The organism is Flavobacterium arsenatis (genome assembly GCF_031456785.1).
In the GTDB taxonomy this organism is placed as follows: Bacteria; Bacteroidota; Bacteroidia; order Flavobacteriales; family Flavobacteriaceae; genus Flavobacterium; species Flavobacterium arsenatis.
In genome coordinates this window covers 56,727-106,183 of sequence record NZ_JAVDVI010000015.1, presented here as the reverse complement: position 1 = coordinate 106,183, position 49,457 = coordinate 56,727, and the positions used below count along the sequence as shown (strand labels likewise).

Annotated in this window: 43 protein-coding genes and 1 pseudogene (1 of these 44 only partly in view); 29 read left to right on the top strand and 15 right to left on the bottom strand. The window is 37.2% G+C overall.

Annotated features, from left to right (window positions below):
* The 8 genes and pseudogenes from J2X31_RS15340 to J2X31_RS18285 form a co-directional block, all read left to right on the top strand.
* On the top strand, nt 1–549 hold a 549-nt coding region (locus J2X31_RS15340), incomplete at its 5' end, for a T9SS type A sorting domain-containing protein (RefSeq protein WP_310027854.1).
* A 120-nt stretch (nt 550–669) separates the two neighbouring features.
* Complete coding sequence (locus J2X31_RS15335) at nt 670–4,242, top strand: RHS repeat protein (protein ID WP_310027852.1); 3,573 nt, start codon at nt 670–672, stop codon at nt 4,240–4,242.
* A 6-nt stretch (nt 4,243–4,248) separates the two neighbouring features.
* Entirely contained in the window at nt 4,249–7,896 is a 3,648-nt protein-coding gene (locus J2X31_RS15330; RefSeq protein WP_310027850.1) for a DUF6443 domain-containing protein, read from the top strand.
* A complete protein-coding gene (locus tag J2X31_RS15325; protein WP_310027849.1) occupies nt 7,883–8,485 on the top strand; it encodes a hypothetical protein in 603 nt (200 codons plus the stop codon). The genes J2X31_RS15330 and J2X31_RS15325 overlap by 14 nt, the downstream gene beginning before the upstream one ends.
* Nucleotides 8,486–9,131: 646 nt before the next feature.
* Nucleotides 9,132–9,290, top strand: coding sequence for a hypothetical protein (locus tag J2X31_RS15320; RefSeq protein WP_310027846.1), 159 nt, complete (start codon nt 9,132–9,134; stop codon nt 9,288–9,290).
* The gene (locus tag J2X31_RS15315; protein WP_310027844.1) at nt 9,291–9,587 is read left to right on the top strand and encodes a hypothetical protein; all 297 of its coding nucleotides are present in this window, start codon (nt 9,291–9,293) and stop codon (nt 9,585–9,587) included.
* Nucleotides 9,588–9,894: 307 nt separating this feature from the next.
* Nucleotides 9,895–10,389, top strand: a complete 495-nt coding sequence (locus J2X31_RS15310; protein WP_310027841.1) for a hypothetical protein — start codon at nt 9,895–9,897, stop codon at nt 10,387–10,389.
* A 98-nt stretch (nt 10,390–10,487) separates the two neighbouring features.
* Nucleotides 10,488–10,619, top strand: a pseudogene (locus J2X31_RS18285) (IS1 family transposase); the annotation flags it as partial.
* Between the two features lie 35 nt (nt 10,620–10,654).
* On the opposite strand, the gene J2X31_RS15305 reads toward J2X31_RS18285, so the two are convergent.
* Entirely contained in the window at nt 10,655–11,053 is a 399-nt protein-coding gene (locus J2X31_RS15305) for an acyl-CoA thioesterase (protein WP_310027840.1), read from the bottom strand.
* A 270-nt stretch (nt 11,054–11,323) separates the two neighbouring features.
* On the opposite strand from J2X31_RS15305, the gene J2X31_RS15300 reads away from it, so the two are divergent.
* Nucleotides 11,324–12,592, top strand: coding sequence for an OmpA family protein (locus J2X31_RS15300; RefSeq protein WP_310027839.1), 1,269 nt, complete (start codon nt 11,324–11,326; stop codon nt 12,590–12,592).
* Between the two features lie 71 nt (nt 12,593–12,663).
* Here the strand turns inward: J2X31_RS15300 and J2X31_RS15295 are convergent, their stop codons facing one another.
* Together J2X31_RS15295 and J2X31_RS15290 are read right to left on the bottom strand one after the other, a co-directional pair.
* Complete coding sequence (locus J2X31_RS15295; protein WP_310027837.1) at nt 12,664–13,707, bottom strand: AMP-binding protein; 1,044 nt, start codon at nt 13,705–13,707, stop codon at nt 12,664–12,666.
* Nucleotides 13,700–14,626 (bottom strand): CPBP family intramembrane glutamic endopeptidase, encoded by a 927-nt coding sequence (locus J2X31_RS15290; protein WP_310027835.1) that lies wholly within the window; start codon nt 14,624–14,626, stop codon nt 13,700–13,702. Before J2X31_RS15290 ends, J2X31_RS15295 begins: the two co-directional genes overlap by 8 nt.
* 99 nt (nt 14,627–14,725) lie before the next feature.
* Here J2X31_RS15290 and arsC point away from each other — a divergent pair, with 99 nt between their 5' ends.
* From arsC to J2X31_RS15270, 4 genes are all read left to right on the top strand, one after another.
* On the top strand, nt 14,726–15,067 hold the full coding sequence (gene arsC, locus J2X31_RS15285) for an arsenate reductase (glutaredoxin) (protein ID WP_310027833.1): 342 nt from the start codon (nt 14,726–14,728) through the stop codon (nt 15,065–15,067).
* Nucleotides 15,068–15,162: 95 nt separating this feature from the next.
* The gene (locus J2X31_RS15280) at nt 15,163–17,619 is read left to right on the top strand and encodes a TonB-dependent receptor (protein WP_310027832.1); all 2,457 of its coding nucleotides are present in this window, start codon (nt 15,163–15,165) and stop codon (nt 17,617–17,619) included.
* A 268-nt stretch (nt 17,620–17,887) separates the two neighbouring features.
* Complete coding sequence (locus J2X31_RS15275) at nt 17,888–20,275, top strand: T9SS type A sorting domain-containing protein (protein ID WP_310027830.1); 2,388 nt, start codon at nt 17,888–17,890, stop codon at nt 20,273–20,275.
* A gap of 125 nt (nt 20,276–20,400) precedes the next feature.
* A complete protein-coding gene (locus J2X31_RS15270) occupies nt 20,401–22,092 on the top strand; it encodes an ABC transporter ATP-binding protein (RefSeq protein ID WP_310027827.1) in 1,692 nt (563 codons plus the stop codon).
* Nucleotides 22,093–22,522: 430 nt separating this feature from the next.
* Here the strand turns inward: J2X31_RS15270 and J2X31_RS15265 are convergent, their stop codons facing one another.
* The 3 genes from J2X31_RS15265 to J2X31_RS15255 form a co-directional block, all read right to left on the bottom strand.
* Nucleotides 22,523–24,397 (bottom strand): M1 family metallopeptidase, encoded by a 1,875-nt coding sequence (locus tag J2X31_RS15265; RefSeq protein ID WP_310027826.1) that lies wholly within the window; start codon nt 24,395–24,397, stop codon nt 22,523–22,525.
* Between the two features lie 59 nt (nt 24,398–24,456).
* Nucleotides 24,457–26,061 carry a S8 family peptidase gene (locus J2X31_RS15260; protein ID WP_310027825.1) on the bottom strand — a complete coding sequence of 535 codons (1,605 nt, stop codon included), beginning with the start codon at nt 26,059–26,061 and terminating at the stop codon, nt 24,457–24,459.
* A gap of 116 nt (nt 26,062–26,177) precedes the next feature.
* On the bottom strand, nt 26,178–27,035 hold the full coding sequence (locus J2X31_RS15255; RefSeq protein WP_310027824.1) for an MBL fold metallo-hydrolase: 858 nt from the start codon (nt 27,033–27,035) through the stop codon (nt 26,178–26,180).
* 182 nt (nt 27,036–27,217) lie between these two features.
* Between J2X31_RS15255 and J2X31_RS15250 the strand changes: the two genes are divergently transcribed.
* The 10 genes from J2X31_RS15250 to J2X31_RS15205 all read left to right on the top strand — a co-directional run bounded on the left by J2X31_RS15250 (nt 27,218) and on the right by J2X31_RS15205 (nt 34,846).
* The gene (locus tag J2X31_RS15250; protein ID WP_310027823.1) at nt 27,218–27,547 is read left to right on the top strand and encodes a HesB/IscA family protein; all 330 of its coding nucleotides are present in this window, start codon (nt 27,218–27,220) and stop codon (nt 27,545–27,547) included.
* 106 nt (nt 27,548–27,653) lie between these two features.
* The gene (locus J2X31_RS15245; RefSeq protein ID WP_310027822.1) at nt 27,654–28,031 is read left to right on the top strand and encodes a four helix bundle protein; all 378 of its coding nucleotides are present in this window, start codon (nt 27,654–27,656) and stop codon (nt 28,029–28,031) included.
* 50 nt (nt 28,032–28,081) lie between these two features.
* The gene (sufB, locus tag J2X31_RS15240; protein WP_310027820.1) at nt 28,082–29,530 is read left to right on the top strand and encodes a Fe-S cluster assembly protein SufB; all 1,449 of its coding nucleotides are present in this window, start codon (nt 28,082–28,084) and stop codon (nt 29,528–29,530) included.
* Nucleotides 29,531–29,553: 23 nt separating this feature from the next.
* A complete protein-coding gene (locus J2X31_RS15235; RefSeq protein ID WP_310027818.1) occupies nt 29,554–29,748 on the top strand; it encodes a DUF2683 family protein in 195 nt (64 codons plus the stop codon).
* A 21-nt stretch (nt 29,749–29,769) separates the two neighbouring features.
* Nucleotides 29,770–30,213: a hypothetical protein gene (locus J2X31_RS15230; RefSeq protein ID WP_310027816.1), complete on the top strand. Its 444-nt coding sequence runs from the start codon at nt 29,770–29,772 to the stop codon at nt 30,211–30,213.
* Nucleotides 30,195–30,479: a hypothetical protein gene (locus tag J2X31_RS15225; RefSeq protein WP_310027814.1), complete on the top strand. Its 285-nt coding sequence runs from the start codon at nt 30,195–30,197 to the stop codon at nt 30,477–30,479. The genes J2X31_RS15230 and J2X31_RS15225 overlap by 19 nt, the downstream gene beginning before the upstream one ends.
* Before the next feature lie 13 nt (nt 30,480–30,492).
* Entirely contained in the window at nt 30,493–31,239 is a 747-nt protein-coding gene (gene sufC, locus J2X31_RS15220; RefSeq protein ID WP_310027812.1) for a Fe-S cluster assembly ATPase SufC, read from the top strand.
* A 67-nt stretch (nt 31,240–31,306) separates the two neighbouring features.
* Entirely contained in the window at nt 31,307–32,623 is a 1,317-nt protein-coding gene (gene sufD / locus J2X31_RS15215; protein ID WP_310027810.1) for a Fe-S cluster assembly protein SufD, read from the top strand.
* A gap of 95 nt (nt 32,624–32,718) precedes the next feature.
* Complete coding sequence (locus J2X31_RS15210) at nt 32,719–33,711, top strand: DUF2157 domain-containing protein (protein ID WP_310027808.1); 993 nt, start codon at nt 32,719–32,721, stop codon at nt 33,709–33,711.
* The gene (locus J2X31_RS15205; protein ID WP_310027806.1) at nt 33,695–34,846 is read left to right on the top strand and encodes a hypothetical protein; all 1,152 of its coding nucleotides are present in this window, start codon (nt 33,695–33,697) and stop codon (nt 34,844–34,846) included. Before J2X31_RS15210 ends, J2X31_RS15205 begins: the two co-directional genes overlap by 17 nt.
* Before the next feature lie 110 nt (nt 34,847–34,956).
* Here J2X31_RS15205 and J2X31_RS15200 read toward each other — a convergent pair whose 3' ends face one another.
* Complete coding sequence (locus J2X31_RS15200; protein WP_310027805.1) at nt 34,957–36,321, bottom strand: serine hydrolase domain-containing protein; 1,365 nt, start codon at nt 36,319–36,321, stop codon at nt 34,957–34,959.
* Nucleotides 36,322–36,441: 120 nt separating this feature from the next.
* Between J2X31_RS15200 and J2X31_RS15195 the strand changes: the two genes are divergently transcribed.
* From J2X31_RS15195 to J2X31_RS15170, 6 genes are all read left to right on the top strand, one after another.
* Nucleotides 36,442–37,656: an aminotransferase class V-fold PLP-dependent enzyme gene (locus J2X31_RS15195; RefSeq protein ID WP_310027804.1), complete on the top strand. Its 1,215-nt coding sequence runs from the start codon at nt 36,442–36,444 to the stop codon at nt 37,654–37,656.
* A 12-nt stretch (nt 37,657–37,668) separates the two neighbouring features.
* Nucleotides 37,669–38,094, top strand: a complete 426-nt coding sequence (locus J2X31_RS15190; RefSeq protein WP_310027803.1) for a hypothetical protein — start codon at nt 37,669–37,671, stop codon at nt 38,092–38,094.
* A gap of 1 nt (nt 38,095) precedes the next feature.
* Nucleotides 38,096–38,518, top strand: a complete 423-nt coding sequence (locus tag J2X31_RS15185; protein WP_310027801.1) for a SufE family protein — start codon at nt 38,096–38,098, stop codon at nt 38,516–38,518.
* 3 nt (nt 38,519–38,521) lie between these two features.
* Nucleotides 38,522–38,845 (top strand): SUF system Fe-S cluster assembly protein, encoded by a 324-nt coding sequence (locus tag J2X31_RS15180; protein ID WP_310027800.1) that lies wholly within the window; start codon nt 38,522–38,524, stop codon nt 38,843–38,845.
* 75 nt (nt 38,846–38,920) lie between these two features.
* Complete coding sequence (locus J2X31_RS15175) at nt 38,921–39,430, top strand: DUF2480 family protein (protein WP_310027798.1); 510 nt, start codon at nt 38,921–38,923, stop codon at nt 39,428–39,430.
* 78 nt (nt 39,431–39,508) lie between these two features.
* The gene (locus J2X31_RS15170; protein WP_310027796.1) at nt 39,509–40,390 is read left to right on the top strand and encodes a DUF3078 domain-containing protein; all 882 of its coding nucleotides are present in this window, start codon (nt 39,509–39,511) and stop codon (nt 40,388–40,390) included.
* A 227-nt stretch (nt 40,391–40,617) separates the two neighbouring features.
* On the opposite strand, the gene J2X31_RS15165 is transcribed toward J2X31_RS15170, so the two are convergent.
* From J2X31_RS15165 to J2X31_RS15130, 8 genes are all read right to left on the bottom strand, one after another.
* Nucleotides 40,618–43,248, bottom strand: a complete 2,631-nt coding sequence (locus J2X31_RS15165) for a carboxypeptidase-like regulatory domain-containing protein (RefSeq protein ID WP_310027794.1) — start codon at nt 43,246–43,248, stop codon at nt 40,618–40,620.
* Complete coding sequence (locus J2X31_RS15160; RefSeq protein WP_310027791.1) at nt 43,249–44,085, bottom strand: GLPGLI family protein; 837 nt, start codon at nt 44,083–44,085, stop codon at nt 43,249–43,251.
* A 69-nt stretch (nt 44,086–44,154) separates the two neighbouring features.
* Nucleotides 44,155–44,472, bottom strand: a complete 318-nt coding sequence (locus tag J2X31_RS15155) for a hypothetical protein (protein WP_310027789.1) — start codon at nt 44,470–44,472, stop codon at nt 44,155–44,157.
* 146 nt (nt 44,473–44,618) lie between these two features.
* Nucleotides 44,619–45,272, bottom strand: coding sequence for a response regulator (locus J2X31_RS15150; RefSeq protein ID WP_310027787.1), 654 nt, complete (start codon nt 45,270–45,272; stop codon nt 44,619–44,621).
* A gap of 261 nt (nt 45,273–45,533) precedes the next feature.
* Nucleotides 45,534–46,190: a CoA transferase subunit B gene (locus J2X31_RS15145; protein ID WP_310027785.1), complete on the bottom strand. Its 657-nt coding sequence runs from the start codon at nt 46,188–46,190 to the stop codon at nt 45,534–45,536.
* Between the two features lie 74 nt (nt 46,191–46,264).
* Nucleotides 46,265–46,963 carry a CoA transferase subunit A gene (locus J2X31_RS15140; RefSeq protein ID WP_310027784.1) on the bottom strand — a complete coding sequence of 233 codons (699 nt, stop codon included), beginning with the start codon at nt 46,961–46,963 and terminating at the stop codon, nt 46,265–46,267.
* A 139-nt stretch (nt 46,964–47,102) separates the two neighbouring features.
* Nucleotides 47,103–49,409, bottom strand: a complete 2,307-nt coding sequence (locus tag J2X31_RS15135) for a penicillin-binding protein 1A (RefSeq protein ID WP_310027782.1) — start codon at nt 49,407–49,409, stop codon at nt 47,103–47,105.
* A gap of 5 nt (nt 49,410–49,414) precedes the next feature.
* Nucleotides 49,415–49,457: the end of a gliding motility lipoprotein GldH gene (locus tag J2X31_RS15130; protein WP_310027781.1), read on the bottom strand. The gene runs 443 nt beyond the window's last position; the window shows 43 of its 486 coding nt (coding positions 444–486); its start codon lies beyond the right edge, outside the window — the gene reads right to left on this strand; the stop codon is at nt 49,415–49,417.

The following is a 49,457-nucleotide window of genomic DNA, read 5'->3' as shown; positions in this document are numbered from 1 at the left end:
GATACCGCCGCACGGGTAAATGATGCAGTAGGCGAACAGATAAGTTCTGCAACAGAAGGGATAAACGATGCCATCGGCAGGAACAACGACTCGGCATTCAAACTCGGGGTGGATTCGCCTACTGGCAAACTGCTGAATCCTTCCAAATCTGGCGGAGGCAAGGCAGGAGGCGGGCACGGAGGTGCGACAGCCACGGAAAACCTTGGTCCGAAACCGGGAGCGAAGATCTCACGGGACAAGAAGATGCACTACGGAGGGAAGGACTTCTGGGTGGTGAAGCTCAAGGACAGGGAGAAGCCGTTGAAGGAGAAGGTGAAGATAGAGGCGATACCGAACCCTGTTGTGAACTATACGAATGTGATTGTAGGGTTTGATTTTGATACCGGCACGGCACGGGTATATGACATAGGAGGCCGGGAACTGCAAAAATTTACAATTGACAGCAGGACTGTTCCTGTTAACCTGTCGGGCTATCCGATGGGGGTGTATATTGTGAACATCGTGACCAATATGGGTGAGGGGAGCGTCAAGGTGATCAAGAATGATTAGGCTCAAAAATCAAAATGAGGTGGCGGGAATAGGTGAATTGGATTGCCTGCCAGAATAGCCGTAACAAAACCATCACTGTAACCTAGGTGTTGGAAAACAATAACAACAACTGAATCATATATGAAAACAACACTATATTTTTTTTTAATGCTGGTGATCCTTTCAAACGTAGCAGCACAGCAACAACAGCAGCTAAACCTTCCCACAATCATCCCTGCATCCCCAACCTCCCAGACCTTCATGCGCTATGGCGAGATACCAGTGGACTACAGCACAGGGGTGCCAAACATCGACATCCCAATATATACCCTCGAAGGCACCAAGCTGAAGGTGCCGATCTCGATCTCCTATCACGCCTCGGGCATTAAGGTGCAGGATATTGCATCAGAGGTGGGGCTTGGGTGGTCGCTGAATGCCGGGGGGATGATCTCGCGTACCGTAAACGGGATACGTGACGAGAAGAGCATAGCAAAGACCTACAGCAATGCGGCGGCCATGCTGGCCGCGGTCAATACCAATGCCCACATATACGACTGTGCGAGCAATGTACTTTCTGGTATAAGGAATTTCGAGTTCTTTTTCGATGATACCTTCGACAACACCCAGGACTCGATGAGCGACCGCTACTTCTACAGGTTGCCCAACGGCCCTTCAGGCGTATTCACGTATGATTATCCGGCCAACAACACTGCGATTACGCTACCATATCGGCCTTATAAGATCGAAAGGTTTATTGACCCAAGCGGTCAGAAGAAAATATATAGGTTCAAGATAACAGACGACAATGGTACCCTTTATACTTTTGAATCGTATATGTCAAGCACACAACCTCCATCGGAATGGTTCCTCAAGGAGATGGTTTCAGCTGATGGTACCGACACGATTACTTTTACCTATCAGTTGCGTGAAGCGGCCTATTCAAGGAATGCTGTTTCTAAAATTTATTTTTCTAGCCCACAAGTCTATTCCTTACAATGTAGCCCTAGCGATCTTTTTTCAGGTGCCTATCAAACATTGACACCACTTCCCGGTTATAATACTCCCGTACTTCAGTCTATAACCAGCTCAAAGGCGGTGGTAACTTTTGAATATCAAGATGACAGGGAGGATTTTCCTTTGCTGAAAAGGCTTTCAGGTATAAAGGTAACACCTGTAGGGGTACCTTCACAAATCATAAAGAGTGTCATCTTCAATGACCGCTATTTTGGGACGACCGCAGAAAACAAGAGGCTCGGCCTGGAGAATGTTACATTTGCAATTCCCGGTGTACCGGAACAGCAGAAATACAATTTTACGTATGAAGCACAGGTACTGCCTGCCTATCCCTACAAGATGAGCCTTCCCAAATACCAGGAGGATTTCTGGGGCTATTACAATGGGACTCCCCTTGGATCTGCAAACAACAAAGCTCCCAGGGACTTTATTACAAATGCCAACGACAAGCAGAACTATGGTGCGGACAGGAAAGCAGATTCTTCCCCGACAGGATATTATTCCAAGGCCTGCATGTTGAAGGAAATCAGCTATCCTACTGGTGGACGGACAGTATTCGAATTTGAAAGGGCTTTTATTAACAACCTCTATCCGTATAACGCCCCATATAGTAATGGCTATGCAGGAGGTTTCAGAGTTGCGAGCATCAAAAGCTTTACAGAAGCGGATGTGATTGCGGGAATAAAGACGTATCAGTATAATATAGCTTCTACAAGGCAATTGAGGCAGGAATATTATACTTATAATCAGTTCATGACAGAAAAGAGATATACGGGTGGCAGTGAGTTTCCCAATAATCATTGTTGGGCTGAGTTTTCAAAATATTATGTGTTTCCTGATCCAATATTGCCACTTGAAGTTGCTCCTGGTTTACAGGTAGTGTATAAGCAGGTCACAGAATACCATGGAACACTAGCAGGTCATGAAAGCAAAACAGTATACGAGTACGATTACCCATATTCACCTAACGAATACGATGACAGTCCACTAGAATATCAATATGAAAGATTCCATCACCCCTTTCACTATGATAAAGGTAATTATCTACCACAGCTCCTGTCAAAGGAAACATCCTTAAAAAACCTCTCCGGATATAACAAGGTCCAACGGGAAGAATACCAATACAAGGAATTATTCAAATCCACATTCAATACGGGAATAAAGCTTACCCGTCAGAAAAGCTATCAGCACGAATCATATTGGACAATGGCCAATGCAGCTCCTTATGGTTGTTGCGGCTACAATGAAAATTGTGTACCAGGTTGTAATCCAGATGCATTTTGCAGTTCATCAATAGATGAATATATAAATTCGATTGTAGCAATAGACACCAAGGCCTATCAAGAGGCTTCCGTTATGACCCAAAGTATGACCTTTGTCTACGATCCACAAGATGAAACAAAATTTGTGCTGACGACCAGGAACCTTACCTACAACCAGGCCAACCTTGCCGTGAAGGAAGAAACTTCCACTTCAAGTGAGGGTGATCTGCTGAAGACCGAATATAAGTACCCCCATGATTTTCCTACCGTACAGCCCTATCAGGCAATGCTGGCCCGGAACCAGATAGCGCAGGTGATCGAGGCAAACCATTATAGGGGAGCAGTACTGCAGGACAAGGTGTTGACCCGCTACAGGAACTGGGGCAGCGGCATCATAGAGCCCGAGTACGTCAGCACCCAGAAGGCAGGCATCGGAGGGGTTGAGAACAGGGTGGACTACCTTGCCTATACCCAGAAGGCCAACCTTGCAGGTGTGCGGAAGACCGATGGCACTCCTACAGCCTACCTCTGGGGCTACAGTGGCACATTGCCTATCGCGATGGTGGACAATTCAAGGTATGTAAATACGTCCGTTCCAAAGACATTGTCCCAGCATTTCAGCACCAACAACAGCAGTATATCAATGACCAGCTCGGTGCCCTATACCTTGGCCAGCAACTGCGTATCCAACTGTACCGCAGGGACTGCAATAAATGCGATGGTAACGAGAAGGTATCAAAAAGGTAACGATCATCCGGCCACATTCACTGTCAAGATCTATGGTCCCGGAAATACCTTGGCGGCAACCATAACCGACAATATGCTCCAGTCCCAGACCACACTGGAAGTATCCAGCCAGGTATCCCTTCCCCCGGGTGCCTACACGGCGACTGCCGCCGCAACCTATCCCGTAGGTTTCGGATATGGCACCACCTATAGCCAAGAGGTGGAAGTAGAGCTCTATGCCACATTCAACGTTGATGCCACCGTACCATTCCATACCAGCTTCGAGGAGGATGCCCAGCAGGTAAGCACCTCTCAGAGCAAGACCGGAACCAAGAGCCACACGGGAAGCTATACGCTGACAATTCCCTCCTCCTCCTCTGGATATAGCCAGATGGTGGTCTCCTTCTGGGGCAAGATCTCTGCCTTCTCCGCCTGGACCTATGTGGAGCAGACTGTCACGACAACCACTTCAGGTTCCACCGTGACAATCGGAGGTGGATATGCCTTTATCGACGAGGTAAGGTTGCATCCGCCCGGAGCCCAGATGTCCACCTACACCTACAAGCCATTGGTTGGGATTACCAGTATGACCGATCCCAAGGGTCTGACAACTACGTATGAGTACGATGCATTTGGCAGGCTCAAGTGTGTTAGGGACCATCAGGGCAACATACTAACCGAAAGCAAGTACCATTACAAACCTCAAAACTAGGCCAGCATGAAAAGCATCAACATACTTCTCTGCCTCCTGCCAATGATCGCCCTGGCACAGAGCACCGACCAGAACCACATAAAGAACATCACCTACAAGCAGGCGGTCTCCATTCCGCTGAGCAATCCAACTCCTGCCCAGGCCTCCGTAGGCGTGACCTATTTCGATGGACTGGGAAGGCCGATGCAGCAGGTACTGCACAAGCAGTCCTCATCGGGGATGGACGTTGTGACACCCATCCTATACGATGACTATGGAAGACAGACAAGAGAGTACCTTCCCATACCAGCATCATCCAGCAACATGCTTTTCACTTCCAACTCCTCGCTTACCAGCAGTCCGTCAAGCCATTACACTACCAACTATGGTACGGATGCCTCCTTTGCCTATTCCGAAAAGCGCCTAGAGGCATCACCTTTGGGCAGGATCCTTGAACAGGGGGCACCGGGAATGGCTTGGAAAGTATTGGAAACCAGTGACCAGGACCACACCATCAAGTTTGAATACAAGACCAATGGGGAAGGGGAGGTCCGGCTGCTGAGGGCCGACGCCTCCTGGATCCCTTTGCAGGAACTCTACAATCCCTCTCCCGTAACCCGTGGCTATTATGATCCCAACACCTTGTACAAGACCATCACCAAGGATGAAAACTGGACATCGGGACTGCTGAATACAACCGTGGAGTTCAAGAACAGGCAGGGACAGGTGGTCTTAAAGCGTACCTATAACGACCCAGACAATACCAATACGGCAATTGCCCATGACACCTACTACCTCTACGACCAGTTTGGCAACCTCTCCTTTGTCCTGCCCCCCATGGCAGAAGGGAATATGAACGAGGAGATACTGGAAAAGCTCTGCTACCAATACAAGTACGATTCCCGCAACAGGCTGGTGGAAAAGAAACTGCCGGGCAAGCAGTGGGAGTTCATTTTATACGACCGGCAGGATCGAGTTGTGGCCACAGGGCCTGCCCATTCACCTTTCAACAACATTTCAGGCATGGGATGGCTCATCAATAAATATGATGCCTTGGGAAGGCCTATGCTGACCGGCTGGCTGGCCTCAAGCACCATACACGCAAACGGAAGGGCAACCCTTCAAAAAAACACCCTCAACCTCCAGACGGTATTCAACGAATCGAAGACCTCCACAAATACCACGATCAATGCAATACCATTCCGGTACACCAACCTAGCATGGCCCACTGCAGGCTATCATGTCCTCACAGTCAACTATTATGACGACTATGCCTTCCCGAATGCCCCCACCGTGTTCTCCATTGTCATGGACGGCATCCAGCAGGTACAGTACAACAATACAACATTGAAGCCTGTCGGATTGCCGACTGGCTCATGGACCAGGGTGCTCACTGGCTCATCCTCCACTTCGGGCGAGACCTCGTATGTGCTGTATGACAAGAAAGGAAGGGCGGTGAGGAACCATACGGCCAATTATCTGGGAGGATATACCTATACCGACACCAAGCTGGATTTTTCGGGCAAGGCCACCTACAGCACCACCTACCATAAGAGGAGCAGCGGTGACGAGCTGATCACAAGGGAGGAATTTACCTATTCCGACCAAGACCTCCTTATGAGCCACAACCATAAAATCACCTTTCCGGGCTATGCCGGGGTAGCTGAACGACTCTCTTCAAACGAATATGACGCATTGGGACAATTAAAAAGCAAACATGTTGGAGGGCCTGCAACCAACCCCACAGGCCTACAGAAGGTAGATTTCTCCTATAACATCCGGGGTTGGCTCAAGGGCATCAATAATACCTTAAGCTTTGCAGAGAGTGGTTTTCCTAATGACCTCTTTGCCTTCAGGATAGGCTATAATGAAGTGGAGGGCATGAGCACACCGCTGTTCAATGGGAACATATCAGAGACCTATTGGAAGACCCACCCTGAGAATACATTAAGGAAGTACAGCTATGAGTACGACGATCTGAATCGATTGACCGATGCCTACTACCAGAAACCCGGACTTACCCAACCCTATACCGCTGCATACAACGAGGAGATCGGCTATGACAAGAATGGCAACATCCGCCATCTTTACAGGAATGGATATCGGGATGGGGATACCAGCTATAGCTATAACATTGATGACCTGAACTACCTTTATGATCACAATTCCAATGTGCTTCGGAGGGTTGACGATAAAAGCTACAGCCTCGATGGCTTCTTGGATGGCAATATCAACAAGGATTTCAACCCCACGCACTTTGATCATGATTACGAATACGATGACAATGGCAACATGACTGCGGATTGGAACAAGGGCATAGAAAGGATAGACTACAACCACCTGAACCTGCCCACAAAGATCACCTTTAGGGTGAGTGCCGGACAAAAGAATATTACGTATATTTACAATGCCCTAGGGCAAAAGATGCTCAAGCACGTCCTGAACCAATCACCAGACGGCGAACATCAGAACGTGGTCACGGAGTATCTTGGAGGCTATCAATACATAGCCGGTGTATTGGAATTTTTTCCAACGTCCGAAGGGTATGTGAGGGTCACCAACGGAAACATATTCAATTATGTCTATAACTATACCGACCACCTTGGTAACATAAGGCTCAGCTATACCAATGATGACAACACGGCACAGGTTTTGGAGGAAAACCACTACTATCCTTTCGGGATGAGGCACAGCTATAACCGCCGTATCCTCGACTGGGGAGGAAGTATTGGGACAGGAGGGATCTATGCCATTGTGCAACCGGTAAGGAGGAGCAACTATCAGTATAAGTACAATGGCAAGGAGTATCAGGATGAACTTTCACTGAACTGGTACGACTATGGAGCGAGGAATTACGACCCAGCACTGGGAAGATTTTTTAATATTGATCGTATGGCGGAAATGTTTGAGAGAATGACCCCTTATCAATATGCAGGAAATACGCCAACATATTTTATAGATAGAAATGGAGAGTATATTGATATTAATGACCCCAATGGTACAGATAAGTATAGATATCAAAACGGTCAAACACAAAAAAGACAAGCAGACGGCAGTTACAAAACAATTGATGCTTCTGAAAATTTATCAGACTTTGTCCTGCAAACCATTGCAGGTTTAAATGGTTTAGAGAATAGCGGTAAGACAGGAAAAGGAATGATTGATGCTTTTTCGGGCGATAAAAAGAATGTTACCTTTGAATATACTCAAGGACAAGCTCCCGAGGCAAATCGTAACACAGGTATAATTTCTTTAGACCCAACGTCGGCTAATAAATCATGGACAACTGAAGGATATATAGCCACTCCGCTTTTTGTAACTCTAGGACATGAGATGGAACACATAGCAAGTAAAAACTCATCTAATTATGATACTTGGTATAAACCAGGTGTCTTTAAAGCAGAAATTGGAGCCACGCATGTTGAAAATAAAATCCGTGCAGAATCAGGACTTCCATTAAGAACACATTACGGTGGTAATTCCAAAGGTGCATTTGCTGAATCTCGCTTGATAGATAATCAAGGTAATAGTATTTATTATAACATAGATGGAGGTCGTTATTTATATCCAAATACACCTCAAACACAACAAACACAAGCTACTATTAATGATGTGAATAAGGCGAATAAAGGAGTGATTTTAAATTCTAGATATAATTACAATGAAAATAGGTAAAATAATTTTAGTATTGATAATGATTACATCTCAACTGGGATGTTCACAAAAATTAACTTTGGACTTAATTAATACTCCTAGTAAAAAATATTTTTCTAAGGAACTAAAACAGCAAATAGAAACTTATAAGGATTTTCCCGATATGGTAAAGGATATTAATGATAGAGAAAATATGTATTTTAATATCCGTATTGAGAATAGAAATAAGGCATTGAAAGACATTGACTTTGAAAGCAAAAAAATAATCATCATCATTGATAAATTGCGTAGTAGCTATTCGGGTTTAGTAGAAGATAGCTTTGTTTTTACAGATAATGACGATGTCTACACTAATATAATTCAGTCTGCTGACGATGAAATAGTAAGAATTATTAAAAAGAAAAATCTAAAATTAGATAATGTTGATGAAGATGTTTTAAAAGTTTATCAGAACTTCAATTCAAAAGATGTAGAGTCATTAAACAAAGATCTTAAAAAGCAATTAGACGTGATTTCAACTCCTGTTTTCTATGTTACAGTTATAAAAAAGGGAAAAGTTAAATATTATACCATTGATTTAGAAACAGGATATAAAGTTATAGAGAGATAAATTAACTTCGATTCTACTTACTTTAAAACGAAAGAACCACTTCATTACGGAGTAGTTTTTTCCTATTATAAAGTTTTGTTTTATTATTGAATAAAATCGGGTGCTGTTTTATGGTGTCTTTTGCAATATAAAGACTATCCCTTTTAGGAAAGGTATAGCAACCACAGGGAGAAATATTGTACCAACGGAATTCAAAATTTAATAGTTGAGTTGTATCCTTTTTGGTTTTAGTTTCTACGGTTTTTTGAGCCTGTGTCAGACTAAAGAATAAAAGCAATACTATTTGGAAAACGATTTTCATTGTATAAAAATAGCACATTATGAGATAGTTTCCAGAACAACACCAGCTCTGCGAAGTCTCCCGACTTCGCATTCAAACAAATCATCTTTCCGGTTCTGCATATTTTCCTTAAAATTCACACAACCTTAAAACATGATTATGCTCTGCGAAGTCGGGAGACTTCGCATCCAAACAAATCATTTAGTATATTTGATAAAAAGAAAATGGAAGGATATAGGATAAAAAATCAAGAATTGCCACATTTTATTACTGCTACGGTTGTAGATTGGATCGATGTTTTTTTCTAGAAAAAACTATCGTGATGTGGTTATTGAGTGTCTTGACTATTGCATCAAAAATAAGGGGATGGTTCTCTATGGCTATGTGATTATGAGTAATGATATTCATCTGGTGGTTCAATCGAGTGAGGGATTATTGTCTGACTTGATTAGGGATTTCAAGAAGTTTACGTCAAAAACAATTTTAGATAAGATTCAGGCCGAGCCTGAGAGTAGAAGGGAATGAATGATGGAGCGTTTTCGGTTGGCTACCGAGAGCCATTCCAGAAACAAGAATTATCAGTTTTGGCAATATGGGAATCACCCGGAGGAGGTTTACAGCAATAGTTTTATGTGGTCGAAGCTGGATTATATTCATCTCAATCCTGTTCGGGCGGGTTTGGTGGAAAAGGCCTCTCACTATGTTTATTCGAGTGCTTCGGTTTATGTTGACGGCAAGGGAATGGTGCTGATCGAGAAGGCTGACATGTCTATTGTAGATGTTTTGAATGTAAGTAATGTGCAACGATATGATTCTTATTGAGATTGATTTAGTTTGTGTGCGAAGTCGGGAGACTTCGCAGAGCGGGTAGGTATGACGATTACAGACAAAACAATGCTACTCTTAATAAAATCACAGTTCCATTTGAGGGTTTTGAAAATAACTTTATGGGTAGCAAGGGTACTTCTCTGCATAAAGTCCAGTATCAGCAATGGTTTGAACATGCAAAAAGTCGTGCGAAAGCCCACAATAATCCAAAGACAATTATAGGCAAAATGGCTGTAGATCGTGTAGGTGGTTTTATGATTATACCTAATGGTGCACGTAGAGCACAAAAAAATTAGAACAAATGAAGAAACTTATTATTTTCCTATTGGTATTGATCTCGTGTAAAAACGATTCAAAGTATGTGCAAGATGAAATGCCAACAAAAAAATTTTCTGGCTATGGGATAATATCGTTTTCTAAATCATATAATGGTTCAATCCGATATATGGAATTTTATCCAATACTAAAATCTGATAATCACGACTCAACAGTAGAAAAAAACATTAAAATTTTCCTTACAAAGGGCGTTATAATCCGGGGTAACAATGATACTAAACTCTGGCAAGATTTAATAAAATCTCATAATTTAGAGGCAGACGAATCTGGTTTTTGTAAAAGTTTAATTTTTTTAAAATACGATAACAGCTTTAGTTTCAATTATGAAAAACCAATACCTAATAGTCTTGATTTAAAAGAAAGACATTTCAAAACAAAAACTTTCGATTGTTTGCAAATACAAAACTGTAAATTTAACATTGTTGATACAAAATTATCAAGTCATTTTAAAACACGGTAATGTACGATTTGCTTTTCAAGGAGCTTTAGGGTTTTATTCAATGTTTTGAAGATTTATTTTTGGGCTTAGAGATTTTAAATTGTAAGTTTATCTTTTAAAAACGTTTTGGTATCAATCATTGAAAGGAAGAATTTAACATTGAGAACCCATCTAAAAGATAGAACCGCCGAACGATCTGTTTCGCTAAAAGCTTGACACTTTTGATTTCACTGCTGAAGATTTTTTTTTGGTTTAATATTAATGATAGACCAATCCCATTGGAAGTCTATGATGAAAAATTATTTCTTCTATCCCTTATAAATTCTATTGTAGTTTTTCCGTGGGATTTTGGTTTTCCTTCATCGTCCAAGCTAACCATAGTGATAGTGTCGATTGTAATGATGGTATCCCAAGTCATGATGTTTCGAACCTCACATTTTAGCACTATGGATGTGTTTCCGAATTTCACCACATCAATCCCAATTTCGATGATGTCGCCTTGCTTTGCCGAACTTCTGAAATTAATTTCCGACATATGTTTGGTTACAATCCTTGAATTTTCTAGTTGGATAATGGAATATAAAGCAAGTTCTTCATCTATCCATGCCAATAACTTCCCTCCAAATAGTGTTCCGTTTGGGTTCAGATCCTCTGGTTTTACCCATTTTCTAGTGTGAAATCTCATAATATTTTCATTAAATAGTAAAAGTACTATTTTATTGAATAGCTATAAATTTGTCCAATAACAATATGGCAATTTTTTGAAGAGAAGACACACAATATTTTTTATTATGCTTGCATACATTGTGAAATTCGTAAAAAACAGTGGTGTTATCTTGAGAAATCTATAAAAACACAAATGATTTTGTTAAATTTTTTGTTAAAAGAGGTTTTTTAGTAAAAAAAATTGACTTATTTTGTACTCAAAATTAAAACTAAAAAAATTAAAACTATTATGAAAAAGATTTTACTTACCCTTAGCGTATTTGCACTTACTACAAGTGTATTTGCACAAACAGATGAACCGACGAGTGTGTCAACTGAAAATTCTTCAGACTATAACAAATGGTCTATTGAATTAAACGGAGGAGTTAATAAATTCCAAAGACCTGCGACTTCAGGTTATTTTCAATCAACTCCAAGTCCGTGGAATGCTGATTTTGGTGTTCGTTATATGTTTAATAACAAATTTGGTTTGAAACTTGATGCTGGATACTACAGCTTTACAGGAAAAGATGAGTCAATGGATTTTGATACTCATTTTTACAGGGCAAACTTACAAGCTGTTGCTAATGTTGGTAGAGTTTTAAACTTTGAAACTTGGACAAACAGATTAGGATTGTTAGCTCATGGAGGATTTGGTTATGCACAATTAAAAAGTGATAACCACGCTTTTACTGATAGAATGGGTAACTTCATGGTTGGTTTAACTCCTCAATTGAGACTTTCTAACAGAGTTGCATTAACTGGAGATTTCTCTACACTTTTAACAGTTAGCCAAAACAAGTCTTTTGACGGTGCAAGTGATTATACTGGAAGAGGTTTTCAAGGAATTCTTTTTCAAGGATCGATTGGTTTGACTGTATATTTAGGAGGAAACGAGAAACATGCTGACTGGGTTACTATGGATTCTGAATTGAAAAAAGAAATTGATGCATTAGAAAACAGATTGGCTACAATCGAAACAGGATTAACTGATTCTGATCAAGATGGTGTTCCAGATATGTTTGATGCTGAACCAAATTCAATGGCTGGTGTTCAAGTTGATACTAAAGGTAGAACAATCGATAGAAACAACAATGGTGTTGCTGACGAATTGGAAAGCTATTTTGAAACTAAATATGGTGATAAAGGAAACACTTCAACTTCTGGAATGGACGTGAAAAGTTTGATCAATGATGGATATGTAAATGTTTATTTTGATTTCAATAAAACACAACCAACAACTGAATCTGCTTCAGGAATTAACTTCCTAGTGAAATATTTGAAAGCAAATCCATCTGCTTCTGCTGATGTAGTAGGTTATGCTGACGAAATTGGAAATGCTGATTACAACAAAAACTTGTCTCAACAAAGAGCTGCGAATGTAAAACAAATCTTGGTTGATGCTGGAATCAGTGGTTCAAGATTGAATGTTGTTGCAAATGGTGAAGATACTTCTGTAAACAAAGATTCTAAACAAGCACGTCAGATTGTAAGAAGAGTTACTTTCAAAATCAAATAATTCTTAGATTGATATAACTTAAAAAGCCCTGAGAAATCAGGGCTTTTTTTATGAATTAATTTTTTTTAAAATTACAATAAAGAATCTTTTCTAATTATTTTTCCGTTACCCGTTTCTTTAAATTGAGGGATGAAAACTACTTCTTTTGGTTTTTCATATTTCTCTAATTTATCAAAAAGGTTTTCTGGTAGTTCGTACTTTTCTCCTTCAACAACCAGTATTAATTTTTCTCCCAAATCGGCATCTGGTATTCCAGCAATAAAAAATCTTCTATCAGTTATTTTCTTGGTAAGCTTTTCTTCTATGAGTTCTGGACTGAATTTTATACCCCCGCTGTTGATTACATTGTCCAGCCTTCCTAGAAAAACAAATTCAGTATCTGATATTAAATCTACCAAATCGTTCGTCACAATAGGAGTCTCTGAAATATTTGGGGCATGGATAACCAAACAATTTCTTTCATCTTTTTCGACAGTTACATTGGGCAACACCTTGAAGCTTTTCTCGCCAACATTCTTTGCTGCAATATGAGAAACGGTTTCGGTCATGCCGTATGTTTCAAAGGATTTCGTTGGTAATTTTAATAATTGTTGCTCCAGAGAAGTATTGATTTTTGCACCTCCAACAATTAGTTTTTTTATCAAGTGCAATTCGTTCAGCGAATTTTGAGCCTGAAGCGGCACCATGGCCGAAAAATCATAAACAACGTCATTGTTCTTGAGCGGTCTTGAGCTAGGAGCCACAAACTCCATATCCAATCCGAGGATAAAACTTCGAACAAACATCAGTTTCCCGGCAACATATTTGACAGGAAGACAATTCAAGACCTTATCTCCAGGATGAATATCAAAAAAATCTCCCGTTGCAAGGGAAGAATCTACCATCGCTTGCTTTTTTACGCGAATTAATTTTGGAATTCCCGTACTTCCAGAAGTTTGCATTTCGATGTAATCTCTATCATCAAACCAATCCAGGAGAAAATCCCCCACAGGTTTTTCAAAGGGCTCGCCTTCTTTTATAAAACTATAGGCCACACGGCAAAGGTCATCCCGATCAAGATGAAAACCGTTGAGCTTGAATTTATTGTGAACATCACGGTAGGTTGGACTATACATTTTCTTCTATTTTATTAAATTGATTTTCGTTGTTTTCTGGAATTTGTCCGGTGAGCTTTTCTTTCCATCCGGACCATTTGTACTTTTTACTAAAGATAAATAAAAGAATCGGAAAAATTATGACCACAGGCAAAATTACATCGAAGCCAGCACTTGGCTCGGAAAGGTCTTTCAGGATAGAATGGGTCTGGAATGCCGACCAATCCGATGTTATCAGCAAAGCTCCAATTAAATTATTGGCGGCATGAAAACCTAAGGCAAGTTCCAATCCTTCGTCCATTAGTGTTAGAATTCCTAGGAAAAAACCAGTTCCGATGTAGTATACCATAATAATGTAGCCCATTTTACCCACTTCTGGATTGGCAATGTGCATCACTCCAAATAAAACAGAGGTAATCAAGAAAGGCCATAACCTGCTTTTGGTTACTACGCCAATTCCCTGCATCAAATAGCCCCTGAAAAAATACTCTTCAAAACTCGTTTGCAACGGAATAAGCAAAACGGCCAAAATTAAAAAGGTGAAAAACGGAACAGGTTGAAAGTTGACATGGAAATTTTCAGGATTAGCAAAATAAGCCAATGAAACCATTACAATTGTAATGAAAGCCCATAAGAAAAAAGAAAACAGAATCCTTCCCCAATCCACTCTTGGTCGGGAAGTTGTGAGGCTTCGGATGCTTTGCTGATGGAGCACTTTTACCCAAAAAAGAAGGAACAAACAAGCAAAAGATAAAGGACCAACAAGAAGAACAAAGGCAAGATTTACTCCAATTTGATTGATTAGATCATGAATCACTTTTTCAGTATCCATTCCTTGACTGGAGATGTAATTGACAATCATCAGAAACATAAAACCTAATGGAATTGGAAGATAAAGTATAAAGTTAAACTTCTTGGTATTCATTTGTTCTATAAACATACTTTCGATTTTTTTAAAATGGGAATTAAATTTCTTACCCCGAATTTAATCCTAATTTCTCAAATGATTTCAATTACTTTGTAAAAAAATAACTTTTATATGATACAAATACTGCACAATCCACGATGTGGAAAATCCAGGGAAGGTTTGGCCATTTTGGAGGCTTCTGGAAAAGAATTTGAAGTGATTAAATACTTGGAAAACAATCCATCAAAAAAACAATTGAAGGAAATCATCAGGAAATTGAATGTTGAGCCTTTGAAATTAGTTCGCCAAAATGAAACCATCTGGAAAGAAAATTTCAAGAACAAGGATTTATCCGATGACCAAATTATTGATGCAATGGTTGCAAATCCGATATTAATCGAACGACCAATCGTTATAAACGGCAACAAGGCAATTATCGGCAGACCTCCTTTGGAAATCAGCACTATAATTTAGAACAGTTCAACTGATGTTTTAACAAACCTTTGTGAAATCGGGCTTAAACCAAAAAGTACTTTTGCAGTCTTATCCCGATAATCAAAATTTCAATAATGAAAAATTTTCAGCACAGCATAACTTTATTCTTCCTAATGTTTTCTCTTTTAGGCTTTTCTCAAGAAAGACCGGCAACCAAAAAAGTAAAAGTTACGGGAAGAGTTATTGATAAAACTACCAATCAGCCTCTAGAATACACCACTGTTACGTTTCAAAATCCAAAAAATCCTAGTGATATTACGGGTGGGATTACCGATGCAAAAGGTGAATTTGAATTCAACATCAATGCAGGTGTCTATGATGTAAAGGTTGAATTCATTTCGTTCAAGGTAATTGAAATGAAGGGCCGAAATCTGCAACAGGACACCAATCTCGGAAGTTTTGCTTTGGTAGAAGATGCTACAATGCTGAACGCCGTTGAAGTCCGACAAGAAGTTTCGACCGTTAGCATGAAACTGGACAAAAAGGTATACAATGTGGGTCAGGACATGATTGTAAGAGGCGGAACGGTAAGTGATGTTCTCGACAATGTTCCTTCCGTTTCGGTAGATTCTGATGGAACTGTTAGCCTTCGAGGAAACGAAAGTGTGCGAATCTTGATTGACGGCCGACCATCAAATGCCATCAATATGGCAGAAGCGTTGCGACAGATTCCTGCAGATGCAATAGATAAGGTGGAGATTATCACAAATCCATCTGCCAGATATGATGCTGAAGGCGGTGCTGGTATCATCAATATCCTACTTAAAAAAGGAAAGAATCAGGGAATTAATGGTGTGGTTACGGCAACCGTTGGAGATCCAGAAACGTATGGCATTACAGGAACAGTTAATTTCAAAAATGAAAAAATCAACCTTTTTACAACTCAAGGTTACAATTACAGGACTAGTCCAGGAAATTCCATGACCGACACTGAATATTTGAGTCCATTAGCAGAGTATAAATTTATTGATGAAAGAAGAAATAACGAGCGAGTGAGAGAAGGCTATAATGGAAGTTTTGGTTTTGATTGGTTTTTGGATGAAACCACAACCTGGACTCATATATTCTCCTACCGAAACGATAATGGAGACAACCCTGAAAACACTTTTTTCTACAATTATGACAGCAACAGGAATTTGATTTCAACTAGAAACCGATCCAATACTCAAATTTCCAAAGGGGAGAATGTTGAATATTCTACCAATTTCATCAAAAAATTCAAGAAAGATGGACATCAATTGACTTTTGATGGCAATGTTTCCCTAAATAAGGATGACGACAAAGCTTCAATCTTAGATAATATAAATACCGATGAGAGGACCTTCAACAATCAAAAGCAAACCACAACACAGCTTCAGGCCGATTATGTATTGCCCATCAAGGAAAACAGCCGCTTCGAAGCAGGTTATAGAGGAAGCTTCACCGAGAATATCGTAGCGTTCCAGTCGGATTCGCTTAATGTAAATACGAATCAGTATGACACCAACTTTAATCTTTCAAACGACTTTGAATACAAGGAAAATGTAAATGCTTTGTATACTCAATTTGGTTCGAAAATCAGCAAGTTCTCCTACTTATTCGGTCTTCGTTGGGAAGATTCAAAGATCAATGTAAATCAGTTGTCAACAGCAGATTATAATGCAAAAAAATACAACAATTTCTTTCCAAGTGCTTTCTTAACCTATGAGATTTCCGATGAAACAAACATATCTTTGAGCTACAGCAGGAGAATCCAAAGACCTAGAGGAAGGTTCCTGAACCCGTTCCAAAACCGTTCAAGTGACATCAATATCTTTCAAGGAAATCCAGATTTAGATCCAGCCATGACCGATGCATTTGATTTGGGTTATTTGAAAAAATGGAAAAAAATAACCTTGAGTACATCGGCCTATTTCAATAGAACAAAAGATGTTTTTCAATTTGTGAGAAGAGAAAATGGTGAATTTTCAAACGGGACTCCAGTAGTTTTAAGCGGCCCTATCAACTTGGCAGAAGAAAGAAGATTTGGTTTTGAGTTTACACTTAATTACAACCCATTCAAATGGTGGAGATTAAACAGTAATTTCAACTTCTTTAGCAATGAAACCATTGGCCAATACAATTATGTAAACTCCCTTGGTCAAGATGTTTCCATCGATTTGGACAACAGTGCAACGGGATGGTTCACGAGAGTAAATTCGAAAGTAACATTGCCTTATAAAATAGAATGGCAATTGAATGCGACTTATAATGCCCCCCAGACGAATTTCCAAGGAAAAAGTTTAGGCGTTTTGTCGGCCAATATGGCTTTAAGTAAAGATATCTTGAAGGAAAGTGCCACTATTTCATTAAACGTTAGTGACATCTTCAACTCAAGAAAAAGAATCAACGAAACCAATATTGCAAATGTTTTGAATTCCTATAGCGAAATGCAATGGAGGGAAAGACAAATCAATCTTTCGTTTACCTACCGATTCAACAAAAAGAAAAACGAGAAGGAAAGACAGCCAAGACGTGAAGGCGGAGATGAAGGAGAATTTATGGGAGGTTAGAGATTAAACGATTCAAATTAATAAAGACGGCTGTTCAAAAGCTGTCTTTTTTTGTTTGGGATTGTTCTTTGATTTAGAATTTTATTATTATCGTATTGATAAAGGATGAACGATAATTCATTTCAAAAATCTGCTACAGCTTCTAGCTTTGCAATTTTATAGTATATTTGCCAGCTATTGAGTTATAAATGAGACTGTTTGTGTTTATCAATAATTGGTTAAACTCCAATGAAGCAGTTATGTGATTCGATTAATTTAAAAATGAAAAATGAAAAAATTATTACTTCTTTTGTGGTCTGTAGTTGCTTGGTCTCAATCTGAAATTGTTACGAATGTTAATTTTGGGGCATCAATAGATTTTACAAATCAGCCAATTTCACCCCAAGCTGATTATTCGAGATCACAGGTGATTTATTACAAAGAAAATTTAAGATTCAAAGGAGATATCAATCAAATTAGGTATAAAACTTCCTTTTCCGGAATTTCTCTTGAAAATTCATACCATTGGGTGGTGAAGTTGGGAACAACATCATTAGAAGAATATGGTAACGGAGTTGGATTTATTGGCCAATCTCAACTTACAGAAGTTTTTAATGGAGTTGTTTCTTCGGGTCCAGGCGAGATAATTATTAATTTCACGACACCATTTTATTATTCAGGATTGGAGAATCTGGTAATTGAAGTTGAAGAAGTTACTCCCGGATCTACTTCCAGTGGTTTATCTGGGTTTTTGGGTAGAGAGGATTTTAACAATCCGCCAAAAAGGAGCATCATGACACTAACAGATGGCGGAGGAACCTATTTGTACATTGAAAATTCATATCCGGCAACACGCTTTTTCGGAAACTTAGAGCGTTGCATCTCGCCTGTTGTTCAAACTAGTCCTCAAAATGTTACTCAAACAACAGCTACCATAATTTTGCAGAATAATCCTTTAATTTCGACCTATCACTATGCAGTATATACAAATGGAACTCCATTTCCTGATGATTTAGAAACAACAACATCAACAACAATAGACTTTATAGATTTATTACCTGCCGAAAAATACCGCTTTAGTGCCATATCTGATTGTTTTGATCCTTTGCCAATGTTTGGTAATACTACATTTGACACGAAACCTATAGAGATTTCAATCCCTCAAACAATTACATTTGATGGAGAAAACACGAGAAATTATTTTTTACCTACCGGTTATTTAGGCAGTTCGAGTGTAGATGCCGTAGCGGCTGAAAATTCAAATAATGGTTTGCTATTTCGTTCAACAGATTTTCAAATGAATGTGCCAAGCTTTTCAACCTCCGGCGACATCTGGACAAATAACACAAGCTATATCGCAAAAGCTGAATTTATTATTGATTTAACTAATAATCCGACTAATCCGATTTTTACTTTTAGGTTAAAACAAAAAGTGGGGGCTACTTTGAGAGTGAAAATTGGGAATAATCAAGTGGGTTGGAATTATAAATCAGTTGCTGGAGGCGATGTTAATTTTGAAACTATTGTAGTGGATTTAAAAAACAATATTGGTCAAAAGATTGATTTGACTATTGAACACGTAAGTGACTTTTATATCGTTAACCAAAGAAGCTCATGGGTAGATACAATTGAGTTAAAAGAAGAAACCTGTTTAATCCAATCCCAAGATTTTGTTGTTTCAAAAACTACCAACTCAATTTCTTTAAGCAATTTAGATACTGCTATACAATATGATGTTGCAATTGTGCCTCAATCAAGCACTTTGACTGATAATTCATGGACAACAACAACTTTACCCTATACTTTTGATGCTTTAAATGTAGCTTCTGCCTATAAAGTATATATTCGAAAAAAATGCGATTCAGAAAACAGTAAATGGCTCGAATTATTTGAAACAACTCTGCCAGAAAATATTTTGCCACCCTACACAGCGTCTTTTGCAAACAATACAACCGGAATATATGTTGCTCCAAAATACAATTTGTCTTCTGAAGTAAATTTTACTAGTGGCTATCCTGTTGTAGCTTTACATCAAAAAAGTGCAAATACTTCTTGGATTGGTGGGTTAAACACAACTGAAAGTCAAGCTTGGAATGACAATAAACATTTTATTTCATCGCTTTATATGATTGTTGATGCTCAGAACACGAGTACACTCAATATGACTATTAGAAATAGAGTAAGAAGATTAGGCTCTGCAAATACCTCTTGGTTTAGAATTTTAATAAATGAAGAACAAATAGGACCAAGTTATCAAGGTGCCGTAAATGCACAATACCAAAATCTTTTGATTAATCTTAATGCATTTGCCGGGACTCTATTTACAGTTGAATTGCAACATTCAGGTCAATCTTCAGGATTTTTGTTTGCAGGGAATGACGATAGGGTAGATATATCAAGTATTATGTTTGACAACACAACTCTTTCCATTCAAGAGAATCAGATTAACACTATTAAAGCTTTTCCTAATCCAATTCAAAACTCATTAACATTGTCTTGCAACAATCAGATGGAGACCATACAGGTGTTTAATACGCAAGGTCAATTAATAGAGCGAATTTCTAATTATGAAAAAGCTGAATTGGTTTTGGATACTTCAAAATGGTCCACAGGATTGTATCTTGTTCACATAACTTCAAATAAGAGTAATTTTATTCAGAAGATAATTAAAGAATAACTTTCAATAAAAACAGTTAAGAAAGAAAATAAGAAGCACATTAGGCAGGATGCGAAAAATTTGAATCCAAAAACTTCTATGGTTTTTGTTTTTAAGCAATACTAGTTTTTAGTACTTTTATTGACATGAATAACGAACCGCTTTTATCCATCAAAAATTTGGAGATTTCCTTTAAGAAAGAAAAGGAATTCCATGCTGTCATAAAAAACAGCAACTACCAAGTCAACCATAACGAAATCCTTGGAATTGTAGGAGAATCCGGGTCGGGAAAATCCGTTTCGTCTTTGGCGATTATGGGATTATTGCCAACATCTATTTCTAAAATTACACAAGGAAGTATTGTTTTCAATTCAAAAAACATAGCTGACCTAACGGCTAAAGAATTGCAAAAATTACGTGGAAACGAAATTGCAATGATTTTTCAGGAACCCATGAGTTCCTTGAATCCTTCGATGAAATGTGGATTCCAAGTACAGGAAATCTTGTTGCAGCACACGAACCTTTCCAAAAAGGAAACAAAGGCAGAAACCTTGTCGCTATTCGAAAAAGTAAAACTGCCCAATCCAGAATTGATTTTCGAAAAATATCCCCACGAAATTTCAGGCGGACAAAAACAACGCGTCATGATTGCAATGGCAATTGCCTGCAAACCAAAGCTCCTTATTGCCGATGAACCTACAACGGCTTTGGATGTCACGGTTCAGAAAGAAATCATACTTCTTTTGAAAGAAATCCAGCAATCAACAGGAATGAGCATTATTTTTATTTCGCATGATTTGGCCTTGGTTTCGGAAATTGCAAATCGGGTTTTGGTGATGTATAAAGGCGAAATTGTTGAACAAGGCGAAACGCAGCAAGTTTTTCATCATCCGGAACATATTTACACAAAAGCATTGATCAGTTCACGTCCGTCATTGGATGTCCGGTTGAAACGACTTCCAACCATAAAAGATTATCTCGAAGAAAAAGTAAACGAAACGGTTGTAACTGATAAAGACCGAAGCGATTTTCATCAGAGATTATACAGTCAGACTCCGATTTTAGAGGTTCGAAATGTGGAAAAAGAATATTTTTCCTCGGCAGGATTATTCGGAAAGAGAACCGGTTTTAAAGCTGTGAATGATGTGAGTTTCAAGTTGTATGAAGGTGAAACACTTGGTTTGGTTGGCGAATCAGGTTGCGGAAAATCGACTTTGGGAAATGCCATCTTGCAACTTGATAAAGCAACAGCAGGCGAAATTTTATACCGTGGACAGGACATTACAAAATTAAGCGGAAGCGAAATCAAGAAACTTCGTCGTGAAATCCAGATTATCTTTCAGGATCCTTACTCTTCCCTAAATCCCCGGATTCCGGTTGGAAAAGCGATTATGGAGCCGATGCAGGTTCATAAACTTTATAAAACGGATAAGGAATGCAAAGCCAGAACGATTGAAATTTTAGAACGTGTTGGTCTGGGTGAAGAATATTTCAACCGCTATCCACACGAATTCTCTGGAGGACAACGGCAAAGAATCGGGATTGCCAGAACTATTGCCTTGCAACCAAAACTGATTGTTTGTGACGAATCGGTTTCGGCATTGGACATTTCGGTTCAGGCCCAGGTTTTGAATCTGTTGAATGAATTAAAGGAAAATTTTGGGTTTACTTATATCTTTATTTCACACGATTTGGCTGTTGTAAAATACATGAGCGATCAAGTTGTAGTGATGAGCAAAGGAAAAATTGAAGAAATGGCAGATGCCGATGTTTTATATGAAAATCCGCAAAGCGATTATACCAAGAAATTAATTGCCGCAATTCCCAAAAGCCATTAAACGATTGTGCTTTTCTATTGATTCAAAAAAAAATCCCAAAACGAAAGTTTCGGGATAATAACGAAATTGGTTTGATTAACATTAACTATTTTCTATGAAAGTTATAAGTTCCGATTTTGCTATTTATTTTTGATATTGAATTAACTAAAACTATTGTTATGATTTCTATTGTCTATAAAACAATCATGTTGCTATAAACCCTAACTTTTTTGATTAGGTGAAGGTCAAAAAATATGCAACAGCAACAAGTTTTTAAAAAGGAAATTTCGTGACTACTGTCGGGAATTTTTGTGATTAGTTTTTAAATTGCTCTTTCACAACGATTTAACGGTTGACAAAAACACAAAAGGCTATTTCTTCTTGATGAGAAATAGCCTTTATTAGTGATTTTAATCCTGAAATTATTTTTTTTGGGTAGATAATAAATGTACTATTTATTGGAAAAGACATTGTTTTCCTTCTTGACATCTGCCATTAGTTGTGCAGGATCGATCACGATGGTCTTGATGTCGCTCTTGTTTTTATTGATGGTAAATTCATAAGTTGGAAAAGCCCAAGCCCAATCGTTAAGAACAGTTCTCTTGAATTGAGGAAATGGATTTTCTTTTTGATAGAACATCATTCGCAACGGTATATAAAATGTTTCTTTTGTACCGTCCTTATATTCTACATATAAATCAATCGACATTGGCATCCTGCCGATCCTTTCCAATGTTATAGTCGTGTTGGCTCCATTTTCTTTTACCTCTTTAATTCCATAATCGATGGTGTTGATGGTTTGGGTCCAATCGGTTAGGTACCAATCCAATTCAGCTCCCGAAACCTTTTCGGCCACACGGATGAAGTCATTTGGTGTTGGATGCTTGAACTTGAATTCGTTGTAATACCTTCTCAAGGTTTTCATCAAATTATCGTTACCTATAAGATAGCCAAGCTGCGAAAGAAATACGCTTCCTTTAGAATAGGAGGTGATGCTATACACACGGTTTTCATCAAAACGGTCAGCATGAGTAGATTGCGGAAGTTCCTTTCCTGAATTAACCATTGAAAAGTAGCTTGCATAAGAGCCTTCAAAAGGATTGTCCTGTTTTTTATTCATGACTTGGTTAACGGCAAGGTCTTCAATGAAGGTAGCAAAACCTTCGTCCATCCATCCGTGTTTGGATTCGTTTGTGGCCAAAATATGTTGGAACCAAGAGTGGGCCATTTCGTGAGCCGTTACGCCAACTAAACCTTCGAAGCTTCCGTTTCCTAGAATTAAGGTACACATGGCATATTCCATTCCGCCATCGCCACCCTGAATAATGGAATATTGATCATAAGGATATTTCCCTACCATCTGATTGTAGAACTGCATCAGCTCAACTGCTTTTGGCTGCATGTTTTTCCAATTCTGAAGGATGTCCGGATTGTTTTTGTATAGGAAATGCAGTTTGGCACTTCCCGGAACCTGAACAATGTCGTGAACATAATCCTTATCGGCTGCCCAAGTAAAATCGTGAACGTTTGGTGCTAGAAAATGCCAAGTCAGGGTTTTTGTATTTTTTTTATGTTTTACTTCCACACCTTTATCTTCATAGCCATATCCAATTTCATTTGGGTTTTGAAGATAGCCTGAACCACCAAGGATGTAGTCTTTATCAATGGTAATTTTCACATCAAAATTTCCCCAAACACCATGAAATTCCCTTGCTATGTAAGGATCTGCATGCCATCCTTCAAAATCATATTCGGCTAATTTTGGATACCATTGCGACATCGAAAGTGCAATTCCTTCATCATTGTTTCTTCCCGAACGACGAATTTGCACTGGAACCTGTCCGTCAAAATCAAGTGTAAAGGTTGTTTTTTGTTTTGGAAGGATTGGTTTTGCCAATGTCACTTCTAGAATGGTCCCAGTTGTTTTTGTTGTTGCAACAACACCGTCCTGCTTGAAATTATTGATTTTTAAGAAGCCAATTTCATCTGGTTTCAAGGTGCTAATTCTACTTTCCTTAGTGGTTTTTTCAGCCGTCTTGAACGTTTTTACCATTCTTCTGTCAGGATCGGCAATGGCCTTGATTCTAGCATCCATTTCGCTTCCCGGTTGGAAGGCATTGTTGTATAGATGGTAATACACTTTTTTGAGTGTATCCGGCGAATTATTGGTGTAAATCAGTTCCTGTTTCCCTTTGTATAGATACGTTTTTGCATCCATAGAAACATCCATCTTGTAATCGACGTGCTGTTGCCAATAGGAGGTGTTTTGGGCAGATAGATTTCCAAAACCAATAGAAAAAATTGAAAGTAGAAGGATTTTTTTCATAATTCTGATATAAAAAAAACGGAAGGCATGAACCTTCCGTTAATGGATATTGAATAGTATTATTTTTTCTTTGACATTTTTTCTGCCATTTGCAAAGCTGTGTAAGCATTTACAATTTTCCCTGATTTAGATAAAGAAGCAAAAGGTTTTTTATCGCCTTTTGGACCTCCAACCTGAACTGCTGTATTGATTGCTGTTCCAGAGTTCATCAAGATGTGTTTTACTTGACTGGCTGTTAAATCTGGATAATAAGAGCGAATCAACGCTGCAACTCCTGCAGCATTAGGAGCCGCCATAGAAGTTCCTTGCAAGTATTGATATTCGTTATTTGGGGTAGTAGCGTAGATTTTTACTCCTGGTGCAAAAACATCAACATTCAAAGCTCCGTAGTTTGAGAAATTAGCCACGATGCTTGTTCCGTATTCAAAATTCAAAGCTCCAATTGTAATCAAGTTATCAGCAATTTCAGTTACTTTATCTTCAGAATCGTTTGGATAATTGTCTTCCACATCAATATCCTTTGCATCATTTCCGGCGGCATGAACGATTAGAACATCTTTGCTTTCTGCATATTTGATGGCATCAAAAACCCATTGTTTTTGTGGAGAAAATGATTTTCCGAAACTTCCGTTGATTACTTTCGCACCATTGTCAACCGCATAACGGATTCCAAGCGCGATGTCTTTGTCATACTCATCTCCGTCTGGAACGGCACGAACTGTCAAGATTTCTACATTGTTTGAAGCAACACCGTCGCCACCAAGGTTATTGTATCGGCCTTGAGCCACAATTCCTGCAACGTGAGTTCCGTGAAGTGCTTCTTTCTTGTCTGGACCGATCACGTTGTTGTTTCCGTATTTCTTGTCGTTGATGTCTCTTGGATTATCTCCTAAAATCGCTCTGTAGTTTTTGTTGATGTGGGTCTCATAACTAGTGGCATCATCAAGTTCTTTCTGGATTTCTTTTAATAAATCTACAACCGGTAAACCATAAGAAAGCATTTGTTTCATTATATTTTGAGCCCTAGCGATTGATGCATCTGTAGAAGAAATTGCATTTACATCTTCAACAGTATAAACATCTTTACCAAGATGCTTTTTTAGCGTTTCATCAGCACCTTTTACAGCAGTTAAAGTTTGCTCTATTTGAGATTTAGCTTCAGATGATTCAGATATTTTTTTATCTACCATTCCTTTGGCTTTTTGGTAAGTAGCATCATCGGCCAAGGTTTTGTCCATCGCGATTCTTTCATATTCCAAACGCTCTTTGGTAATGTCTCCTAGGAAATTCCATCCGTGAATATCATCGATGTAACCGTTGTTGTCGTCATCAATTCCGTTTCCGGCAATTTCTTTTGCATTGGTCCAAACTACCGATTTCAAATCTTCGTGCTCGATATCAACACCAGAATCTACAATACCTACGATTACTTTTACTCCTTTTTTGTCTTTCAATAATTCTGCGTAAGCTCTATCAACACTCATTCCAGGAATTGTATCGGACAAGATATCCAAATGACTCCATCTCTTCAACTGGTCATCGCTTATTTTCGCGTTTTTTAGCGGAAGTTTGTCAACATTATAGGTAACCACTTTTGAGGTACCACAGCCCGTCAATGCCAAGGCAACTACAAGCGATAAATAGGATAATTTTACTATTTTCATTTTTAAATATTTGAAATTTAATTGATTTGTCAAAAATACTTTTGTTTTGTTACAAACAAATAAGAACTTAACATTATTTTAGGAGCATGAGTGGCTTTTTGAAAATAAATCATTGTTTATAGAATCTCTTCACACGAAAAAACTTCTTTCAATCGAACACCTTTCTCCGTATTTTCAACCGTGATGATTTGATTGTGAGCGTCGTGTTCCAACCATAAATAATAATTATTTTCCGCAGCTTCTGTCAAGAATTTCGCTTTTTCAGGCATGGTCAAAAGCGGACGAGTATCATATCCCATCACATAAGGCAAAGGCAAATGTCCAGCAGTTGGTAACAAATCGGCCATAAAACAGATGGTTTTATCTTGATATTGAATCTTCGGAATCATCATTTTTTCGGTATGACCATCAACATAAAAAATCCCAAATCCCAAATCTTCTGAAATTCCAAAATCTGTATCAGGTCTTTTAATAAAATTAAGCTGACCGCTTTCCTGCATCGGAATAATATTTTCAGTCAAAAACGAAGCTTTTTCTCTTGCATTTGGTTTTGTGGCCCAATCCCAATGATTGTCATTTGTCCAAAATTTTGCATTCTTGAAAGCAACTTCATATCCGGTTTTGTCTTTGTTCCAGATTACGCTTCCGCCACAATGATCAAAATGCAGATGCGTCATAAAAACATCCGTAATATCATCTCTATTGAAACCATATTTAGCCAAAGAAGCATCAATAGAGTGGCTTCCCCAAAGCGAATAATAACCAAAAAACTTCTCCGATTGTTTGTCGCCCATTCCGGTATCGATTAAAATCAAGCGATTTCCATCTTCAATCAAAAGACATCTTGCGGCAATATCGATGAGGTTGTTTTCGTCAGCTGGATTGGTTTTGTGCCAAATGGTCTTTGGAACAACGCCAAACATGGCACCACCGTCGAGTTTAAAATTGCCAGCTTCAATTGGATATAATTTCATTTTTTATTAGTGTATAAATGGTTATTACAGCATTTTGTTCGCAAATTACTAAAATTCATTTGCTTTTAATCGGAGGAAATAAACTTTTTCTATCCAAACATAGTTAGAAAAATGTTACTAATTATGGAAAAAACTAATTATGACGTATCTTTGCGAATTAATTAGACTAAATACAAATCACTATGATAAAGGTATCTGATTCAGCAAGCAAGAAAATCGTCAATATGATGGAAGAAGACGGCTTTGATGCTACCAAAGATTATGTTCGTGTTGGCGTAAAAAGTGGTGGATGTTCTGGCTTGTCATACGAATTAAAATTTGATAAGGAACTAGGAGAAAACGATAAGGTTTTTGAAGATAATAATGTAAAGATTGCCGTTGAAAAAAAATCGTTCTTGTATTTGGCAGGAACAGTTCTTGAATTTTCAGGAGGATTGAACGGAAAAGGATTTGTTTTCAATAATCCAAACGCGAGTAGGACTTGTGGGTGTGGGGAATCTTTTTCTCTTTAATTATTTAAAGATTGAAAAATTTAAGAATTGAAAAATTCTACGCCTTAAAAAATTAATTACCACAAAATCTTTAAATCATTCAATTTTTAAATCTTTTAATATAAAAATGACTAAATCTTTCGAGGAATTTGAAGTTCATAAAAAGGGAGTTTTATTGACTAAGCAAGTTTATCAATTGTTAAAAAATCCAACCTTTGAGAAAGAGTACGATTTTAAAAGTCAGATAAAGCGAGCCGTTTTTTCGATTACAAACAATATCGCAGAAGGTTCAGAATATAATAGCAACAGGCAATTTGTAAAGTTTTTAAAAATTTCAAAAGGCAGTTGTGGAGAAGTAAGGAATATGTTGGTTTTGGCTAAAGAATTAGATTTTAGCAATAATCAGGAAATTAAATCGAGTTATGATTTGAGCATTGAGATTTCGCAGAATCTTTCAAATTTCATTAATTACTTGAAAAAAAATATTGATAATAATAAAGGATAATGATTTGAAGGAATCTTTAAATTTTTAAATCTTTTAATCTTTAAATTAGAATGTCAAAATACACAGAAGACGATTTAAAAATCGAGCTCGAAAATAAAGAGTACGAATACGGATTTTATACTGATATTGAATCGGATACGTTTCCTATTGGCTTAAATGAAGATATTGTTCGTGCCATTTCTTTGAAAAAAGAAGAACCACAATGGATGACCGACTGGAGAATCGAAGCTTTCCGAGCGTGGAAAGAAATGATTGAACCAGAATGGGCAAATGTTCACTATACAAAACCTGATTTTCAGGCTATTGCTTATTATTCGGCACCAAAATCGGTTGACCCAAATAAGACACTTGATGATGTTGACCCGGACCTTTTGGCGATGTACAAAAAGCTGGGAATCTCTGTTGATGAGCAAAAAATGATGAACAATGTCGCAATGGATATCGTGGTCGATTCAGTTTCGGTAGCAACCACTTTCAAAAAGACTCTGGCTGAAAAAGGAATTATTTTTTGTCCGATTTCAGAAGCAATCAAGGAACATCCAGAATTGGTAAAGAAATATTTGGGTACTGTTGTGCCACAGAAAGATAATTTCTATGCGGCATTGAATTCAGCTGTTTTCTCTGACGGAAGTTTCTGTTATATTCCAAAAGGCGTTCGTTGTCCGATGGAACTTTCTACGTATTTCCGAATCAATCAGGCAGGAACAGGGCAATTCGAAAGAACACTTGTTATTGCTGATGAAGGAAGTTATGTTTCGTATTTGGAAGGTTGTACAGCGCCATCCCGTGATGAAAATCAATTGCATGCCGCGGTTGTGGAATTGATTGCAATGGATGATGCCGAAATCAAATATTCAACGGTTCAAAACTGGTTTCCAGGAAATAAAGAAGGAAAAGGCGGGGTTTATAACTTTGTGACAAAGAGAGGTTTGTGTGAGAAAAACGCAAAAATTTCTTGGACACAGGTTGAAACCGGTTCTGCTGTAACTTGGAAATACCCTTCTTGCGTTTTGAAAGGTGATAATTCGGTTGGGGAATTTTATTCGATTGCCGTAACTAATAATTACCAGCAAGCGGATACAGGAACTAAGATGATTCACTTAGGGAAAAACACAAAATCAACGATTATATCAAAAGGAATTTCTGCAGGGAAATCGCAAAACAGCTACAGAGGATTGGTGCAAATCAGTTCAAGAGCCGACAATGCGAGAAACTTTTCACAATGTGATTCGCTTTTGATGGGAAATAATTGTGGAGCACATACGTTTCCATACATAGAATCAAAAAATCCTTCGGCAAAAATAGAACACGAAGCTACTACAAGTAAAATTGGAGAAGATCAGGTTTTCTATTGCAACCAAAGAGGAATTCCAACTGAAAAAGCGATTGCATTGATTGTAAACGGTTTCAGTAAAGAAGTTTTGAATAAATTACCAATGGAATTTGCTGTTGAAGCACAAAAATTATTAGAAATTTCTCTTGAAGGAAGTGTTGGATAATCAAGAATTAAAAAGCTTAAATTATGGACATAGTTTTAAAAAACGTAAAGAAAAAAGATTTGCCAGTTTTAAAATCATTGGCCAAATCTTTAGGTTTTGAAATTGAAAAACAATACAATTCAGAATTTGTAAAGGAAATTCTAGAGGCCAAACAAAGCATCAAAGATGGGAAGGGAATTAGAATGACGATGGAAGAAATCGATTCCTTGTGGAAGTAACATTTATTATATTTTAAATTAATGAATTCATCGGAAGAAATTAAAAGATTAGCTGATTTAAGGCTAGAGGAAGCTATTATTTTACTGAAAAATGACAAATCCAATGGTGCATTTTATTTACTAGGGTATACTGTAGAATTATATCTAAAGTATAAAATTTGTAAAATGTTAAACATTGACGATTTATTCGATGAGAAGTGCAGTTTGAAAAAATATTTTGATGGCAGAAATCCTTTTTATTCACACGATTTAAATACTTTATTAGTTTTCTCGGGTTTAAAAAGGAAGTTTGATGAAGATAAAAGCCAAAATAAAGTTCTTTTCAAAACAACATCATTATTAATTGATGTTTGGTCAGAAAAATCGAGATATGACATTCAACCAAAGAAAAACCAAGACGTTGAAGATGCGATTGAATTATTAAATAACGAAAATGGATTATTATCATGGATACTAAAGAATTAGAAAAAAATCTCCAATCATTTTTTAAAAAATGTGAAGAAAAAGGTTATCCTTTAGAAACTTTTTGTTTGATAGATAATGATACAGACTACATTTTAGAAGTCAAAGCAAATTGGATTGATGAATTGGATTCTTGTTCCAAAGCTTTAGATATATTAAACGATATTTTATGGGATACTACAAATGTAGAAACTAGAAAAAGAATCTTTGCCATTTCTGTACTAGATTCAGAGGAGCAACCTCATTGTTATACAGAAATTACTCAATAATAAACACACAACAATGTTAAGTATAAAAAATTTACACGCTGGAATTGAAGATAAAGACATCTTAAAAGGAATCAATCTTGAAGTGAAAGCTGGCGAAGTTCACGCAATTATGGGACCAAACGGTTCTGGAAAAAGTACACTTTCTGCTGTAATTGCAGGAAACGAAAACTATGAAGTAACCGAAGGTTCTGTTGAATTGAATGGAGAAGATCTAGCGGATTTGGCTCCGGAAGAAAGAGCCCATAAAGGCGTTTTCCTTTCGTTCCAATATCCGGTGGAAATTCCTGGAGTTTCGGTAACGAACTTTATGAAAACAGCCATCAACGAATCTAGAAAAGCTAAAGGTCAGGAAGAAATGCCGGCCAACGAAATGCTGAAATTGATCCGTGAGAAATCTGAATTGTTGGAAATCGACCGTAAATTCTTGTCTCGTTCCTTAAACGAAGGTTTTTCGGGTGGAGAGAAAAAGAGAAACGAAATCTTTCAAATGGCAATGTTGGAACCGAAATTGGCTATTCTTGATGAAACCGATTCAGGTCTTGATATTGATGCTTTAAGAATCGTTGCAAACGGTGTGAATAAGTTGAAAAGCGAAAACAACGCCATCATCGTAATCACGCATTATCAAAGACTTTTGGATTATATCGTTCCTGATTTTGTTCACGTTCTTTACAACGGAAGAATCGTAAAATCAGGTGGAAAAGAATTGGCTTACGAACTGGAAGAAAAAGGTTACGACTGGATTAAAGCCGAAAATTAGTTAGCAGTTACAGTTAGCAGTTTGCGAAAACTCATAACTCATAACTTATAACTCATAACTAAACAAAATGGAATTAAAAGAAAAACTTATATCGTCTTTTATGGCTTTTGAAGAACGCGTGGATGTCGATGCCGACTTGCACGATGTTCGTACAGAAGCATTTAAGAATTTTGAAAGCAAAGGCTTCCCGACAAAAAAAGACGAAGCTTGGAAATATACTTCGCTAAATGCCATCTTAAAAAATGACTTTAGCGTATTCCCAAAAAACGAAAATACGGTTCAATATTCGGATGTAAAAAAATACTATTTGCACGAAATTGATACTTATAAAGTAGTTTTTGTGGATGGGGTTTTCAGTTCATTTTTGTCTTCAACCACACACGACGGATTGGATGTTTGCTTGATGTCATCGGCATTGACAAAACCAAAATACAAAATGGTAATTGATGAATACTTCAATAAAATTGCCAATAAAGACGAAAGCTTGACTTCCTTGAATACCGCTTTCGCGTATGAAGGAGCTTACATCAACATTCCCAGAAATAAAGTGGCTGACAAGCCAATTGAAATCATCAATTTTTCTACAGGAAGCGAAAGTGCTCTTTTGGTTCAACCAAGAAACTTGATTATCGTTGGCGAAAACGCTCACGTTCAAATCATCGAAAGGCATCAATCGTTGAACGAAAATCCGGTTCTGACGAATTCAGTTACCGAAATATTTGCACAAAAAAGAGCGATTGTAGATTATTATAAGATTCAAAATGACAATCTTGAAGCGTCGTTGATTGACAATACCTACATCGCCCAAAAAGAACAAAGCCACGCTTCGGTTCATACTTTTTCTTTCGGAGGAAACTTGACAAGAAACAACTTGAATTTTTACCACCAAGGCGAACATATCGACTCTACATTGAAAGGGATCACGATTATAGAAGGAAAACAGCACGTTGACCATTATACTTTGGTGCAACACGCCACGCCAAATTGTGAAAGCCACCAGAATTACAAGACGATCTTGGACGACAAGTCAACAGGAGTTTTCAACGGAAAAATTTTCGTAGAAAAAGAAGCCCAGAAAACCAATGCTTTCCAGCAAAACAACAACATTTTGTTGAGCGACAAAGCATCGGTAAATGCAAAACCTCAATTGGAAATTTTTGCAGATGATGTCAAATGTTCACACGGTTGCACCATCGGACAATTGGATGAAAAAGCAATGTTCTACATGCAATCCCGTGGAATTCCAGAGAAAGAAGCGAAAGCATTATTGATGTATGCCTTTACAAACGAAGTCATCGAAAGTGTCAAGATCCCGGCCCTAAAAGCGAGAATTACCAAAATTATCGCCTTGAAATTAGGTGTAAATATTGGATTTGATTTATAAAATTAAAAGTTGTCGAAAGGCAACTTTTTTCATTTAAAGCCTTTTCACATTCTAAAATTCATATATTTGATAGCATCGCTTTAAATCAAATTAGTATGAATACAACCAATAGAAACATCCAAAAGCTTTTAGACAAAGCATTGTTGAGCAAGGAACAAGAAATCGGAATCCGGAATTACTTTTCACAAGGTATTTTTTCACTTCGGAACGAATTGCTTTTTTTGATGTACTTGTCGGTTTTGCTGTTTACATCAGGAGTTGGTGTTTTGATTTATAAAAATATCGACACGATTGGACACTCCTTGATTTTATTGGCAATGTTTGTTTTAATTGTCGTTTGTTTTTACTTCAGTTTCAAAGAATCCAAAGGATTTTCTAAAGCCGATATCGATTTTGAAAATCCGGTTTACAATTACTTGGTGCTTTTGGCAGTTATTTTGAGTTGCAGTTTCATGGGTTACATTCAATTTCAGTATGCCGTTTTTGGAAATTACTTCGAAATTTCAATCTATATTTCTGCTTTTATAGCATTGGCTTCAGCCTATTATTTCAATAACAAAAGTGCATTATCCATCGGGATTACTGCTTTGATAACCTCACTCGGAATTTCCTTAACACCAAGAACACTCATCAATAATGATGTTTATTGGAACGAAACCTTATCCTATTATGGTTTGATTTTGGGATTACTCATCGTGCTGTGGTCGATTTATTCTAAAAATATCGGACTAAAAAAGCACTTCGATTTAGTGCTGTTGACTTTCGCTTTGCATCTCATAAGCATATGTTGTATTGCAGGTTTGATAAACGATATTTGGTTTCTTTTTCTATTCCTAATGGCTGGTTCAAGCTATTTTTTCTACCAAAAAAGCTTCGAAATTCAGGCCATTTCCATTTATATTTTCACACTTTTATACGGCTTTATCGGCTTTAATATCTTTATAGTTAGGCTTCTCGAACATACCAATTTTGAAGATTTTTGGGAATTATTTATCATCATCCTTCCGGTATATTTCATCACTTCGATAGTCTTGTTTGTAAAAGCGATTAAAAATTTCAATAAAAAAACCAATGATAGCCTACAATAAAACCCTTTTAGAAAATACTTTTTTAGTCGAAGAAGCTATCGATTTAAAAAAATCTGGATTCATCCTGGACGAAAATCTAAATTCGATAAAACAGCAATTATCGACTTTAAAAACAAGCCGAAATATATTTGTCAGAGCTGGTTTTTTCCTTTTAGGAGCCTTGCTGTATCTGTCAATAATTGGATTGCTTTTTTTAATTATTATGAATTCAAGTTCTGATTTTGAAACGATCGGATTCGTAGTTTCAATCATCGGAATAGCAATTTTAGAACTCCTTTGCAACCAAAATTACTTCCGACACGGACTGGATGACGCCTTTATTATTGGTGCACAATTGAGCTTTTATTCTACAATTGTCGCTGATTCCGATTCTCCAATAGGTGCTTTTATTTCAATGATTATAATCGGTTTGGCGTTTGCCATTAGATATGTAAACACCTTGTCGTTCCTAGTTTTTCTATCCGGAATCGTTTTCCTGATAAGTTTTCTTCTGATAGAATACACAGAAATTTCGGCGATTTTGCCTTTTATTTTATTAGCAATAGCCATCGGATTTTATTATATCCATCAAAAATTCAAAGACCATCAAAAGCTTTATTTCTATGAAGATGTATCGGAGTGGTTTTTCATCTCCACGCTTTTTCTTGGATACGTTTCGGTCAATTATTTTGTAGTCAGAACACTTTCTGAAGAATTATTATCAGCCGATTATTCCAAAACAGCTATGCCTTTTGGTTGGATGTTTTACATATTGATGTTTGCGGTTCCGCTGGTTTACATCGTCTACTCCCTAAAAACAAAAAACAGGACAATGCTCTACATTGGTGGACTGACATTTGCACTTTCCATCGTCACTTTCCGCTATTATCACAGCGTTTTGCCTGCAGAATGGGCTTTGATACTTTCCGGATTAGGAATTTTTTCCTTCGTTTATTTTGTCATCCAAAAAATAAAAACAAACGAAACTGGGATCACATTTCAACACGATCGCACCAACGATACCGCAATGCTCAACAATATCGAGGCTTTAATAGTAAACTCTCAGGATATAAAGCACGCCGAAGAAACACAGCAATCCACAATGCCTTTTGGTGGCGGAGGATTTAGTGGTGGCGGTTCAGGAGGAAGTTTTTAAAATTTAGGAGCGAATGGCTCGGGCGTTTTAGGAATCCATGTTCCCGCTTTCCATTACAATAAAAAAGTCCCGAAACACTCGGGACTTTTTTATTTCCATTACAATCGGGGCTATTTGATAGATTTTTGGGTTTCTTGGAAACTCCCCAAAACCCCCTTCAAAAATCCATTAAAATCAAAAGCTTCATCATCGGTCAAGCCAAAACGTACAATCACCAAATCCATTGATGGAATGATGAATATTTTCTGACCTTGAAAACCACTTGCATAATAAAGGTCTTTTGGAGCATCAGGGTATTTTCCACCAGCATTGAGCCAAAAGTGTCCGCCGTATCTTCCATCAGAAGTATTGGTTGGAGTTGCCACATAATTGGACCAACTTTCCTCAAAAAGCTGTTCGCCGTTCCAAGTTCCATTTCTAAGGTATAATAATCCAAATTTAGCCCAATCTCTCGTGGTTGCCCAAGCATAGGAAGAACCAACATAATTCCCAACCATATCCGTTTCCACCAACATCGAATGCATCCCGATTTTATCAATCAAAGAAGAATACCAAAAATCCAGATATTCTTGATGTGTTTTGAATTGTTTCCTCAAAATATTAGATAACAAATTTGAAGTTCCTGATGAATAATTCCAGCTTTGATTCGGGGCTCCAACCATAGGTTTTTCAAGTTGCACTTTTGCCATATCTTCCGCTTCAAAAAGCATTTTTGTAGCATCACAAATCTTATCGTATTTCTCTTCCCATGCCAAGCCCGAATTCATGTGGAGTAAATCGTTAAGGGTAATTTTAGCACGTTCATCGTTTTTCCATTCTGTAATTGGAGCTGGATTATTGATGTTCAGTTTGCCTTGTTTTTGCAGGATTCCAAAATAGGTTGCTGTCAAACTTTTAGTCATCGACCAGCCTAAAATTTTCGAATTTTTATCAAAACCAGTGTCGTATTTTTCGGCTACTAGTTTATCTTTATGCAAAATCACAACCGAACGGCTTCGCTTGGTTTTTTCACCTTTTTTATCAAAAGCATCAGCCAAAGCTTTCTCTAATTTTGCATAATCAATAGTCTGAAAAACAGTGTCTTTTGGTTCTAGATTTCCATAAGGATAAGGCAAATTGTTCTCGATTTTAGTTCTTTTTGGAACCAAATACGGTTTTGAAACATCAAAATTATCGTTGATTAGAGTCACACCCAAACCTTCACGGTAAATCGCTTTTCGTTCTTTCAAACCATAAACGGATGAGGTGGCGTATTGTTCTTTTTCGTTGATTTTGTTTTTTGCCAAATCAATCAAATCCATATCATTGTCACCCAATTCTATCATTTCTTGGGAACGTTTGTCTATAAAATGTCCCGAAGCGATACTTTTTGCAGAGAAACCAGAAATTAAATCGAGTTTGGGATAGGTCGTAAATCCGAAGAAAACAAAGAGTAAAACTAATGCAATGCCTAAAAACTTGAAGAATTTTTTCATTTGAAGAAGATAATGTTGCGTTTCCGTAAATGTAAAAAACAAACCCATTATTAACAAGTGATTAGTAAAAAACCGTTCCGTTTTTACTACTTTTGTATTTAGATTTTTTCTAAATAAATTATGTTAGATATTCAAAAAATTCGTACCGATTTTCCGATACTTTCCCAAAAAGTAAACGGCAAACCATTGGTTTATTTTGACAACGGTGCGACTTCCCAAAAGCCTCAAATTGTACTTGATGCCATCACAAAATACTACAGTGAAATCAATGCGAATATTCATCGTGGCGTTCACACTTTGAGTCAACTGGCAACGGATGCTTACGAAGAATCAAGAAAGAAAATACAAACGCATATCAATGCAAAATTCAGCCACGAAGTTTTGTTTACTTCTGGAACAACCCACGGAATCAATTTGGTCACTAACGGTTTTGGATCGATTTTAAAACCAGGTGATGAGGTTTTGGTTTCGGCTTTAGAACATCATAGCAATATCGTTCCTTGGCAGATGCTTTGCGAAAAAACTGGAGCTACTTTAAAAGTAATTCCGATGGATGAAAACGGAGAATTGATTATGTTGGAATACGACAAATTACTTTCTGAAAAGACCAAAATAGTTACCGTAAACCATATTTCTAACGCATTGGGAACCATCAACCCAATAGAATACATGACCGAGAAAGCCCATGAAGTTGGTGCTGCAATCTTGATTGATGGAGCTCAAGCCACACCACATTTAAAACCCGATGTTCAGGAATTGGATTGTGATTTTTATGTTTTTTCAGGACATAAAATCTGTGGTCCAACAGGAACTGGGATTTTATACGGAAAAGAAGAATGGCTCAACAAATTACCGCCGTATCAAGGTGGTGGTGAAATGATAAAGGAAGTAACATTCGAGAAAACAACTTATGCCGATTTGCCACATAAATTTGAAGCCGGAACACCAAATATTGCTGGAGGAATCGTTCTTGGAGTGGCAATTGATTACTTGAATAAGATTGGTTTTGAGAATATTCAACAACAAGAAAAAGAACTTTTAGAATACGGAACAAAAAGATTATTGGAAATCGATGGTTTGAAGATTTACGGCACATCAAAAGAAAAAACTTCCGTAATTTCGTTTAATATCGATGGTATCCATCCGTATGATATTGGAACCATAATTGACAAACAAGGAATTGCCGTTAGAACCGGACATCATTGTGCTCAACCGATTATGAATTTCTTCGGAATTCCGGGGACAATCAGGGCATCATTTTCGTTTTATAACACAAAAGAAGAAATTGATTTGATGATTGAAGCCGTGAAAAAAGCACAAAGAATGTTGTCTTAAAAATTTAAAACTATGAAAGTATTTGCAATGATTTTTCTAACGCTTTTTCTGACCAAAGGTTGTGACAGGCAGTTGAGCGATGAAATGAAAGAGGCAACGATAGAATATCAGGCCACTTCGAGAGGATTTTATTTGAATATAAACATCCAAGATGAAAAACTGACGATGACCAGACAGCGTGATGGCGAAACCAAAGAATATGAATTGAGCAATCAGGACTGGAAAGATTTTGCGAACCTTTATAAAAAAGTAGATTTGGATAAACTTTCAGAATATAAAGATCCGACCCAAAAACGTTTTTACGATGGTGCGGCAATTGCCAATTTAAGAGTAGTCTATGAAGGAAAAACATATGTAACAAAAGGTTTCGATCACGGAAATCCACCAATAGAGATTGAAGAATTTGTAAATAAGATAGTTTCATTTTCAGATAATTAAGATGACGATAAAAGAAGTACAGGACGAGATTGTGGAAGAATTTTCAATGTTCGATGATTGGGACGAACGATACCAATATGTAATTGATTTAGGAAAAAGCCTTCCCTTGATCGAAGAAAAATATAAAGTTGAGGAAAACACCATCAAGGGATGCCAGTCGAAAGTTTGGCTTCACGGCGAAGAAATAGACGATAAAATTGTTTTCACTGCCGATAGTGATGCGATCATTACAAAAGGAATTATTGCCGTTTTAATCCGTGCGTTTTCAAACCATAAAGCTTCGGATATTTTGGAAGCCGATACAAAATTTATAGATGAAATTGGCTTGAAGGAACAATTATCGCCAACACGTGCCAATGGTTTGGTTTCGATGATCAAGCAGATTAAAATGTATGCATTGGCATTTAATTCACAAGAAAAATAAATTATGGAACAAGAAATAGACACCAATTTGCTAGGAGAACAAATCGTAAAGAAATTAAAAACCATTTACGATCCTGAAATTCCAGTAGATATTTATGAATTAGGTTTGATTTACGATGTAATGGTCAACACCGATTATGAAGTAAAAATCCTGATGACCTTGACTTCTCCAAACTGTCCGGTTGCCGAAAGTTTGCCAAGAGAAGTGGAAGAAAAAGTAAAGGGCATCGAAAACGTAAAAGCTGCCGAAGTGGAAATCACTTTCGATCCGCCTTGGAGCAAGGATTTGATGAGTGAAGAAGCAAAGCTTGAATTAGGAATGCTATAAATTTAGTTTCCAGTTTTCAGTCACAGTTGGCAGTTTTCCAACTGCGACTGAAAACTGCGACTGAAAACTTAAAAAATGGAAGAAATTATAAACAGAGTTGCCAATTCTGCACTCGAAGTTTTTGATTTAGAAGATTATTATCCAACTGTGACACGTTCCGAAATTGATATTTCGCAATGGCTTTTGGAGGGATTTCTTTTGAAGGAAAAAGACTTTCGTGAACATTTAAAGAACTATGATTGGCAACAATATCAGGACCAATATGTAGCAGTTTTTTGCAGTACAGATGCCATTGTTCCGGCTTGGGCTTCGATTTTGGTTACGTTGCATTTGGCACCATTTGCCAGGAAAGTGATTGATGGAACCATTGAAGACTTGGATGCCGTTTTGTATGAAGAATTATTGCCACACATCGATTATTCTGTTTATAGAGATAAACCCGTAATCATCAAAGGGTGTTCCAGAAAACCAGTTCCGATGAGAGCCTATATCTTGGCGGCACAAAAGCTTCAGCCATTTGCCAAAAGCATCATGTATGGAGAAGCTTGTTCGGCTGTTCCGCTATACAAAGCAGCTAAAAAATAAAGTTGTTGGTACAGTCTTTGCGACTTCATTTTCAACCAAAATTAGTATCTTTATATACCAAACTCTAAAAAATCAACCATGAAAAAACTTGCATTAATCCTACTAACGCTAAGTTTAACAGCAGTTAACGCTCAGGAAACAGAGAACGATACCATAAGTCCTTGGAAATCTAAAGGAAATGCATCACTACTACTAAATCAATCCAATTTTAGCAATTGGGCTGCTGGTGGGGAAAACAACCTTTCGGGAAATTTAGGAATCAACTACGATTTGAATTATAAAAAAGACGACTGGACTTGGGACAACAAATTGATGGCTTCCTATGGTTTGGTGAAGACTAACAATTCTCCTTTCGAGAAAAAGACCGATGACCGTTTGGAGTTCAACTCCATCTTGGGTAAAAAAGCATCAGGTCAATGGTCCTATTCTGCATTTTTGAATTTCAGGACACAATTTACAAAGGGATATATTTATGGAAAAGATGAAAATGGTGCAGAAATTAGAACAGAAAGTACGGATTTCCTATCTCCTGGATATCTAACTTTTGGACCAGGTATGTTATGGACAAAAGACCAAAACCTGAAAATAAATTTAGCACCGGCAACTTCAAAATTAACTTTTGTGGACAATTATTACACCTCACTTCCAGGCTATGTGGATGGAACTTATTTTGGAGTAGATGCCAATAAAAGTCTGCGTTATGAGTTAGGTTTTTATGCTTCCGCTTATTATAAATTAGATATTATGGCGAATGTAACGGCCGAAAACATTTTGAATCTTTACAGCAATTATTTAGAAGAAACTCAAAATGTCGATGTCGATTATACCTTAAATATTGTCATGAAAATCAATCGGTATCTATCAACCAATTTTTCTTTTCAAGCCATTTATGATGACAATGCGTTTCGAGGATTGCAAACAAGACAGGTTTTTGGTTTAGGAATCAATTATGGTTTCTAAAGCTATATATCTTAAAGCAAAAAACCACAAAATTCAATTTGAGTTTTGTGGTTTTTTTATTGATGAAGATCACAGCTTATAACTCACCGAAAATAAAATTACCCTCGGCAAAACAATAAGTCGTCCTTTCGCTAATCATATAATCCGAGAAGGAATAATCGTTCTTGACTTCGTTATCAAACACGTTATTGACAGAAAGTTCAAACCCAAAAGGACTGTTTTTCTTTTTATAACGAAAACCTAATCTTAAAAACGACCTGTCTAGGTCTTAAATTGAAATTGGTTTCTAGATAACTAAAATCGCTTATGTTTACTGTTCTGTAATTTTTGGTATTGAAAATATTACAGAGTTGCAACTCCAAGTCGATTTTATTTTTCTTGGTCGTATATCGGTAAAGCATATCTAAAAAAAAGTTTTCTGATTGTTGGGAAAACAAATCGTTGTTTACATATTCCGATTTTAAAGCAAAATACTGGTTCTCTTTTGGATGTAAATTCAAGTTGAGCAGATGGTTTTGCTGACTTATTGTTGGACTGGATTGGTTTTGAACTTTATTTTTGGCAAACATCCAATTCAATTGATATTCAACAATGAACCATTTGGTTACATCGGTTTCAATTTTACTTCCAAAACCCCAATTCTTATTGTTTATGTCCGAAAGCTCCAAATTTAATATCTGTTGAAATTCTTGTAATCCTACATTTGCATTCATAGTAATATTGGACTTTATTACACTAAAATATTTGCTCAAACGGCCCGAAATTGTATGTGCAATTTTGGTGTTATTTTGTTCAATTGCTTGTAATGAGGTTGCTCCATTTTCTAAAATTTGGGTGGTGTATAATAGGTTGTTGTCGCTATTCGAATAATAGTACATCACATTCCCAAACAACGTTTCGATTGGATTTCTATAGAAAACTCCTGCTGAAAGATTTCGGTTGAAGATTTGAGGCAATTCACTGTTAATTTGCTGTATATTTCTGTAATTCTGTAAAATATAAGCATAATGCAGTTGATTGATTGTTCCAAACTGGTTGTCTATACCTGTTGAGAAATTGACCTTCCAAAAGTTATTCCAGTCGTAAAGCACTGATAGCCTTGGTTCAAAAGTAAGTTGAGTTAAATTTTCTTGTTCCTGTAAAGGTCGATCTTCTATATTGTAAGTATGCAAATTGAGCGGCATTGTGAAATCCATTCGCCACTTGTCTTTTTTATATTGGGTTTGCAGTTGGAAATAAGCTTTAGCTCGTTTCCACTTCAAGCGATTTGAAAATTCAGGATTCAACAAAATGTTTTCAGAAGTAGACAATTGTGTTTGTAATTCCTGATTTTCATACTCAAAACCAACTTTAGGTTCAAACGAAAAACGCTTTATTGCTTTCGTAAGGCTGATATAATTATGGGTATAAAACGTTTGCAAATCTACTTCCTGCAATAGTTTGTCAAAAGGGTTTCCATTGTTCGTTAATTCTTCAAATTGTCCCGGATTCACAGCCAAAGTTTGGGGTGTTTTGTGAAACACAATATTTGAATTCAAGGTTATCATTTGTTTTCCAACAGCAAAAATAGATTTTAAATTATTATTTAGTTTAAAATATCGATTGTGTAGTTCCTGTTGTAAGCCTTCACCATTTAAATTAATAGTACCCCGTTGACAGTCCCAAAAACCCTCAAATTGCAAATTGTTTTTCAAATAATTATTTGCTGTGTTTTTTTCCAAACTCAAAGTGGTATGCAAAGAATTTAGATAAAATTGATTGTATTTTTCTTCTACTAAAGTGACCCTATCTGTTGGCGTGATAAATTGAGTAGTAGTACCTCCATTTTGCTGTTGATAGTCATTTAAGTAGGACATATTAAGTCGAATTTCATAATTCTTCTTGAGCTTGTGCAGATAATTAAAAGAAAACAAATGAACATTGTTGTCCAACCATCTTTTTTCAGAAAAATTAGGTCGAGCTAATTGTTGTAATGCCAGCCAATCTGTTTTTTGGGAATTGCTTTCAAATTGGTTTACCAAATCCTCGACTGTAAGTTGGTTCAATTGTGCTCCAACATTTTCACCTGTGTTGTTGGATTGATAAGAAATCAAAAGTTGACGGTTCTTGGTAAACAGCATTGGAGTGATATTGGCGTCCCAAAGTAATGGTGAAAGTCCGGCTCCAACTTTGGCTTGACCTGTAAACGTGTAGCCTTTTTTTAATTTAATATTGATTGCAGCCCGATCAGAAAAAACCAAGCTATCCAATACTTTTATAGGCTGATGATTTTCTACTATTTGAACGTTACTTACTTCTCCAAACGGAAGATTTTCATTTGCCAAATGATACTTTCCACCCAGCAAATCGAGACCTTCAATATAATATTTATTGATAGGTTTACCTTGATATAAAATCCTGCCATCGGTTCCTACTTCTATCCCCGGCAAACGTTTCAAAATATCAGAAATCGTTCTATCTTGTGTATTTGCAAAACTTGAAACGCTATAACTAATGGTGTCTCCGTCTCTTCGAATGGGTGTTGTCTTAACCGCAATTTCCTTTAATTCAAACGCTTCATGAGTGAGGACAAAATCTAAGGTTTGGGTTTTATTGGCAACTGATTGTGAAACGGAAGCAAAACCCATAGATTTTATTTCAATAACGATTGCTGCAGAAGATTCCTCTATTGTAATCGTGTAGGTTCCTTTTGTATCAGTAATAGCATAGCCTAGAATTTTTCCTTGATTATCTCGAATTGTAACATTTACACCATTGAGTGCGTTTTGCTCTTGGTCAAAAACAACTCCATTAAAGGTGTTTTGAGCAAAAACAAAAGAGGAAAACCACAAAAAAAAAGCTAAGAAAAAAACTTTCATCTATTTGTCAAAAATTTCTATTGGATTGTAAGGTAAACTTTTTTTATCGGCTTGATCAATGTCTTGATAAAACAAATAAGGTTTATCGTGGTATTTTTTTTCGATTTTTATAAATTCTGGTCTTGTAATAGAAGTCTTTTTTTCGGTTACATACAAATAAATGCTGGTCGGCTTTTGATTAATTCCACTAAAAGTAAATTTAAAATTTTCTTTAGAGTCATATACCTCCAAAATCAAACCTGGCAAACCACCAAAAACATAAGGCCCATAGGCCAAAGGGATTTCATTTGTAAACCAAGCCGTCCAGTTTCTACCACCGAAATATATTGTAGCACATTGAACTTTATAGCCCAAGATTTCCTTAAACTCTTCTTTTAATTTCCAATGTTGCTTTGTTTTACCAACATTAAATTCATAATTATCAGAAGATATGGATTGTTCAAAAACAAATACGGAATCCTGAAATTGGTTGATAATATCAATTTCAAAGCCTACCTTGGCTTGAATACTCAAGCTTACATTAATTTCCTTTGCTTGAATTTTATCTTTCTCCAGATATGCGATGAAAAGAGAATCTAATTGTAATTTATGAACGTCGGAAAATTTGCTATAAGAGTTGCCTATTTGTAAAACTGTCAAGGCAATTTGCTGGGTAGTTTTTTTCTCAGGAACTCTCAAGTACTGATAATCATAATACACATTAAATTTTGATTGATCCAAATACTTCGCACTAACTTTACTTGGGGTAAAACTGATGTTTGTTTCGATTGTTTGGCTGTTGCAATAAAAAGAGCTTAACGTTATTGACCAAATCACTGTACTTTTTAGGAAATTCATTTTAAAGATTTTTTTTAGATAAAACACACCTTGTAAGTCCAACAAGGTGTGTAGGTTTTTAGATCATTATTAGCACTTCACAGAATCAAAATATTGGACTTGTTTTATTAGCTGATTCATATTGCTATAATTATCAGCACATAGATAGTAAACACTACCGCAAGAAGATGTAACCGTAATCCAACTCGAGCAAGCTCCCGTTTCTTCATCAATAACATCTACATATTGTACTTTGTAGCCATAAATTTCTAATGAGCTTATTGTCTCATTCTGTACAATAGAAGTAGCTTGGAAATCATTCTTTGGGAAATCTTCAAATTTAATGTCATTTGCAAAAGCAAACGAACCAATTAGAATAAAAGCTAGAGAAAAAATTGTTTTTTTCATAATAAATTGTTTTTAAAATTATTAAATTGTTTTTGGTTAATGCATTAAAACCATTGTGAAATTGTAGCATTTAAAACAATTATCAAAATTTAAAATTCACTTTTAACAAAATATACAGTTTAACCGTACTGAGAGGTATAGTTCAACTATACAAAGCTTCTTTTTTTAGCTTCTTGAAGCAATGTGGTGTTATTGTCAACGTTCAATGCTTTCTTCATTTTAGCAATTCGTTTATTGATGGCACCTTCACCAAGACCTATCTTTTCACTCATGGCTTTTATCATATAGCCTTGAGCAAGGTGGTATAAAATTTGTCGGTTGTAGTCTTCTGCTAACACATTTGTTTCCCAGCCTTCACGATACATTCTTTCAACACCTGTACTTTTATATATCTTTCCATACATTACTTGATTTAAAAGAATTGGAAAATTATTAGGGTCTAAATCAATTTTAAAAACAAATCCTTCAGGTTTAACTTTTTGGGCAATTTCAAAAACAGTAATTCCATCCATCATTGCAGTGATAATGATCACTTTGCAATTGGGCATAAATTGTTTAATATATGAGGCTAAATCCCCTCCCGTGAGCATTTTTTGTTCAAGAAAGGGAGGCATACTGTAATCCAATACCGCCAAATCAAACGATTTGTTTTGAGAAAGCATCTCTTGAATAGCATTAAACGTTATTTCGCAGGAAGTGCATTCAATAAGTTCTAATGGTTCGCTTTGCAAAGTTTCAATAATTATCGTCTTGAAACTATCAAGAATAAAGGAGTGGTCATCGGCAAGTATAACATTCATCTTATATGGATTAAAACAATTTCTTAAATGTAGGAAAAATTGCTTTTCAGATGTTAATTTTTATCTACTTTAACAAATGGTACAGTTCAACTGTATCATTTGTTAAAATAAATATGTTCTATATAGCGGATAATTATATATATATACTATCAAATTGTGTTGAAAAAAAGAAGAAATTGATTGCTACAATAAGCTTTAATGCAAAAGCCCAAAAATTCAAATTGAGTTTTTGGGCTTTTTATAAGTATGTAATTATACTTTCTAATTCAAATTCATCTCCGGAATATCTCCATCAATAATCAAATCAGCTTCGGTTGAAGCGATGATGTGTTCTACTGAAACCCCTGGGGCTCTTTCCAAAAGCTTGAAACCTTTTGGTGTAATTTCTAAAACAGCCAATTCGGTTACTACTTTTTTCACACAGCCAACTCCTGTTAAGGGCAAAGTACATCTTTTAAGAATTTTCGATTCTCCCGCTTTGTTGACGTGCATCATGGCGACAATAATGTTTTCGGCGGAAGCCACCAAATCCATAGCACCACCCATTCCTTTTACCATTTTTCCTGGGATTTTCCAATTGGCAATATCACCATTTTCGGCAACTTCCATTGCTCCAAGAATGGTAAGATCTACTTTTTGGCTGCGGATCATTCCGAAACTGAAGGCAGAATCAAAGAAACTCGCTCCGGGAAGCGTTGTAATGGTTTGTTTTCCAGCATTGATCACATCGGCGTCTTCTTCTCCTTCAAAAGGAAATGGTCCCATTCCTAGGACTCCATTTTCGCTTTGAAATTCAACAGAAATATCTTCGCGAACGTAATTAGCTACCAAGGTCGGAATCCCGATTCCAAGGTTTACGTAGTATTTATCTTTTACTTCTTTCGCAATTCGTTTGGCTATGTCTTCTTTTGTTAACATAAAATATATTTTTAACCATTAAGAAATTAAGATGCATTAAGTATCTGTCAAATCTTAAAAAAGGATTTTAATTACTATTTTTTTCTCACGGTTCTTTGCTCAATTCGTTTTTCAAATTTCTCTCCTTTGAAGATACGTTGTACCATGATTCCAGGAATATGAATTTGATTCGGGTCGAGTGTTCCAACGGGAACCAATTCTTCTACTTCGGCAATGGTGATTTTTGCGGCACCAGCCATACAAGCGTTGAAGTTTCTGGCAGTTCCTTTGAAGATTAAGTTTCCGGCAACATCGCCTTTCCACGCTTTTACGATGGAAAAATCGGCTTTGTAGGCTTCTTCCATGATGTGCATTTTTCCGTTGAATTCGCGTGCTTCTTTTCCTTCGGCAACTTCTGTTCCGTAGCCTGCTGGAGTGAAGAAGGCTGGAATTCCGGCTTGTGCGGCACGGCATTTTTCAGCTAATGTTCCTTGTGGTGTCAATTCAACATCGAGTTCGCCTGAAAGCATTTGGCGTTCGAATTCGGCGTTTTCTCCAACATAGGAAGAGATCATCTTCTTGATTTGTTTTTTCTGCAAAAGCAATCCCAGACCAAAATCATCTACACCTGCATTGTTGGATATGCAAGTTAAATCGGTGACATTCATCTTTACCAATTCGGCAATGCTGTTTTCTGGAATTCCTGAAAGTCCGAAACCTCCAAGCATTATCGTCATTGAATCTTCAATTCCTTGAAGTGCTTCTTGTACGTTGTTTACTTTTTTATTGATCATAGTTGGTTAGTAGTTTAAAAACAAAAGGTTATTTTGAAACCGAATGCCCTAGCCCCGATTGCAACGAAAATCCTTTTAATTTTTTCCTTTAAAAAATTAAAAGATTGAAGTGGAAAGCGGGAAGTAGCTCCAAAAAAAATTAGAAGTCAAATTCATCGGTATCTTGTTCTATATCAACAGCTGTTGTGTCTTTTACTTGTGGCACCCAGCAATCTACTTTTATGGCAAGGTTTTTTGGTCGTTCAAACGGTTCTTTGGATACGGTTAGGGTTTTATCTTCGTAGCATTTCTTCATAAACATTCCAAAAATCGGCAAGGCCATTGTGGCTCCTTGGCCATAGGTAATGCCTTTGAAATGTGCCGAACGGTCCTCGTTACCCACCCAAACTCCGGTTGCAAGGTTTGGAACCATACCCATAAACCACCCGTCTGACTGGTTTTGTGAAGTTCCCGTTTTTCCTGCAATTGGATTTCTCAATACATAAGGATAACCGGTTACGCGATTGTATCCGTGACCTCCGCCATCGGTTCTTAATCGTGCTCCAGAACCACTTTCAGTAACGCCTTCCAATAATTTTATTACTGCGTATGCAATGTCCCTGTTCAAAACATCGTGTGATTCTGGAACGGAACGGAACAATACATTTCCGTTTTTGTCTTCAATTCTGTCGATAACTTGTGGTTTTACATAAACGCCTTGGTTGGCAAACGTACTGTAAGCGGCAACCATGTCGTGAACGGTGATTTCTACTGCTCCAAGAGCGATTGAGGGTTGTGCTGGAATATCCGATTTTACACCTAATTTTTTTGTCAAATCGATTACGGCTTCTGGGCCAACTCGGTCGATTAATTTAGCCGAAACGGTGTTGATTGAAAGTGCCAAGGCTTTTTTCAAGGTCACCATTCCACGGTATTCGTGGTTGGAATTGTTTGGTGTCCAAGTTTCGGTTACGTGGTGTTTTCCTTTTGGAATTGTGTAGGGTGCATCGATAATGGAATCGCAAGGCGAATATCCTTGCTGTTCGATTGCTGTTGCATAAACGAACGGCTTGAACGTTGAACCAACCTGACGGGCTCCTTGTTGCACGTGATCGTATTGGAAGTGTTTGTAGTTGATTCCACCAACCCAAACTTTAATGGCTCCGGTTGCTGGTTCCATAGACATCATACCGCTTTGAAGGAAGTGTTTGTAGTATCGGATGGAATCATTTGGCGTCATAATGGTGTCTTTTTCGCCATTCCAAGAAAAAACTTTCATTTTAGTTTTTATTGTGAACGATTTTTTAATATCGTCTTCATCTTTTCCTTCGGCTGACATGATTCGCCATCTTTCGGATGTTTTTCGGGCACGATTCATCAGGTTTTCTGTTTCCTTTTCAGAAATATTTACGAAAGGGGCATTCTTGTTTTTCTTGCTTTCGATGGCAAATTCTTTTTGAAGATTCGCCATGTGTGCATAAACCGCTTCCTCTGCATAACGTTGCATTCGGGAGTCGATGGTCGTATAAATTTTTAGACCATCTCGATAAATATCATAATCCGTTCCGTCTGGTTTTTTGTTTTCCTTTACCCAAGCTTTCATATATTCACGAAGGTATTCACGGAAATAGGTTGCCATTCCTTCCTTGTGGGTTTGCAATTTGAAATCTAACGTAATTGGAAGTTGGCTGTATTTTTCTTTCTGTGCTTCGGTAATGATTTTAGATTTTACCATTTGCCCTAAAACCACATTTCGTCGGTTTTTTACACCTTGAGCATTTCGGACAGGGTTATAAAGTGATGAATTTTTGAACATTCCGACTAAAATAGCCGATTCATCGATGGTCAAGTCTTTTGGTTCTTTGTTGAAATAGGTTTTGGCTGCTGAACGGATTCCTACTGCATAATTATTGAAATCATATACATTGAAATACATTGCAATGATTTCGTTTTTAGTGTATTGTCTTTCTAGTCTTGTGGCAATAATCCACTCTTTGATTTTTTGAAGGATTCTGAAAGGCAAAAATTTAGATCCTTCACCATGAAATAATTGTTTTGCCAATTGTTGCGAAAGCGTACTTGCCCCACCACTTGTTCCTAAACTTGTAACGGCTCTCAGCGTTCCTCTTCCGTCAATTCCAGAATGGTCATAAAAACGTTCGTCTTCGGTGGCAACCAAAGCATCTACAAGGTGCTTCGGCAAATCTTCGTATTTGACAGATGTCCTGTTTTCGTTGTAAAACTTACCGATGGTTTCTCCATCAGCAGAAATGATTTCTGTTGCCAGATTTGACTCAGGGTTTTCAAGGTCTTCGAAAGAGGGCATCGAACCCAAAATTCCCCAAGAGGCTAGTAGGAATATTAAAAAAACTACTCCTAAACCTCCTGCAAATATTTTCCAGAATTGTTTTTTATAATAAGCAAAATCCTTTTCTACAGGCTTGTTGCTGTTTTTTTTAATCGCCATAACTTTTATTCTATTGATTCTATTCTAAAACCTACTTCAGTTATTCCT

Coding starts and splice junctions, on each gene's coding strand:
- J2X31_RS15225 (WP_310027814.1), top strand. CDS start 30,195: ATGGATACTAAAGAATTAGAAAAAAATCTCCAATCATTTTTTAAAAAA.
- J2X31_RS15315 (WP_310027844.1), top strand. CDS start 9,291: ATGATGGAGCGTTTTCGGTTGGCTACCGAGAGCCATTCCAGAAACAAG.
- J2X31_RS15170 (WP_310027796.1), top strand. CDS start 39,509: ATGAAAAAACTTGCATTAATCCTACTAACGCTAAGTTTAACAGCAGTT.
- J2X31_RS15330 (WP_310027850.1), top strand. CDS start 4,249: ATGAAAAGCATCAACATACTTCTCTGCCTCCTGCCAATGATCGCCCTG.
- J2X31_RS15290 (WP_310027835.1), bottom strand. CDS start 14,626: ATGTTTATAGAACAAATGAATACCAAGAAGTTTAACTTTATACTTTAT.
- J2X31_RS15235 (WP_310027818.1), top strand. CDS start 29,554: ATGGACATAGTTTTAAAAAACGTAAAGAAAAAAGATTTGCCAGTTTTA.
- J2X31_RS15185 (WP_310027801.1), top strand. CDS start 38,096: ATGACGATAAAAGAAGTACAGGACGAGATTGTGGAAGAATTTTCAATG.
- J2X31_RS15305 (WP_310027840.1), bottom strand. CDS start 11,053: ATGAGATTTCACACTAGAAAATGGGTAAAACCAGAGGATCTGAACCCA.
- sufB (WP_310027820.1), top strand. CDS start 28,082: ATGTCAAAATACACAGAAGACGATTTAAAAATCGAGCTCGAAAATAAA.
- J2X31_RS15300 (WP_310027839.1), top strand. CDS start 11,324: ATGAAAAAGATTTTACTTACCCTTAGCGTATTTGCACTTACTACAAGT.
- J2X31_RS15210 (WP_310027808.1), top strand. CDS start 32,719: ATGAATACAACCAATAGAAACATCCAAAAGCTTTTAGACAAAGCATTG.
- J2X31_RS15250 (WP_310027823.1), top strand. CDS start 27,218: ATGATAAAGGTATCTGATTCAGCAAGCAAGAAAATCGTCAATATGATG.
- J2X31_RS15155 (WP_310027789.1), bottom strand. CDS start 44,472: ATGAAAAAAACAATTTTTTCTCTAGCTTTTATTCTAATTGGTTCGTTT.
- J2X31_RS15230 (WP_310027816.1), top strand. CDS start 29,770: ATGAATTCATCGGAAGAAATTAAAAGATTAGCTGATTTAAGGCTAGAG.
- J2X31_RS15140 (WP_310027784.1), bottom strand. CDS start 46,963: ATGATCAATAAAAAAGTAAACAACGTACAAGAAGCACTTCAAGGAATT.
- J2X31_RS15260 (WP_310027825.1), bottom strand. CDS start 26,061: ATGAAAATAGTAAAATTATCCTATTTATCGCTTGTAGTTGCCTTGGCA.
- J2X31_RS15295 (WP_310027837.1), bottom strand. CDS start 13,707: ATGTATAGTCCAACCTACCGTGATGTTCACAATAAATTCAAGCTCAAC.
- J2X31_RS15265 (WP_310027826.1), bottom strand. CDS start 24,397: ATGAAAAAAATCCTTCTACTTTCAATTTTTTCTATTGGTTTTGGAAAT.
- J2X31_RS15320 (WP_310027846.1), top strand. CDS start 9,132: ATGGTTCTCTATGGCTATGTGATTATGAGTAATGATATTCATCTGGTG.
- J2X31_RS15255 (WP_310027824.1), bottom strand. CDS start 27,035: ATGAAATTATATCCAATTGAAGCTGGCAATTTTAAACTCGACGGTGGT.
- J2X31_RS15200 (WP_310027805.1), bottom strand. CDS start 36,321: ATGAAAAAATTCTTCAAGTTTTTAGGCATTGCATTAGTTTTACTCTTT.
- J2X31_RS15270 (WP_310027827.1), top strand. CDS start 20,401: ATGAATAACGAACCGCTTTTATCCATCAAAAATTTGGAGATTTCCTTT.
- J2X31_RS15275 (WP_310027830.1), top strand. CDS start 17,888: ATGAAAAAATTATTACTTCTTTTGTGGTCTGTAGTTGCTTGGTCTCAA.
- J2X31_RS15335 (WP_310027852.1), top strand. CDS start 670: ATGAAAACAACACTATATTTTTTTTTAATGCTGGTGATCCTTTCAAAC.
- J2X31_RS15280 (WP_310027832.1), top strand. CDS start 15,163: ATGAAAAATTTTCAGCACAGCATAACTTTATTCTTCCTAATGTTTTCT.
- J2X31_RS15160 (WP_310027791.1), bottom strand. CDS start 44,085: ATGAATTTCCTAAAAAGTACAGTGATTTGGTCAATAACGTTAAGCTCT.
- arsC (WP_310027833.1), top strand. CDS start 14,726: ATGATACAAATACTGCACAATCCACGATGTGGAAAATCCAGGGAAGGT.
- J2X31_RS15175 (WP_310027798.1), top strand. CDS start 38,921: ATGGAAGAAATTATAAACAGAGTTGCCAATTCTGCACTCGAAGTTTTT.
- J2X31_RS15165 (WP_310027794.1), bottom strand. CDS start 43,248: ATGAAAGTTTTTTTCTTAGCTTTTTTTTTGTGGTTTTCCTCTTTTGTT.
- J2X31_RS15195 (WP_310027804.1), top strand. CDS start 36,442: ATGTTAGATATTCAAAAAATTCGTACCGATTTTCCGATACTTTCCCAA.
- sufD (WP_310027810.1), top strand. CDS start 31,307: ATGGAATTAAAAGAAAAACTTATATCGTCTTTTATGGCTTTTGAAGAA.
- J2X31_RS15135 (WP_310027782.1), bottom strand. CDS start 49,409: ATGGCGATTAAAAAAAACAGCAACAAGCCTGTAGAAAAGGATTTTGCT.
- J2X31_RS15245 (WP_310027822.1), top strand. CDS start 27,654: ATGACTAAATCTTTCGAGGAATTTGAAGTTCATAAAAAGGGAGTTTTA.
- J2X31_RS15190 (WP_310027803.1), top strand. CDS start 37,669: ATGAAAGTATTTGCAATGATTTTTCTAACGCTTTTTCTGACCAAAGGT.
- J2X31_RS15325 (WP_310027849.1), top strand. CDS start 7,883: ATGAAAATAGGTAAAATAATTTTAGTATTGATAATGATTACATCTCAA.
- J2X31_RS15205 (WP_310027806.1), top strand. CDS start 33,695: ATGATAGCCTACAATAAAACCCTTTTAGAAAATACTTTTTTAGTCGAA.
- J2X31_RS15150 (WP_310027787.1), bottom strand. CDS start 45,272: ATGAATGTTATACTTGCCGATGACCACTCCTTTATTCTTGATAGTTTC.
- sufC (WP_310027812.1), top strand. CDS start 30,493: ATGTTAAGTATAAAAAATTTACACGCTGGAATTGAAGATAAAGACATC.
- J2X31_RS15180 (WP_310027800.1), top strand. CDS start 38,522: ATGGAACAAGAAATAGACACCAATTTGCTAGGAGAACAAATCGTAAAG.
- J2X31_RS15145 (WP_310027785.1), bottom strand. CDS start 46,190: ATGTTAACAAAAGAAGACATAGCCAAACGAATTGCGAAAGAAGTAAAA.
- J2X31_RS15310 (WP_310027841.1), top strand. CDS start 9,895: ATGAAGAAACTTATTATTTTCCTATTGGTATTGATCTCGTGTAAAAAC.